The 56972-nt window shown below is 71.4% G+C and carries 49 protein-coding genes (2 of these 49 running past the window's edge); 12 read left to right on the forward strand and 37 right to left on the reverse strand.

The features are described 5' to 3' along the window. On the reverse strand, positions 1–703 hold the 5' portion of the coding sequence (locus ACIBG4_RS27645) for an acetyl-CoA C-acetyltransferase (RefSeq protein WP_397204288.1). The gene continues 494 nt to the left of window position 1, outside the view; only the first 703 of its 1197 coding nucleotides appear in the window; it begins with the start codon at positions 701–703; its stop codon lies beyond the left edge, outside the window. An 84-nt stretch (positions 704–787) separates the two neighbouring features. Between ACIBG4_RS27645 and mce the strand changes: the two genes are divergently transcribed. The 3 genes from mce to ACIBG4_RS27660 all read left to right on the forward strand — a co-directional run bounded on the left by mce (position 788) and on the right by ACIBG4_RS27660 (position 4112). Then, positions 788–1210 carry a methylmalonyl-CoA epimerase gene (mce, locus tag ACIBG4_RS27650; RefSeq protein ID WP_310710608.1) on the forward strand — a complete coding sequence of 141 codons (423 nt, stop codon included), beginning with the start codon at positions 788–790 and terminating at the stop codon, positions 1208–1210. Positions 1211–1402: 192 nt separating this feature from the next. Then, entirely contained in the window at positions 1403–2689 is a 1287-nt protein-coding gene (locus ACIBG4_RS27655; protein WP_397204289.1) for a DivIVA domain-containing protein, read from the forward strand. 133 nt (positions 2690–2822) lie between these two features. After that, positions 2823–4112: an AI-2E family transporter gene (locus ACIBG4_RS27660; protein ID WP_397204291.1), complete on the forward strand. Its 1290-nt coding sequence runs from the start codon at positions 2823–2825 to the stop codon at positions 4110–4112. Between the two features lie 24 nt (positions 4113–4136). Here the strand turns inward: ACIBG4_RS27660 and ACIBG4_RS27665 are convergent, their stop codons facing one another. The 6 genes from ACIBG4_RS27665 to ACIBG4_RS27690 all read right to left on the reverse strand — a co-directional run bounded on the left by ACIBG4_RS27665 (position 4137) and on the right by ACIBG4_RS27690 (position 16819). Further along, positions 4137–4931, reverse strand: a complete 795-nt coding sequence (locus ACIBG4_RS27665; RefSeq protein ID WP_397204292.1) for an alpha/beta fold hydrolase — start codon at positions 4929–4931, stop codon at positions 4137–4139. Positions 4932–5034: 103 nt separating this feature from the next. Further along, positions 5035–5802, reverse strand: coding sequence for an SDR family NAD(P)-dependent oxidoreductase (locus ACIBG4_RS27670; RefSeq protein ID WP_310710604.1), 768 nt, complete (start codon positions 5800–5802; stop codon positions 5035–5037). 109 nt (positions 5803–5911) lie between these two features. Continuing rightward, positions 5912–12172: an RHS repeat domain-containing protein gene (locus tag ACIBG4_RS27675; protein ID WP_397204293.1), complete on the reverse strand. Its 6261-nt coding sequence runs from the start codon at positions 12170–12172 to the stop codon at positions 5912–5914. A gap of 97 nt (positions 12173–12269) precedes the next feature. Further along, positions 12270–15542 (reverse strand): LamG-like jellyroll fold domain-containing protein, encoded by a 3273-nt coding sequence (locus tag ACIBG4_RS27680; RefSeq protein ID WP_397204294.1) that lies wholly within the window; start codon positions 15540–15542, stop codon positions 12270–12272. 204 nt (positions 15543–15746) lie between these two features. Further along, on the reverse strand, positions 15747–16451 hold the full coding sequence (locus ACIBG4_RS27685) for an alpha/beta fold hydrolase (RefSeq protein ID WP_310710601.1): 705 nt from the start codon (positions 16449–16451) through the stop codon (positions 15747–15749). A gap of 74 nt (positions 16452–16525) precedes the next feature. Then, positions 16526–16819 (reverse strand): ATP/GTP-binding protein, encoded by a 294-nt coding sequence (locus ACIBG4_RS27690; protein ID WP_397204295.1) that lies wholly within the window; start codon positions 16817–16819, stop codon positions 16526–16528. 92 nt (positions 16820–16911) lie between these two features. On the opposite strand from ACIBG4_RS27690, the gene nucS reads away from it, so the two are divergent. Both nucS and ACIBG4_RS27700 read left to right on the forward strand, forming a co-directional pair. Further along, complete coding sequence (nucS, locus tag ACIBG4_RS27695) at positions 16912–17574, forward strand: endonuclease NucS (protein ID WP_310710599.1); 663 nt, start codon at positions 16912–16914, stop codon at positions 17572–17574. Positions 17575–17870: 296 nt separating this feature from the next. Further along, positions 17871–18413, forward strand: coding sequence for a TetR/AcrR family transcriptional regulator (locus ACIBG4_RS27700; RefSeq protein WP_397204296.1), 543 nt, complete (start codon positions 17871–17873; stop codon positions 18411–18413). Positions 18414–18578: 165 nt separating this feature from the next. Here ACIBG4_RS27700 and ACIBG4_RS27705 read toward each other — a convergent pair whose 3' ends face one another. The 4 genes from ACIBG4_RS27705 to ACIBG4_RS27720 all read right to left on the reverse strand — a co-directional run bounded on the left by ACIBG4_RS27705 (position 18579) and on the right by ACIBG4_RS27720 (position 22213). Beyond that, positions 18579–18896 (reverse strand): STAS domain-containing protein, encoded by a 318-nt coding sequence (locus ACIBG4_RS27705; RefSeq protein ID WP_310710597.1) that lies wholly within the window; start codon positions 18894–18896, stop codon positions 18579–18581. Between the two features lie 97 nt (positions 18897–18993). Further along, positions 18994–20181 carry a sensor histidine kinase gene (locus tag ACIBG4_RS27710; protein WP_397204298.1) on the reverse strand — a complete coding sequence of 396 codons (1188 nt, stop codon included), beginning with the start codon at positions 20179–20181 and terminating at the stop codon, positions 18994–18996. An 11-nt stretch (positions 20182–20192) separates the two neighbouring features. Continuing rightward, positions 20193–21302: an ABC transporter permease gene (locus ACIBG4_RS27715; protein ID WP_397204299.1), complete on the reverse strand. Its 1110-nt coding sequence runs from the start codon at positions 21300–21302 to the stop codon at positions 20193–20195. Then, positions 21299–22213 (reverse strand): ABC transporter ATP-binding protein, encoded by a 915-nt coding sequence (locus tag ACIBG4_RS27720; RefSeq protein ID WP_397204300.1) that lies wholly within the window; start codon positions 22211–22213, stop codon positions 21299–21301. The genes ACIBG4_RS27715 and ACIBG4_RS27720 overlap by 4 nt, the downstream gene beginning before the upstream one ends. 127 nt (positions 22214–22340) lie before the next feature. On the opposite strand from ACIBG4_RS27720, the gene ACIBG4_RS27725 reads away from it, so the two are divergent. Next, a complete protein-coding gene (locus tag ACIBG4_RS27725) occupies positions 22341–22931 on the forward strand; it encodes a cob(I)yrinic acid a,c-diamide adenosyltransferase (RefSeq protein WP_397204301.1) in 591 nt (196 codons plus the stop codon). A gap of 154 nt (positions 22932–23085) precedes the next feature. Here ACIBG4_RS27725 and ACIBG4_RS27730 read toward each other — a convergent pair whose 3' ends face one another. From ACIBG4_RS27730 to rpmE, 19 genes are all read right to left on the reverse strand, one after another. Next, positions 23086–23463 (reverse strand): DUF2550 domain-containing protein, encoded by a 378-nt coding sequence (locus ACIBG4_RS27730; protein ID WP_397204302.1) that lies wholly within the window; start codon positions 23461–23463, stop codon positions 23086–23088. A 27-nt stretch (positions 23464–23490) separates the two neighbouring features. Beyond that, the gene (locus tag ACIBG4_RS27735; protein WP_310710591.1) at positions 23491–23889 is read right to left on the reverse strand and encodes a F0F1 ATP synthase subunit epsilon; all 399 of its coding nucleotides are present in this window, start codon (positions 23887–23889) and stop codon (positions 23491–23493) included. Positions 23890–23985: 96 nt separating this feature from the next. Next, positions 23986–25431 (reverse strand): F0F1 ATP synthase subunit beta, encoded by a 1446-nt coding sequence (gene atpD / locus ACIBG4_RS27740; protein ID WP_310710590.1) that lies wholly within the window; start codon positions 25429–25431, stop codon positions 23986–23988. A gap of 1 nt (position 25432) precedes the next feature. Further along, the gene (locus ACIBG4_RS27745; protein ID WP_310710589.1) at positions 25433–26335 is read right to left on the reverse strand and encodes a F0F1 ATP synthase subunit gamma; all 903 of its coding nucleotides are present in this window, start codon (positions 26333–26335) and stop codon (positions 25433–25435) included. Positions 26336–26338: 3 nt separating this feature from the next. Next, the gene (gene atpA / locus ACIBG4_RS27750) at positions 26339–27988 is read right to left on the reverse strand and encodes a F0F1 ATP synthase subunit alpha (protein ID WP_397204303.1); all 1650 of its coding nucleotides are present in this window, start codon (positions 27986–27988) and stop codon (positions 26339–26341) included. A gap of 23 nt (positions 27989–28011) precedes the next feature. Next, complete coding sequence (locus tag ACIBG4_RS27755; protein ID WP_397204304.1) at positions 28012–28821, reverse strand: F0F1 ATP synthase subunit delta; 810 nt, start codon at positions 28819–28821, stop codon at positions 28012–28014. Continuing rightward, positions 28821–29372 carry a F0F1 ATP synthase subunit B gene (locus ACIBG4_RS27760; protein WP_310710586.1) on the reverse strand — a complete coding sequence of 184 codons (552 nt, stop codon included), beginning with the start codon at positions 29370–29372 and terminating at the stop codon, positions 28821–28823. Before ACIBG4_RS27760 ends, ACIBG4_RS27755 begins: the two co-directional genes overlap by 1 nt. 34 nt (positions 29373–29406) lie before the next feature. Next, complete coding sequence (atpE, locus tag ACIBG4_RS27765; protein ID WP_189126107.1) at positions 29407–29637, reverse strand: ATP synthase F0 subunit C; 231 nt, start codon at positions 29635–29637, stop codon at positions 29407–29409. Positions 29638–29708: 71 nt separating this feature from the next. Next, positions 29709–30506 carry a F0F1 ATP synthase subunit A gene (gene atpB, locus ACIBG4_RS27770; protein WP_355437093.1) on the reverse strand — a complete coding sequence of 266 codons (798 nt, stop codon included), beginning with the start codon at positions 30504–30506 and terminating at the stop codon, positions 29709–29711. 67 nt (positions 30507–30573) lie between these two features. Then, the gene (locus ACIBG4_RS27775; protein WP_355437091.1) at positions 30574–30789 is read right to left on the reverse strand and encodes an AtpZ/AtpI family protein; all 216 of its coding nucleotides are present in this window, start codon (positions 30787–30789) and stop codon (positions 30574–30576) included. A gap of 67 nt (positions 30790–30856) precedes the next feature. Next, on the reverse strand, positions 30857–31276 hold the full coding sequence (locus ACIBG4_RS27780) for a hypothetical protein (RefSeq protein ID WP_397204305.1): 420 nt from the start codon (positions 31274–31276) through the stop codon (positions 30857–30859). Between the two features lie 132 nt (positions 31277–31408). Then, on the reverse strand, positions 31409–32746 hold the full coding sequence (locus ACIBG4_RS27785) for a glycosyltransferase family 4 protein (protein ID WP_397204306.1): 1338 nt from the start codon (positions 32744–32746) through the stop codon (positions 31409–31411). A gap of 57 nt (positions 32747–32803) precedes the next feature. Further along, positions 32804–34069, reverse strand: a complete 1266-nt coding sequence (gene glyA, locus ACIBG4_RS27790) for a serine hydroxymethyltransferase (RefSeq protein WP_397204307.1) — start codon at positions 34067–34069, stop codon at positions 32804–32806. Between the two features lie 133 nt (positions 34070–34202). Beyond that, positions 34203–34586 (reverse strand): hypothetical protein, encoded by a 384-nt coding sequence (locus ACIBG4_RS27795; protein WP_310710580.1) that lies wholly within the window; start codon positions 34584–34586, stop codon positions 34203–34205. Further along, the gene (locus tag ACIBG4_RS27800; protein WP_397204308.1) at positions 34583–36637 is read right to left on the reverse strand and encodes a hypothetical protein; all 2055 of its coding nucleotides are present in this window, start codon (positions 36635–36637) and stop codon (positions 34583–34585) included. Before ACIBG4_RS27800 ends, ACIBG4_RS27795 begins: the two co-directional genes overlap by 4 nt. An 89-nt stretch (positions 36638–36726) precedes the next feature. Then, on the reverse strand, positions 36727–37374 hold the full coding sequence (locus ACIBG4_RS27805; protein WP_397204309.1) for an L-threonylcarbamoyladenylate synthase: 648 nt from the start codon (positions 37372–37374) through the stop codon (positions 36727–36729). A 31-nt stretch (positions 37375–37405) separates the two neighbouring features. Continuing rightward, entirely contained in the window at positions 37406–38269 is an 864-nt protein-coding gene (prmC, locus tag ACIBG4_RS27810) for a peptide chain release factor N(5)-glutamine methyltransferase (protein WP_310710577.1), read from the reverse strand. Beyond that, positions 38266–39318: a peptide chain release factor 1 gene (gene prfA, locus ACIBG4_RS27815; protein WP_310710576.1), complete on the reverse strand. Its 1053-nt coding sequence runs from the start codon at positions 39316–39318 to the stop codon at positions 38266–38268. Before prfA ends, prmC begins: the two co-directional genes overlap by 4 nt. 89 nt (positions 39319–39407) lie before the next feature. Continuing rightward, the gene (gene rpmE, locus ACIBG4_RS27820) at positions 39408–39626 is read right to left on the reverse strand and encodes a 50S ribosomal protein L31 (protein ID WP_310710575.1); all 219 of its coding nucleotides are present in this window, start codon (positions 39624–39626) and stop codon (positions 39408–39410) included. Positions 39627–39854: 228 nt separating this feature from the next. Between rpmE and ACIBG4_RS27825 the strand changes: the two genes are divergently transcribed. Further along, positions 39855–40883: a hypothetical protein gene (locus tag ACIBG4_RS27825; protein ID WP_397204310.1), complete on the forward strand. Its 1029-nt coding sequence runs from the start codon at positions 39855–39857 to the stop codon at positions 40881–40883. A 21-nt stretch (positions 40884–40904) separates the two neighbouring features. Here the strand turns inward: ACIBG4_RS27825 and ACIBG4_RS27830 are convergent, their stop codons facing one another. The 5 genes from ACIBG4_RS27830 to thrC all read right to left on the reverse strand — a co-directional run bounded on the left by ACIBG4_RS27830 (position 40905) and on the right by thrC (position 47633). Next, a complete protein-coding gene (locus tag ACIBG4_RS27830) occupies positions 40905–41540 on the reverse strand; it encodes a response regulator (RefSeq protein WP_397204311.1) in 636 nt (211 codons plus the stop codon). A gap of 10 nt (positions 41541–41550) precedes the next feature. After that, positions 41551–42828, reverse strand: a complete 1278-nt coding sequence (locus tag ACIBG4_RS27835) for a sensor histidine kinase (RefSeq protein WP_397204312.1) — start codon at positions 42826–42828, stop codon at positions 41551–41553. A 141-nt stretch (positions 42829–42969) separates the two neighbouring features. Further along, positions 42970–45087 carry a transcription termination factor Rho gene (rho, locus tag ACIBG4_RS27840; protein WP_397204313.1) on the reverse strand — a complete coding sequence of 706 codons (2118 nt, stop codon included), beginning with the start codon at positions 45085–45087 and terminating at the stop codon, positions 42970–42972. Positions 45088–45544: 457 nt separating this feature from the next. Continuing rightward, positions 45545–46543: a homoserine kinase gene (locus ACIBG4_RS27845; protein WP_397204314.1), complete on the reverse strand. Its 999-nt coding sequence runs from the start codon at positions 46541–46543 to the stop codon at positions 45545–45547. 31 nt (positions 46544–46574) lie between these two features. Continuing rightward, positions 46575–47633 (reverse strand): threonine synthase, encoded by a 1059-nt coding sequence (thrC, locus tag ACIBG4_RS27850; protein ID WP_355437067.1) that lies wholly within the window; start codon positions 47631–47633, stop codon positions 46575–46577. 199 nt (positions 47634–47832) lie between these two features. On the opposite strand from thrC, the gene ACIBG4_RS27855 reads away from it, so the two are divergent. Then, positions 47833–49332 (forward strand): glycosyltransferase, encoded by a 1500-nt coding sequence (locus tag ACIBG4_RS27855; protein ID WP_397204315.1) that lies wholly within the window; start codon positions 47833–47835, stop codon positions 49330–49332. A 34-nt stretch (positions 49333–49366) separates the two neighbouring features. Here the strand turns inward: ACIBG4_RS27855 and ACIBG4_RS27860 are convergent, their stop codons facing one another. Together ACIBG4_RS27860 and ACIBG4_RS27865 are read right to left on the reverse strand one after the other, a co-directional pair. Then, positions 49367–50986 (reverse strand): glycosyltransferase family 2 protein, encoded by a 1620-nt coding sequence (locus tag ACIBG4_RS27860; RefSeq protein ID WP_397204316.1) that lies wholly within the window; start codon positions 50984–50986, stop codon positions 49367–49369. Beyond that, positions 50983–52140 (reverse strand): glycosyltransferase family 2 protein, encoded by a 1158-nt coding sequence (locus tag ACIBG4_RS27865; RefSeq protein WP_397204317.1) that lies wholly within the window; start codon positions 52138–52140, stop codon positions 50983–50985. Before ACIBG4_RS27865 ends, ACIBG4_RS27860 begins: the two co-directional genes overlap by 4 nt. Before the next feature lie 260 nt (positions 52141–52400). Here ACIBG4_RS27865 and ACIBG4_RS27870 point away from each other — a divergent pair, with 260 nt between their 5' ends. The 4 genes in view from ACIBG4_RS27870 to ACIBG4_RS27885 are tightly spaced (at most 31 nt apart) and all read left to right on the forward strand, a layout consistent with a single transcriptional unit that may run on beyond the window. Continuing rightward, positions 52401–52838: a hypothetical protein gene (locus tag ACIBG4_RS27870; RefSeq protein WP_397204318.1), complete on the forward strand. Its 438-nt coding sequence runs from the start codon at positions 52401–52403 to the stop codon at positions 52836–52838. Then, on the forward strand, positions 52835–54343 hold the full coding sequence (locus ACIBG4_RS27875) for a glycosyltransferase family 2 protein (RefSeq protein ID WP_397204319.1): 1509 nt from the start codon (positions 52835–52837) through the stop codon (positions 54341–54343). Before ACIBG4_RS27870 ends, ACIBG4_RS27875 begins: the two co-directional genes overlap by 4 nt. Continuing rightward, positions 54340–56310 carry a glycosyltransferase gene (locus ACIBG4_RS27880; protein ID WP_397204320.1) on the forward strand — a complete coding sequence of 657 codons (1971 nt, stop codon included), beginning with the start codon at positions 54340–54342 and terminating at the stop codon, positions 56308–56310. Before ACIBG4_RS27875 ends, ACIBG4_RS27880 begins: the two co-directional genes overlap by 4 nt. Positions 56311–56341: 31 nt before the next feature. Beyond that, on the forward strand, positions 56342–56972 hold the 5' portion of the coding sequence (locus tag ACIBG4_RS27885) for a glycosyltransferase (RefSeq protein ID WP_397204321.1). The gene runs 1187 nt beyond the window's last position; only the first 631 of its 1818 coding nucleotides appear in the window; its start codon is at positions 56342–56344; its stop codon lies off the right edge, out of view.

Consider the following 56972-nt stretch of genomic DNA (forward strand, 5'->3'; position numbering starts at 1 on the left):
CCGGGCGCAGCTTGGCCAGCGTCTCCACCGTGGTGTCGCCGCGCACGCCCTCGTCGTCCTTGACGACCAGCGGCTCGCCGCGCCGCTGCGGGACCTCGACGGGCACGATCTCGTCCTCGAGGACGCCGTTCTTGACGGCCGCGGCGGCGAGCTGGTGCGAGCGGGCCGACAGGGAGTCCTGCTCCTCGCGGCCGATGCCGAGGCGGGCGTTGTAGCGCTCGGTGGACTCGCCCATCGCGCACTGGTCGAACGCGCAGAACAGGCCGTCGTGGGCCATCGAGTCGACGATCTCGGAGCCGCCGTACTTGACGCCCCTGCGCAGCCCCGGCAGCAGGTGGGGGGCGTTGCTCATCGACTCCATGCCGCCCGCGACGACGATGTCGAACTCGCCCGCGCGGATGAGCTGGTCGGCCAGCGCGATGGCGTCGAGGCCGGACAGGCACACCTTGTTGATGGTGACCGAGGGGACGGTCATGGGGATGCCGGCCCGGACGGCGGCCTGGCGGGAGGGGATCTGCCCGGCGCCGGCCTGGAGGACCTGGCCCATGATGACGTACTCGACGTCCCCGGGCGCCACGCCGGCGCGCTCCAGCGCGGCCTTGATGGCGATGCCTCCCAGCTCCACGGCCTGCAGCCCGGACAGCGCCCCGAGGAGCCTGCCGATCGGGGTGCGCGCTCCGGCGACGATGACGGAACCAGACATGGCGACGGCCTCCTGTGCGGGCAAGGGGTTCTTTGACACCATACCCACGGGTGCACGCTCGACGGCTATGGAGGCTGACCACACATGTTCATGCGGATCGACCACATCGGGATCGCCTGTCACGACCTGGAGGAGAAGATCGCGCTCTTCTCCGAGACGTTCGAGCTCAGCGTCGTCGCGCGGGAGGTGAACGAGGAGCAGGGGGTCAAGGAGGCCATGCTGCACATCGCCGACGGCGAGGGCGGCGGCTCCTACATCCAGCTCCTGGAGCCGCTGTCGCCCGACTCCCCCGTCGGCAAGTTCCTCGCGAAGCGCGGCGAGGGTGTGCATCATGTGGCGTTCGGGGTGCCTGATGTGGTTGAGGCGATCGATAGAATCGGCGGGAAAGGCGTACGTGTCCTGGACGAGCGGCCCCGGCACGGCTCGATGGGCTCGCAGATCGCGTTTCTGCATCCGAAGGACGTGGGAGGAATGCTGACGGAGTTGGTCCAGGCGACCAGGTCGTAACAAACGCAAAAAACGTTCATATGTAACTAGTCGCGCAGAAAGTTGGACGGGGCTTCAGACTCGGCACCGGCGGAGTACTCTGGCCTTCCACCGGACATGGGGCCTGCCGTGAGGCACAGGCTCCCGGCTCGGCTGCCCCGAACCCCCCGTCCGGCCCGTGTAGCCGTCTCGACAACCCAGGATCGAGCCTCCATGCAGTCCGACATCGACGCCCAGCTCAACAACTTCTTCGAGGACGCCCCCGCACGCGAGTTCGACGTGGTCCTCCGTGGTTATGACCGTCACCAGGTTCATGATCACCTGAAGCAGCTCGACGGCGAGTTGCGCCAGGCACGGGAGCAGGTCTCCACCCTGCAGCGCGACCTGTCCGACTCGCAGCGCCAGCTCCAGGAGCAGGAGCGCCCCACCTACTCCGGTCTGGGCGCCCGCATCGAGCAGTTGCTGCGGCTGGCCGAGGAGCAGGCCACCGAGCTGGTCCAGGCTGCGAGGTCCGAGGCCAACGAGATCAAGGCGGCGGCCAAGGTCGAGGCCGCCGACATGAGGGCGGCCGCCGAGGCGGAGGCGGCCGAGAAGCGCGCGCAGGCCACCCGCGAGAGCGACGAGATGCGCACCACCGCGGAGCGCGAGGCGGAGGACATCCGCTCGACCGCGCGCCGCGAGGCCGACGAGCTGACCAGCACCACCGAGCGCGAGGTCGCCAAGCTGCGGGCCACCGCCGACCACGAGGTGGCCGAGAAGCGGGCCGACGCCGAGCGTGAGATCGCCAAGCTGCGCACCACCACCGAGCGCGAGGTGGCCCAGCTGCGGGCCTCGACCAAGCGCGAGCGTGACGAGGTGCTGACCACGGCCAAGCGGCAGGCCGACGAGATGCGGGCGCAGGCGCAGCGGGTCCTGGAGGAGTCCGAGGCCAAGCGGGCGCAGGACGAGGCGGAGTTCGAGATCCAGCTCGCGTCCCGGCGTGAGGAGGCGGAGCGCCAGGAGGCGGAGCGCCACTCCACCGCGCAGGCCGCGACGCAGAAGCTGGTCGCCGAGGCCGAGCAGCGCGCCGCGACGGCCGAGTCCCGGGCCACCAAGGCCACCCAGCAGGCCGAGCAGACCCGCCGCGAGGCCGACCTGCACGCCAAGCAGCTGGTCGCCAACTCCCGCAAGAACGCCGACCAGATCGTGTCCGAGGCGAAGTCGAGCGCCGAGACGATCGTCACCGAGGCCAAGAACGAGGCCGAGCGCACCCGCTCGTCCATGCAGCGTCAGGTGGACGAGCTCACCCGCCAGCGCGACAGCATCACCAGCCACCTGGCGCAGCTGCGCCAGCTGCTGGGCGGCGCCGCGCTGCCGGGCATGGAGCCCGAGCCCGCGGTCACGGCGGCCCCGCCGAAGCCCGCGCTGTCGGCGCCGGTCAGCGACAAGCCGCTCGCGCCCGCCCCGGCCGCCAAGCAGGAGGCCAAGGCCGAGGACGACGCGGAGTGGTGGCAGGAGTAGCCCGCATCACCTGGGGGTGAATGACGGCTGAGAGAGCCTGGCGACCGGGTGGTCGCTAGGCTCTCTTTCTGTTGCCGGCCCCTTCCGGGCTCCGGCGCCTGGTCCGCCGCCCCCCGACCTCCAGGAGCCCTCCTTGTCCGCAGACGTCGCGTCCGACGCCGCCCAGGACCCGGCAGCCGACCGGCCGCCGTCCTCCGCCTCCACCACCCCGCCACCCGAAGGCCGGTCGGCCGAAGGCCCGCCACCCGGTGGCCGGTCGGCCGAAGGCCCGCCACCCGGTGGCCGGTCGGCCGAAGGCCCGCCACCCGGTGGCCGGTCGGCCGAAGGCCCGGCCTCTGAAGGCCGGTCGCCCGAAGGCCGGTCGGCCGAGGGCTCGGCGGCGTACGGGCTGCCAGGCAAGCCGCTGGCTCGCGGGCCGTTCCTGTTCGGGCTGGTCGGCGGGCTCGGTGTGCTGACGGCGATCGCCATCGCGCAGATGGTGGTCGCCTCGCTCAGCGTCATCGTCCTCGTCGTGGTGGCGATGTTCCTGGCCGTGGGGCTGAACCCGGCCGTCGAGGCGTTGCAGCGGCGCGGCCTGGCCCGGCGGGGCGCGATCTCGATCGTGTTCGCCGGCGTCATCGTGGGCTTCGTGCTGTTCGGGCTGGCCGTGGTGCCGCCGGTGAGCAAGGAGCTGGCCGACTTCGTCGCGGCGGTGCCCGGCTACGTGAGCGAGCTGAGCAACCATCCGACCCTGCGCCGGCTCGACGCCGACTACCAGATCCTGCCGAAGCTGGCCCAGTTCGTCACCGGCACGGTCGGCCCGTGGCTGGCCAGCGGCGTCGTCGGGGCGGGGCTGGTGGTGCTCGACGGAGTGTTCACCACGGTGACGCTGCTCGTGCTGATGCTGTACTTCCTCGGCTCGCTGCACACGATCAAGGCGTACCTGCTCAGGCTCGTGCCGGCCTCGCGGCGGGAGCGGACGGCGGCGCTGTCGGAGCAGATCCTGGCCGGCATCGGCGGCTACGTCGCGGGCAACGTGATCATCTCGATCATCGCGGGCGCGCTGACGTGGATCTTCCTGTCGATCCTCGGCGTCAGGTACGCGCTGGCGCTGGCGCTGGTGGTGGCGCTGACGGACCTGATCCCGCTGGTGGGCGCCACCATCGGCGCGGTGCTGGTCTCCGCGGTGGCGCTGCTCCAGTCGCTGCCCCTGGGCATCGCGTGCGCGATCTTCTTCGTCGTGTACCAGCAGATCGAGAACTACCTCGTCTACCCGCGGGTGATGAAGCGCTCGGTGGACGTGACGCCCGCGGTGACGGTGATCGCCGCGCTGGTCGGCGGCGCACTGCTCGGCATCGTCGGCGCGCTGCTGGCCATCCCGGTCGCCGCCGCCATCGCGCTGATCATCCGGGAGATCGTCCTGCCTCGCCAAGCCGAGGCCTGATCATCCCGTCAGGCCCGGCTTTGATCATCGGGGCGATCGTGCCGCCTCGCCGAGCTCGGTCGTGAGGAACTCGGTGACCGCCGCGTTGAACGCCTCGGGCTGCTCGACCGCGCTCAGGTGACCGGCCTTCGGGATGACCTCCAGCCGTCCGTGCGGCGCGGCGCGGACCATGGCCTCGGCCTCGGCGGGCGGCGCCAGCTCGTCCTCCTCCCCCACGATGACGAGCAGCGGCACCTTGAGGGCGGCCAGGGTGGCGACGGAGTCGGGGCGGGCCGCCATGGCGCGCTGCGCCCAGGCCACCGCCCCGGGCGGCGCGGACTGGACCAGGCCCTTGACCCGGCCCACGACCATGGCCCGCCGCTCCTTGGTGGTCGGCCCCATAAGCGCGGGGAGCACGTCGGTGAGGAGCACGTCGGTGCCGCCGGACAGCACCGCCTGGGCGATGCGCTCGCGGTTGTCGCGGGCCGGCTGCGGGTCGGGGCCGGCCTTGGTGTCGGCCAGGACGACGCCGAGGACCCGGTCGGGGTGACGCCGGCAGAAGGCCATCGTCACGTACCCGCCCATCGACAGGCCGCCGACCACCGCCTGGTCGATGCCCTCCTGGTCGAGCAGCGCGGCCACGTCGTCGGCCATCGCGTCCACGGAGGGCTCGTCCTCGCCCAGCCGCGATCCCCCGAAGCCGCGCAGGTCAGGCGTGATGACGCGGCAGGTGGCCGCCAGCCCTTCGCGCTGCGCCAGCCACATGGCGGAGGAGAGGGGGAAGGCGTGGAGCAGTACGACCGGCAGGCCGGTTCCCGCTGATCTCGTGTAGAGCTGCACGATCACACGGTAGACCGGTTCCCTCGGACAATCACTTCACGTCGCATACCGATATACCCGGTTATAGACGACCGTTTCCCCCCGTCTACCGGAAAACGACAGGTCAGCTCGCGCCGATGGCCGTGGACCCTCCGTCCACGAAGAGCACCTGGCCCGTCACGTACGCCGACGCGTCCCCGGCCAGGAACACCGCCGGATGCGCCATCTCCTCCGGCGTCCCCCAGCGGCGCATCGGAACCCCGCCGACCGTGGCGCGGCTCGCCGCCTCGTCCTCCCACAGGTTGCGGTTGAGCTCGGTGGCCGTCCAGCCGGGGCACAGGGCGTTGACCCGGACGCCCGACTGCGCCCACTCGACCGCCAGCGTCCTGGTGAGCGCCACCAGGCCGGCCTTCGCCGCCGCGTACCCGGCGAGGAAGGGGGCGCCGAGCGCGGCCACCGACGCGACGTTGATCACCGAGCCGCTGCCGCGTTCAAGCAGGTGCGGGGCGATCGTGTGGCAGACGACCATGGCCGAGTCGAGATTGAGCCGCATGAGCTTGTCCCACCCGGACAGCCGCAGGTCCTTGAACTCGACCATGAAGTTCGAGCCGCCCGCGTTGTTGACGACGATGTCGACGTGCCCGAGTCCCTCGACGGCCTGCCGTACGGCGTCCGCGGCGGCCTCGCGGTCCGTGAGGTCGGCGGGGATCACCAGGGCACGCCGGCCACGGGCCTCGACCTCCTTGGCGACCTCGGACAGGGAGTCGGCCGAGCGGGACACGAGGGCCACGTCCGCTCCCGCCTCGGCGTAGGCGAGCGCGATGGCCCGTCCGATGCCTTTCGACGCCCCGGTGACCAGAGCCTGCTTGCCAGTGAGATCGAACGCGCCCACGCCGCCTCCTCGAAATCGAAACCGAATAAGATTCTATGGACTCGGCGCCCGGGAACGCCACCGGCGCGGGACCACGAGGGTCCCGCGCCGGCGTCCTGTCACAGGCTGGTCAGCCTCCCAACCCTCCGAAGATGATGTCGAGAGCGTCGGCCAGACCGCTCTTGTCCATGTATTGCGTCACCTTGAAGCCGGTCTCGGCGATCGTGCCCGTCCTGGTGTTCTCCGGTTCGACCTTCTCCGGTCTGAAGATCTGCCGCTCACCCTGGCCGGAGCCGCCGGGCCGGGCCGCGGGCGGCGGTCCGTCGGGGTACATCCGGCCGTCGCGGTAGACGGTGTAGGACTGGGTCGGCTGGGTCGAGCCGTCGTTGCGGTAGATCTGGCTCGGCCGTGGCTGCATCGGCTGCCGGCTGTCCCTGGGCGGTGCCTGCCGCTGCTGCGCCCTGTGACTCGTGGGCCGCTGCGCCGGACGCTGCCGGGCCTGCTGGATTCCCCTGGGGACGTGGCCGGAGCGCCTGTTGCGGGTCCTGGCCGCCGCGGAGGCCCGGCGCTTCGCCGCCGCGTCGGCGGCCTTTCTCCTTGCCTCTCTTCTCGCCGCGGCCGCGGCCCGCCGCTGCGCCCGTGCCGTCGCCGCCTTCCTGGCTCTCTCTGCCGCTCTCTTCTTGGCCTGTTCCTGGAGCTTCTTCCTGGCCGCGGCCGCGGCCTTCTTCTTCGCCGCCTCCAAGGCCCGCTTCTTGGCCTCCGCCGCGGCTCTCCGCCTGGCCTCCGCCAGCGCGCGGCGCTTGGCCGCCGCGATGGCGGCCCGCCTGGCCGCCGCACGCGCCGCCGCGATGGCGGCCCGCCTGGCGGCGGCCATCGCCAGCCTCCTGGCGATGATCTGCGCCGAGACCCTCACCACGATGATGGCGACGACCCAGAACAGCTGCCCGTCGGGGTCGCTCATGGTGACGGGGCTGTTGTTGGCGTAGGCGTAGGCGTTGAGCTGCTGCGGGTTCTGCTCCTCCATGACCGGGTCGACCGACAGGAAGCGCCCGAGCTTGGGGTCGTACTCGCGGGCCCCGAGGTGGACCAGGCCGGTGGTGGCGTCCTGCGTGCCGCCCACGAACCCGCGCTGCCCCGGCCAGAACGCCGGGGGCGAGCCCCGGTTCTCGCCGAACGGCGTCGTCCTCCGTACGGCCAGCTCACCGGTCGCGGCGTTCACCGCGGCCTGCGAGGTGCCCTGGTGGTCGTTGGCCAGGAAGTAGACCTGGTTGTCCGGCGTGCGCACCGCGATGGGCTCGCCGCCGATGGTGTAGTAGCGGGTCTGCTCGACGGCGTCCTTGGCGAAGTCGAAGCGCAGCTCCATGTCGTCGATGTAGAGCGTGGAGTCGGTCGGCGTCTTGCGGATCAGCCGGTCGCCGTCCGCGTCGTACACGAAGGACGTGGTCTTGCCCGCCTCCGTCACCGACTCCAGGTTGCCCTCGGCGTCCCAGACCAGGCTCTGGTCGGAGTTGCCGACCTTGCGCCTGGTGGTGTTGCCGGCGTCGTCGTACTCGAACAGGTCCTGCCCGACGGTCTGCAGCGCGTGCGGCTGCTTGCCGCCCGCGGCCGGGTAGGTGTAGTCACGCGTGCTCGCGCCCCCGCCGCCGAAGGCGTGCTTGGTCTCCTTGAGCCGGTTGCCGGTGGAGTCGTAGGCGTAGCTGACCGCGTACGGGGCCACGCCGCCGATCTTGTCCGACTGCGGGGTGCCGCTGGCGCAGTCGTCGTTGGCCGTCCACGCCGAGGTCAGCCGGCGCAGATGGTCATAGGTGAAGCACTGCGTGTCGGGGCCACTGGCGCCCTTGTCGGCGATCTTGGTGATGTTGCCGATCGCGTCGTAGCTGTAGTTGAGGTCCAGGTCGGTCGCCGGGGCGCCCTCCCTGTCCACCCGCATCCGGGACAGCCTGCGGGTCGCCTCGTCGTGGGTGTAGGTCAGCCAGGTCTTCTTCGTCCCGGAGCCCAGCTCGTACTGCAGGGTCTCGCCCAGCTTGGAGTAGCGGGTCGCGTTCACGTACGTCGACAGGCCGGTGACCTTGGTCGGCTGGCTGAGCGCGTCGTAGCTGTAGACGACCGACTCCTCCTCCAGCCCGCCGACGGCCGGGAAGCTGACGGACTGCACCTGGTCGTCGATCGTGTAGCGGGTGTTGAGCACGTACGAGCCGGCCAGCTTCCCCTCGCGCTCGGGGATGGTGACGGTCTCGCGCAGCGGGCGGTAGTCGGTGTCGATGGCGTTGATCTCGGCCTTGTACGCCTGCCCGCCCACGTAGCGGACGCTGGCGTTCATGTGGCCCTTGGCCAGCGCGTCGTACTGCCACTCGGCCAGCAGCGGACCGCTCGCGGAGCCCTCGTGCAGCTCCTTCTTGCGGCCCAGCTCGTCGTAGACGTAGTACAACGTCTTGCCGCGCGCGTCGGTCGTGGTGACCAACTCGTCGGCGTCGTTGTACGTCATCGTCGTGACGCCCTTGTCCGGGTCCTCCATCTTGATCTCGCGGCCGCGCATGTCGTAGTGGTGACGCCACACGTTGCCCGCCGGGTCGGTCACCGTGGACAGGCGGCCGGCGTGGTCGTAGGAGTACTTGGTGGCCTCGTACTCGCCCGTCGGGGTGGCGCCCTTGTACTGGCGCAACTCGATGAGCCGGTCGTCGGCGTCGCCGATGCGGGTCGTGGCGGTGCCTCCGGGCGGCGGCGTCACGTGCATCCGGTCGCCCTGCTGCGTGGTGCTGACCCGGTACTTCTCCTGGCCCTTCGCCTTGAGGATCTGGGCGTTGACGTCCCCGCTGCCGTCGAAGGTCACCACGACCTGGTTCGGCACATCCGCGTCGGCGACGCCGAGCAGGTCGGTGGAGGGCGCCCCGGTGGCGAAGTAGCCGGTGTTGGACTTGGCCGCCTCGCCCAGCGAGTTGTAGAGGGTGTCGGTGACCGTGCGCCCGTCACGCAGCGCCGGGTCCTGCGTCTGGTCGTCGCGGGGCGCGGGCTCCTGGGTCTGGCGCTTGCGCATCAGGCCGTCGTACAGCTCGTGGCTGGCGCTGTAGGTGCCGTCCGCGTTCAGCGTCTTCGTGGTGACGACGCTCGGACCGTCGGTGCGCATGGTGTAGGAGAACTCGGTGCTGGGCGACTGCCCGGCCGCCTTGCTGCGGTCGGGCTGCCAGACCTTGATCAGGCGGCCGAGCGCGTCGTACTCCATGTCGGTGCGGCGGTTGTTCGCGTCGATCTCGGCGTACGGCTCTCCCCAGGCCGGTTCGAGCAGCGTGCGATCGACGTGGCCGAGCTGGTTGACCTCCTTGATCTCGGTCGGGGGCGCACCCGCCGCCGGGACGTAGGTGGTGGTGGACTTGGTGCCCACCGCGTCGGTCTCGCTGGTCTCGCGGCCGTAGGCGTCGTAGGTGTGGGTGCTCTCGACGATCGTCGCGCCGTCCCCGGAGACGGTGTGCTCGACCGTGGTCACGTCGCCCTTGCTCGGCGCCTGGCCGTACGCCTTGTTGTCGTACTGGACCTTCTCGTCGGAGATGATCTCACCGGCGGCCAGCTTGGACACGGCGGTGCCGCAGCCGGCGGCGACCTTCTGGATCCGGCTGGTGTAGTCGAGCATCCAGCTCGTGTCGTTGCGGGCGTAGGTGTAGCGGGTGCACTGGTCGTCGTCCGTCGTGGCCAGGTCGCCCTTCTCCTCCACCTGGGTGAGCAGGCCCTTGGTGTCGTACGCGCGCTCCTCGCCGGTACGCCGCCACTTGCCCCCTTCCAGCGCGGTACGGGTGACCATGGACTTGGGCTCGACCACGTACGCGGCCTTGGTGACGCCGTCCTGCGTGGACTCGGCGGTCTTGAGGGACCAGGGCTCCTCCAGCGTGGCGGTCAGGATGGCCCCGCCGTCGCCGTCGTAGAGGATCTCCTCCCGCTCGAAGCCGGCGAGCTGGTCCAGGTCGTCGAGCTTGCCGCCCTCGGTGTCCGTGACCTGCGCGCTGCGCTTGGAGCCGTCGGCCTGCTTGTCGCCGTGCATGCCGCGGAAGTACCGGAACTCCGTCAGCGTGCGCTTGGCGTCCTGCCCGTCACCCTGGCGCACCCGTACGCGGCCGTATCCCCGGAAGTCGGCCCACGTGCGGTGCTCGGCCTTGACGAGGACGTTGTCGGCGTAGTGCCAGGCGGCGCCGTCGAGGTACTCGTAGTCGGTGACGACGTTCGGCGCGCCGCCGACGCGGTCCACCTCCATCGTCTGCGTGACCACGTACTTGTGGAACCAGTCGGTGACCTCGGCCTCGTTCGGCGGTGACCACCGCTGCGGGAAGCAGCGCCTGGTGTTCTTGTCGGCGGTGGGCACGTCGCCGGGCTTGCAGTCGGCGGCGGAGTAGTTGACGCGCAGCTCGCCGCCGGACTCGTTGTTGACGGCCTGCACGCGCCACTTGACCAGCGGGGCGCGGCCCTCGTTGGCGTCCACCCGGTTGGGCAGCTGGACGCCGGTGAACGTTACCTTGGGCAGCGTGATCGTGCCGCCCACGTGGCCGCTCTGCTGGATCGACGCCAGCCACAGCGCCGGGCTCATGCCGTCGCCGGAGGCGGGGAACTGGTGTGTCAGCGTCCAGGAGTCCACCGGGGTGTACTGGCCCGAGGCGTTGACGATCTGCGTGGTGACCTTGGTCAGGCGCTTGCGCGTGAAGAACGTCGGCGCCAGACGGTCGGTGCACTTCACGCCGGAGTCGCAGATCTGGTCGAACGGCACGTCCGGCCAGGAGCTCGCGGTCTCCTTCTTGAGCTGGTCGGCGGCGCAGGTGATCGTGCCGCTGGGCAGGCAGCGCTCGGCCACGTCGAAGACGACGCGGGCGGCGGGAGCCTTGGTGAACAGCTCGTTCTGCAGGTAGCCGTAGTCGATGCGGGTGAGGTACCCGGCGCGGTCGTACACGGTGCCCAGTTCGGGCTTCATGTTACGGCCGTAGTAGTTCTTCTCCTGGGCGTACCAGTACGTGGTGGCGTTGCCGTGGGTGTCCACCGCGTAGTCGAGGTTCCACCGGTACGCCTGCTGGCACCAGGCGTTGGCCGGGGTGCTGTTGTAGCAGGGCTCCCCGCTGTTGTTGCCGAACACCGGAACCGTCTGCACCGACTTCGTCTCCGGCTTGCCGGTGGCCCAGCCGGGCAGGCGGTTCAGGCCGAAGGTGTACTGGGTGCCGTCGGCGCCGGTGACGCGCCAGTACTCGCCGTTGTTGTCGCCGTTGGTGGCGCCGGTGAGGTACTCGATGCGGGTGCCGTCGTCGCGCTTGGGCCGCCACTGCTTGGTCGTGGCGTCCTTCACCAGCTCGATGGCCGAGTTGCCGAGCGACAGGGTGACGTTCTCCCCGCTCCAGCACAGGTCGCCGGTCTTCTTGCCGTCGACCATGCAGGACTTGTAACGGCGCTCGACGTAGCCGCTGGGGTTCAGCTCGAAGCCCTCACCGACCCAGGACGTCTGGTTGTTGGTGGAGGCGGTGCGGCCGTCCACGCTCTGCGAGGAGTAGTCGATCGACAGCTCAGGCTCGTCGCCGCCCAGCGCCGGTGGACTTCGCAGGTCGTAGTCCCAGTTGAAGTCACCCGACTGGGCTCCGACGCTCCAGCTCGCCGACGGGGCGAGGGAGGTGGCGGCGTGGTCGCCCGCCGGTCCCGACGACGCCGCCGTCACAGCGTACAGGGCGGGGGTGTCGAGCTCGGCGGTGATCGTGCCGGCCTTCGTGTCGTTCTTGGAGGGCACCGGCTCCGGCAGGGGGCAGTTCGCTCCTGTGGTGGCCGTCAGCGCGCAGTCGGGCAGCTTGACCATGCGCAGCCGGGAGCCGTAGTCGCCGCCGAACGCGTAGCGGAAGCCCGAGTAGTCGAACTGGAGCCGGGTCTTGCCGGCCTTGGCCGCGACGCCCTGGCCGGGCGAGACCCGGAGGGCGACGCCGAGCAGGCCGGCGCGCTGGGTCTGCGCGGTGTCGAGCAGCTCCACCCGGACCGGACCGGCCTCGGCGGCCTTGGCCGTCTTCGCGTCGCCGCTCGCGGGTTCGGCCAGCCGTACGGGGAAGGACGAGTCGGCGGCCTTGAGCTGGGCGGCGCCACCCAGCTCGACGGCCTGCGGCTTGGGCCAGGTCACGCCTGGCGGCGCCTTCCACGCCTGTTTCTCGGTCGGGTCGGCCAGCTCGGGGAGCACCGGCACGGGCTTGCCGGTGACGGGCTTCTCCTTCTGCACCGCCGGTGCCGTGCGGGGCGCGGCGCTCGCGGGCTGGGCGGGCGCCAGGGGTGCGAGGACGATGACGGACAGCACGGCCGCCAGCCGGCGTGGCCACGCCGACTCGCGCATCGCGCCTTGTAAACGATTCCAGTAGGACTCGGACAGATCTGACTCGGACGGTGTATCCATGATCACCCAATCGGTAAGGGGGGTTATTGGGCGGATTCGGCGAGATCTGAGGGGTCGTGGAAGGGGCCGGGGGCCTCGGTCGAGGCCCCCGGCGGGTTCATTGGGCGGCGAGCTGGGCGATCTGCTCGACGCTGAGGGGTCCGTCGTAGAGGCGTACGTCGTCGATCGTCCCGGGCCAGTAGCCGGTGAAGACGCCCGCGCTCTTGGTCCGGCCGAGCTGGAGGGCGCCGACGGCGTTCCACGCGCTCGCGTGGCTGGTGACACTGGTGGTGGTGAGCTGCCCGTTGACGTAGACGCGCAGCTCACTCCGCAGGGCGTCGTAGACGCCGGCCACGTGCGTCCATTCCAGGGGCACGGCGACGGCGTCCGAGCGGGCCCGCACCAGCGCGGCGGTGTCGGCGTCGGAGGCCGCCATGCCGAGCGTCCACCTGCTCTGCTCCTTGTCGAAGCCGAGCTGGAAGCCCGCGGCCCGGCTGCCCGGCTGGGAGACGGCGGAGGTGTCCCGGGTCGGCAGGTAGTCGAGCTGCGTCCAGACCGCGACCGTGAACCCGGTCTTGGTGTTCACGGCCGGAGCGGCGGCCTGGGCGTAACCGTTGACGCCGTCGAGCGCCAGCGCGCCGTCCAGCCAGCCGGCGGTCCAGGAGGCGGCGCCGCCGAGGGTCGCCGCCGTGCCGCGGCCGGAGGAGTCGGCGGCCGTCACGCCGGTCTCCTCGTCCAGCTCCCAGTGCCCGACCAGGGTCGCGGCGCTGTTGACCAGGTCGGCCACCTCGTCGGCGAACATCGCCCGGCCGTAGACGCGGACCTCGTCCACGTCGCCCGGCCAGAACTCCGCCGCGGCGCCGTTGACCTTGCCGCGGCCGATCGTGAGCGGCCCGGTGGCGTTCCACGGCTTCGTCCAGGCGACCGTGGACTCCAGCTTGCCGTTGACGTAGAGCGAGATCTGGCCCGCCGCGGCGTCGTAGACGCCGGTCAGGTGGGTCCACTCGTTCAGCCTCGGGGCCGCCGCGGAGAGGGCGCGAACCGTCGCGGCGCCGTCGGCGTCCGTTCCGGCGCGGGCCAGCGCCCAGCGGTCGTCGGGCTTGGAGTACTGGAGCGCGAAGCCGCCGGTCCTCGCCCCTTCCTGGGTGAGCACGGTGGCGGTGGCGGTGTTGGCCGTCAGGCGGGCCCAGGCGGTGACGGTGAAGTTGCGGCTCGTGTCGATGACGGGGCTGGAGGTCTGCGCGTACGCACTGGCCAGGCGCAGCCCCGACCCGGTCTTGCCGGTCGTCCACGTCGCGCCGGTCAGCGTCGCGGGATGGGCGTTGGCCGCGTCGGCGGCCACGGTGCCCTGGCCCTCGTCCAGCGCCCAGTGGCCGCTGGGCGCCCGGCCCGAGTTGACGTTGAAGACGTACGTGCGGATCGGGCCGGACTGGCCGGCGCGGTCCTTGCTGCGCACCGACAGGACGTTGGGCCCGTCATGGCGTGGGGTGAGCGCGATCGTGGCCGTGCCGTCGGCGCCCGGGGCGACCTCGGTCTTGGGCGTGGTGTCGAGTCCGTAGACGTACGCGGCCACGTCCGGCACGCCGTTGGGCTCGAACCTGAACGTGCCCGCCAGGCCGACGCCGTCGCTCCAGCCGGTCTCGGCGTACTCGGGCGAGGTCACGACCGGCTCCCTGCCGGGGGCCGTGGCGTCCACGGTGGCCTCACACCAGGGACTCCAGGCGCTGGTGGCCTTGCCGTCCTCGGCGCGGACCCGCCAGCGGATGAGCGCGCCGTCGGCGTACAGGCTCGTCGGGATCGTCGCGTAGTAGGCGCCTCCGGACGAGCCGGTCGCGGTGACGTACTCACCGGTCTTCGTCCCGGCGGCGTTGTACCACTCGAACCGGCCCTTGACCGAGTTGTCGGCGTCCTTCAGCTTGGCCCACAGCTTCGGCGTGGCGGTGGGGATGACCGGCCGCCCTTCGCCGGAGGTACAGGCGCCGCCCGGGTCGGACCACGCGTCGGCGGCCACGGGGTCGGACGGGATGGAGTTGTACTCGATGACGACGGTCGGGTTGTTCTTGAACTTCTTCCAGGCGTAGACGTCGGTCTCGCTGGTGGCGCGCAGACCGATGGTCATGGAGTTCCACTTCTTGGCGGCGGCGTCCGCGGCCCAGGAGGTGACGTCGAACTCCACGCCGCCGGGCAGGCAGGAGGAGCCCCAGCCCTTGGCCACGTTCACCGTGGAGAGCAGCCTGGTCCACGACGGCTGGTTGTTCCAGGTGGTGCTCTTGCTGATCGCGCCGGTCCCCCAGGCCTCCACCTTGCGGGCGCTGCACGAGTACGACCACGTCTCGTAGGTGCGCAGCGTCGCCTTGATGATCTGCTTGCCGTGGATCGTCGTCCCGGACGACATCTGGAAGAAGGACCGGTTCTTCTGCGACTCGACGTGGCCGACCCTGGCGACGTCGCTGGAGTTCAGGTAGTTCGAGCTGGGCCAGTTGCTCCAGACCGCCGTCCACGAGCCGCGCGCGGCCGAGAAGTACGGGTCCAGGTAGACGGGGAAGCGGGTCTTGGGGTCGGCCAGCATCTTCCTGTCCGGCTTCAGCCGGAGCCGCCTGCCCGCCAGCTCCACGCCCATCGTGGCCTGCCTGGCCTCCGGGGAGCGGCCTTCCTTGAGCGCCTGCGGGCTGGTGATGCCCTCGGAGTCCCACATCGTCGGCGTGGGCGCGATGAACACCGTGCCGCCGCCGCCGTCGAGGGCCTCCAGGTTGCCCGCCTTGTCCGCCTTCAGCGACAGGTCGCTGGTGGCCAGCGGGTACGTCAGGTCGGTCAGGCTCGCCGCCGCCTCACGCGACTTGACCACCAGGATGTGCGAGAAGCCGTCCACGTCCGCGGTGACCTGGAGGTCCACTCCCGGCATGACCTCGGCGTAGGTGGCGGTGTCGCCGTCGAGGGTGGGCTTGGGGAGCGTGCCCTGCCAGCCGAGCTCCAGGGCCTTGGCCCCGCGCGACAGGCGGGCCAGCGGGCCGGGGCCGCCGCCGGAGAACCGGAGACCGGCCGCCGCGGCGACCGGCTCCACGGCGCCGTCGGGGCGCAGGCGCAGCGTGGTGTCCACGGGGACCCAGGCGTCGGCCTTGCGGACGCGTACCGGACGGGCGTACTGCTCCAGGGTGAAGGTGCCGTCGGGCTTGGCGAAGACCTGGCGGGTCTCCGTGCGCAACGACTCGACCTCGACCCGCTTCCCGTCGCGGCGGGCCAGCGCCAGCGCGGAGGTCTCGGCCGGGTCGGCGCCCGTCCCCCCGGGGGCCGGCCCGCGGAGGGTGTCGTGGGAGGGAACCTGTTGTCGGAGTGCGGCGGCCGAAGCCGGTTCATCCAGGGGCGCCGCCGCGACCGCCCCTGCCAATATCATCACGACGAGCCCACGACCAACGCGCATCCGCCCTCGCAAGCGCCGAGGCGGGACGCCGCGCGGTCAGCCCGCCCGGCGCCTCCACGATCTTCAGTTGCTCGGATTGTTAATCATGATGTGGCTTTCGTCCAGATCTTCTGACAGATTTCATCAGAACAATCTTTGGAGTGAAGAAAATCTCCACAGGCGCGTCCGCCTGTGCGCTCAGACGTGCGTGGGCAGCGGGTACGCGGCCGGGTTGACCCGCTTGACGATCTCGTCCAGCACGATCCGGACGTACGGCTCCCCCACCCACAGGTGCTTGGCCCCGTCCACCCCGATCACCTCGGCCTGCGGCACCCGCGCGAACCGCTCCCGCGCCTCCTCCGGCCGCAGGTAGTCGTCGAACTCCGGCACCAGCACCGTCAGCGGCCGGCCGAAGCGCGCCCACGCGTCGAGGTCGTCGTCCTTGGCACGGTGCAGCGGCGGCGAGAGCAGGATCGCCCCCTCCACCAGCGGGTCGTGCGCCCACTTCAGCGCCAGCTCCGTGCCGAACGACCAGCCGAGCACCCACACGCGGGGCAGGTCGTGGTACTCGGCGTACTCCAGGGCGGCGGCCACGTCGAAGCGCTCGCCCTCGCCGCCGTCGAAGTCCCCCTGTGAGGTGCCGCGCTCGGAGGACGTCCCGCGCGTGTTGAAGCGCAGCACCGCCAGGTCGGCGAGCGCGGGCAGCCGGTTGGCCGCCTTCTTGAAGACGTGGCTGTCCATGAAGCCGCCATGGGTGGGCAGCGGGTGCAGGGTGACCAGCGTGGCCACCGGGGGTCGGTCGAGGGGCTGGGCCAGCTCCCCCACGAGGGTCAGGCCGTCGCCGGTGTGCAGCTCGATCGGCTCACGCCTGGCCGGCAGCTCGGTGCCCGCGCGGATCTCCACTTCGGTCCCTTCGAGAGTTCGTGCGCCTGTCGTTCGTGCGCCTGTGGTTCGTCTGCGGGAGGAGGGGTGAGGGGTCAGTAGCGGCTGCGGCCCGGACCGCGGTCGAGCCGCTTGCGCCAGCACGCCGTGTGCCAGTGTCGCCGCTCCTCGTCGCCGCCGGGCCAGTTCGGCCAGCTCACCACGTGCGGCTTGGCACTGGGGATCTCCTGGTCGCAGCCCGGACAACGGTAGCTCTTGCCGGACGACGCGCCGGTGAGCATGCGCACCTTCCACTCGCCGTCGGGCCATTCCTCGACGCGGTCCGTGCCCCGGGGGAAGCCGGCAGGGCGGGGCGGGGGCTCCCTGCGGCGGGCTCTGCGCGGGCTCATGTCATCCCGGCCACCCAGATGGGGAGTGCCGTCGCTCCCACGCTGTCGAACGCCATGCGTCCAGTTTTCCAGAGCCGCTAAGGTGGACCGTCATGCGGTTGGTCATCGCGCGATGCAGCGTGGATTACATCGGACGGCTCACGGCGCACCTGCCGATGGCTCCCCGGCTCGTTCTCATCAAGGCGGACGGCAGCGTGTCCATCCACGCCGACGACCGTGCCTTCAAGCCTCTCAACTGGATGAACCCGCCGTGCAAGCTCAAGGAGGACGGCGGCACCTGGACGGTCACCCACGGCAAGACCGGCGAGAAGCTGGTGCTGACCATGGAGGAGATCCTGCACGACTCCAGCCACGAGCTGGGCGTCGACCCGGGCCTGATCAAGGACGGCGTCGAGGCGCATCTGCAGGAGCTGCTGGCCGAGCACATCACGACGCTCGGCGACGGCTACTCGCTCATCCGCCGCGAGTACATGACGGCGATCGGCCCCGTCGACATCCTGTGCCGTGACGCGGGCGGCGCGACCGTGGCGGTCGAGATCAAGCGGCGCGGCGAGATCGACGGCGTCGAGCAGCTCACCCGCTACCTGGAGCTGCTCAACCGCGATCCGCTGCTCGCGCCGGTGCGCGGCGTGTTCGCCGCCCAGGAGATCAAGCCGCAGGCGCGCGTGCTGGCCGCCGACCGGGGCATCGACTGCGTCACCCTCGACTACGCCGCGCTGCGCGGCATCGAGCCGGAGAACCCCACCCTCTTCTGACGCTCCCCCCATCAGAACGCGCAGGCGGTGGGTGGGCAGTCGGCGTTTCGCGCTGCCCGGCATGAACCTCACCTCGTCCGCCTGCAGGCCCGAGGGAGCTTGAGCGGCCGATCAGGATTGTCACGTTCTTGGTCGGCCGACGTAAGAGGTAAACTCCGCGCCCTTTCCCAAAGCGGATCATCCGTCCATAATTGTGTGCTCTGGGGGCCACGATCATGTTGGACGGGTGGAATGTGAACCGGTCTTACCGGGGAATGTCAGCCGAGCAAAGGCTGGCAGACAGACGCGAGCGGCTGATGACGGCCGCCTACACGCTATACGCGAAGCCGGGTTTCGCGGCGACGACCATCGAAAGGCTGTGCTCGGAGGCGCGGATCTCCAACCGCGCCTTCTACGAATGTTTCGGGGGGCGCGAGGAGCTGCTTCAGGCACTGCACGAACGCTGCGTGGAGGAGAGCCTCTCCTACGTGGCCAAGGTCCTGCAGGAGGCGCCGCACAGCCTTGAGGGCAAGGTGGAGGCCGGGATCCGCGCGTATATCGAATTCGCCACGGCGGACTGGCGGCGGGCCCGGATCATGCATCTTGAGGTGCGCCGGTCGGGTGATGTTCTGACGGCCTCGCGGCAGCGCGCGGTGGACGCGTTCGCCCGGCTGATCGAGGAGGCGTCGGCCGAATTCCCGGTGGGCGGCGGCCTCAATCGGCGGCTCGTGGCGCTCGGCGCTATTGGAGCGCTACAAGAGTTGCTCATCGAATGGATCCTCGCGAGCCCTTCGCCGGACATCGGCGAACTCGTCGAGGTGGCCTCGCACATCTTCCGCAGATCGCTCGGTGACCCGTGAAGCGTTGATTACGGATTGTGCTTACTTTGCGGTGCGAGACGGGGATAAAACACCCCTGCCAATCGGTATTTAGGCTGTTGTTTTTTCGCGAACGCCGGTTTCCGGACACGAAGAGAGCGGGCTACGGCATCGTCGTCGCCCGCTCCGCGATGAGCCGCCGCCCCGTCAGGCCACCGCGGCTTCCTCCGCCTCGACGCGCAGCACCCGGTTCAGCCGGGTCACCGCCAGAACGCGCATGATCCGCGGCGGCACTCCCCGGAGGACGAGGCGGCGCTCCCCGGCGGATGCGCGCCGATGCGTGCCCACGAGAACCCCCAGGCCGGTGGCGTCGATCATCTCCAGCTTGGACAGGTCCAGGATCAGGTCTCCCTCACCGGAGTCCACCGCGTCGTGCAGCCGGGCGCGGACCCCGGCCGACGTTCCGGCGTCGAGCCGGGCGCCGATCTGCACCACCTGGGCTTTCGGATTGCCCCGGACTCGCATGCCACCTCCTCATTCACATCGCGCGACCGCACGCGATGCCGGCTTACCCCGTGGCAGGGCGTTCGGGAGGGCCGAAACTCCCTCCGATTCTTTACCCCTACCCAGGAATCGGCAGTGACACGACCGCTTTGAGAATGAAGTGGCCGTCTGTCCCCTGCCGGGCCGTGATCTCGCCGCCCAGCGACGCCATCCGCTCCCGCATCCCGTGCAGCCCGTGCCCCGTCTCGCCGTCTGACTGCCGGGTCTGCGCGCCGTCGTTGCGCACCTCCAGCTCGGCCCGCTCGGCGGTGAAACTCAGCGTGATCGCGCAGAACGTCGCCGCGCTGTGCTTGAGCACGTTCGTGACGGCCTCCCGCACGGCGTAGGCGAACACCGCCGCCACCTCCTCCGGCGGCTCCCGGTACGGCAGGCGCAGCTCGCACCGGACGCCGGCCGCCTCCAGCACCCCCCGCACGCTGGCCAGCTCGGCGCCGAGGTCCAGCCGCCGGTAGCCGCGCACCGCCTCGCGCAGCTCGCGCAGGGCCGTACGGGTCAGGCCGTTCACCGCGGCCATCTCGTCGCGGGCCGCCCCCATGTCGGCGTCGGACAGGCGCACGGCCAGCGCGGTCTTGACGGCGATGGCCGACAGCCGGTGCCCGACGAGATCGTGCAGGTCCCGGGCGAAGCGCAGCCGCTCCTCCGCGACGGCCAGCCGGGCGTGCGCCTCCATGCCCTCGTGGGCCCGCACGGCCAGCCGGTAGATCCACACCCAGAGCCGGTTGGACACGACGCAGGCCAGGCACATCACCACGTACATGACGGTGTTCGAGACGGCCACGGCGCCGAGCCACACAGGTCCCCGCGCGTCCGGCATGTCCAGCAGCTGCCACCACCCGGTCGCCGCGGCGGCGACGCTCAACGCGACCCCCAGGAGTGTCGTGCCCGCCCCCAGCGCGAACGCCCGCCGGCGCGGGACGCCGACGGCGACGACGGCCAGCCAGGCCACCAGCGCCAGCCCCGCTCCGAACGGCTGCGCCCCGCCCGTCCCCGCCGCCACCACCGCCAGGATCCCGCTCGCCACGATGGACCGCACCGGGTACCTCGACTCGATCACCGCGTTCACCAGCCGCAGATAGAGCGCCGTGAACCCGGCGGCGGCGGCCACGGACACGGCCGGCAGCGGCCACGGCTCAGCGCCCCGGCCGGCCTCGGCCAGGGCGCTCAGCGCCATCCCGCCCCACAGCAGCCCGAGGAACGAGTTCAGCATCCACCAGCACAGGCGGCGCGCCTGCGCGATCTCCCCCACCTACGCCCGCGCTACTTGGCGCGCAGCACGTCGCCGAGCCGGACCCGGGCGCCGGTGCGCAGGACGGCCCGCTCGTAGACCCTCGCGCCGAGGGCCAGGACGGCCACCACGGCCGCCGCCATGAGCGCGAGCGCCAGCCCGATCTGCCACAGCGGCACCTCGGCCGCGGCCGTCCGCACCGGCATCACCATCGAGGAGAACGGGGGGATCATCGACATCACGGTGGCCAGCGTGCCGGTCGGCTCCGCGGTCGCGTAGAAGGCGACGCCGTAGGTCACCATGATGAGCATCGTCAGCGGCGACATCACGTTGCCGACCTCCTCCTGGCGCGAGACCAGCGAGGCCAGCGCCGCGGCCAGCGTCGCGAAGAACGCGTAGCCGAGGACGAACCAGACGACGACGCCGGCCACGATGCCCGGCATGCCGGGCGGGAAGTCCGTCGCCACCCCTGAGCCGACGGCCGCGGCGACGCCCACCACGAGGATCGTGACCAGGTTGACCAGCCCGAGCACGCCCAAGCCGAGGATCTTGCCGCCGAGCAGCTGCCAGGGGCGGATCGAGGTCAGCAGGATCTCCACGATCCGGCTGCCCTTCTCCTCCACCACGCCCATCCCGACCATCGTCGCCTGGCCGATCAGCAGCATGAACAGCACGAGCACCAGCACCACGGCGATGCCCGTGCGGGCGGCCTGGTAACGGGTGTCGGCGCCGACCGACTCGATCTGCAGCGGCGCGATCCGCACCCCGGAGGCTCCGAGCTTCACCTCACGATTCGTGCTCTGCAGCAGCACGCCGAGCTCCTGGTCGATCTCGCCGTCCGTGAGCACCTTGGCGTCGCCGACGAGCACCGCGTCCACGTCGCCGCCGAGCAGCGCATTCCTGGCGGCCGCCTCGTCGGGGAACGCCTTCCAGGCGAACTCCGACTCCGGCGCCGCCGCCTCCAGCGGCAGCCGCTGCGCGTTCACGGTGCCCAGCGTGTACGAGTCGGGGCCGCCCATCAGCTTGGGCGCGAACGCGGCGGCGCCCACCAGCACCGCGGTGACGAGCAGGCTGACGAGGAACGCCCTGGTCCTGATCCGGGTGGCGATCTCCCGACGCGCCACCAGTGCCAGCCCGTTCATGCCACGGCCTCCTTGAAGATCTCGGTGAGGGTCGGCTGCTCGACCCCGAAGTGCTCGACCTGTCCGGCCTTCATGGCCCGGCGCAGGATCTCCTGGTCGTCGCCTGGGTCGCGGCCGGCGGCGGCGTTGACGAGCAGGACGTGCCGCCCGTCCACGACGCTCAGCTCGCCGGGCAGGCCGTCGGCCCAACCCGGAGCCGGGTCGCGCACCACGACGCGCAGCGTGCCGCCCTCGGCGGCCCGCAGGCCGGTGACCGTTCCGCTCGCCACCATCCGGCCGGACGACACGATCCCGACCGAGTCGCACAGCCGCTCGACCAGGTCGAGCTGGTGGCTGGAGAAGATCACCGGCACGCCGCCCCGGCAGCGCTCCTGCAGCGCCGTGGCCAGCGTGTCGACCGCCAGCGGGTCAAGCCCGGAGAACGGCTCGTCCAGGATCAGCACCTCGGGGTCGTGCACCAGCGCGACCGCGAGCTGCACGCGCTGCTGGTTGCCCAGCGACAGGCCCTCCACGGCGTCGTCGCGCCGCTCGCCCAGGCCCAGCCGCTCGATCAGCGCGGCCGTGGCCTCGGCGGCCCGCGCGCCGCTCAGGCCGTGCAGGCGCCCGAAGTACTCGATCTGCTCGGCCACGCGCATCTTCTGGTACAGCCCGCGCTCCTCCGGCATGTAGCCGAACCGGCGCCGGTCCTCGTACGCCAGCGGGCGGCCCTGCCAGCTGACCGAGCCGGCGTCGGCCTGGAGCACGCCCATGACGATCCGCATCGTCGTCGTCTTGCCGGCGCCGTTCGCGCCGACGAACCCGAACATCTCACCCGGCCGCACGGCGAAGCCGATCCCGTCCAGCGCCAGCTTGCCCTCCGGCGAGCCGGGCCCGCCCGCGAAGCGCTTACGCAGCTCGCTGATCTCGAGCATCAGGTCCTCTCCTTCGTCATGAGGCAATAGTGCCGTCAGCGGCATTCGCCCTGGTAGTCGGAGAAATCATGGCTCCGACATGCGCCCCGCGTCCCTTCTCGATGACATTTGTCATTACGCTGACCCCATGACGCGCTCGGACAAGGACAAGCCGGTCGTCCTCTCCCGCATCTACACCCGCACCGGCGACGACGGCACCACGGCGCTCACCGACATGAGCCGCGTCCCCAAGACGGACTCGCGGCTGGCCGCCTACGCCGACGTCGAGGAGGCCAACGCCCACCTCGGAGTGGCGCTCTCCCACGGCACGCTCCCGGCCGAGGTGGCGGACGTGCTGTCACGCGTGCAGAACGAGCTGTTCGACCTGGGTGCCGACCTCGCCACGCCGGTCGTCGCCGAACCGGAGTTCCCGCCGCTGCGGGTCGAGCAGGCGTACGTGGACCGGCTGGAGGAGCTCTGCGACCGGTTCAACGAGCCGCTGAAGGCGCTGCGCAGCTTCATCCTGCCCGGCGGCGACCCGGCGACGGCCGCGCTGCACGTGGCCCGCGTGACGGTACGCCGCGCCGAGCGCACCACCTGGGCCGCGCTGGAGGCGCACGACGACATGAACCCGCTCACGGCGGCCTACCTGAACCGCCTGTCGGACCTGCTGTTCATCCTCTGCCGCGTCGCCCACGGGGGCGAGGAGATCCTCTGGAAGCCGGGCGCCACCCGCTAGGCCACCTACGTGGTCAGGGGGTGAACCGCTCGGACGGGTGCGGCGGGCCGTGACGGCGGCCGGCCCCGTGCGGGTCAGAGGGCGTCCCCCTGGAGGCCCTCGGCCCCGTACGCGGGGTGGCGGTCAGCCTGGCTGTGCCGTGACAGAGCGAGATCTAGGCGACGTCGAGATAGGCGCTGGGCGGAGCGGACTCCAGCCAGGCGAGAAAGCCGGTCAGGGCATCGGCGCTCATCGCCAGTGAGATGTTCTTCGCGGAGCCGCCGCAGTCGATCGCGTACAGCCCGTTGTCCAGCTCGCGACGGGACGAAACGACGAGGCCGCGCCTCGCGATCGCGTGGCGCGGCCTCAGTCGCAGACCTATGAGCGGGATCCAGTGGAGCTCCCCGTCGGCGTAGCGGGCTACCCCGCCGCGCCAGCCGTGGCCGGCTGCCCGCAGCCGACAGGGGACGCTGCCGCGCGAGCGGGCCAGCGTGAAGCCGCGCAGGACCACCAGGGCGGCGATCAGTAGCACGCAGATGAATACCGTTGCCACCAATGCCGCCCCCTAGCTTGTTGTTCTTCAGACCTCTTCGCCTGCGGCGCGCAGCCGGGCCTTGGCACGCTGGGCCTCGACCGCCGCGTCGGCGTCCTCCTGGTTGGCCTCGATCGAGGCCTGCGCACGCTCCAGCGCGTCACGCGCGGCCGCGACGTCGACCTCGGAACCGAGCTCGGCCACCTCGGCGAGCACGGACACCTCGTCGTCGGCCACGGAGATGAACCCGCCGTGGACGGCCGCGACCAGCTCGCCTTCCGCACGCTTGACGCGCAGCACGCCGCCCTCGACGAGAACACCGAGCACGGGTGCGTGTTGCGGCATAATACCGATCTCGCCGTCCACGGTCTTGGCAATCACCATGTCGGCCTCGCCCGACCAGATCTCACGCTCGGGTGAGACAACCCCTACGCGTAGCTTGGCCACTTGTGCAGGTTCCTTTCCGATCAGGTGGTGGCGCGGCCTCGGCCGCACCACCACCGTATCTCCGGACGGGCCGCGCCCGCCCTATGGCCGGGGCGACTAGCGCTCGAGTTCCTTCGCCTTGGCGATGGCCTGGTCGATGCCGCCGACCATGAAGAAGGCCTGCTCGGGCAGGTGGTCGTACTCGCCGGCGCACAGGCCCTTGAACGAGGCGATCGTCTCGTCCAGCGGCACGGTCTCGCCCGGCTGGCCGGTGAAGGCCTCGGCCGCGTACATCGGGTGCGACAGGAAGCGCTCGATGCGGCGGGCCCGCTGGACGGTGACCTTGTCCTCCTCGGAGAGCTCGTCGATACCGAGGATGGCGATGATGTCCTGCAGCTCGCGGTACTTCTGCAGGATCCGCTTGGTCTCCTGGGCCACCCGGTAGTGCTCCTCGCCCACGATCTGCGGGTCGAGGATCCGGGAGGAGGAGTCCAGCGGGTCCACCGCCGGGTAGATGCCCTTCTCCGAGATCGGCCGGGACAGCACGGTCTGCGCGTCGAGGTGCGCGAACGCGTTGTGCGGGGCCGGGTCGGTGATGTCGTCGGCGGGCACGTAGATCGCCTGCATGGAGGTGATCGAGTGACCGCGCGTCGAGGTGATGCGCTCCTGGAGGACACCCATCTCGTCGGCCAGCGTCGGCTGGTAACCCACGGCGGACGGCATACGGCCGAGCAGCGTGGAGACCTCGGAACCGGCCTGCGTGAAGCGGAAGATGTTGTCGATGAAGAGCAGCACGTCCTGCTTCTGGACGTCGCGGAAGTACTCGGCCATCGTCAGCGCCGTCAGGGCGACCCGCAGACGGGTGCCCGGCGGCTCGTCCATCTGGCCGAACACCAGCGCGGTGTCCTTGAGGACGTCGGCCTCCTCCATCTCCAGCCAGAGGTCGTTGCCCTCACGGGTGCGCTCGCCCACACCGGCGAAGCACGAGGTGCCACCGAAGTTACGGGCGACGCGGCGGATCATCTCCTGGATCAGAACGGTCTTGCCGACACCGGCGCCACCGAACAGACCGATCTTGCCACCCTGCACGTACGGGGTGAGCAGGTCGATGACCTTGATGCCGGTGACGAGCAGCTCGGTACGGGACTCGAGCTGGTCGAAGGCCGGCGACGGACGGTGGATGCCCCAACGCTCAGTGATCTTGAGTGAGGAGGTCGGCACGTCGAGCGTCTCGCCCAGCGCGTTCCACACGTGGCCCTTGACGACGTCGCCGACGGGCACCGAGATGGGCGCGCCGGTGTCGGTCACGGCGTGGCCGCGGACCAGACCGTCGGTGGGCTGCATGGAAATGGCCCGGACGACGTTGTCGCCCAGGTGCTGGGCCACCTCGAGGGTCAGGGTCTTGGTCTCGCCGCCGAGGGTCACCTCGACCTTGAGCGCGTTGTACATCTCGGGCATCGCCTCGACGGGGAACTCCACATCGACGACGGCGCCGGTGACACGAGCCACCCGGCCGGTGCCGCCCGCGGCACTCTCTACAGTCTCAACAGCCTCTGCAGTCATTTCACTCTTTCCCGGCTGCGGCGTCAGCCAGCGCGTTGGCGCCACCGACGATCTCGCTGATTTCCTGGGTGATCTCGGCCTGGCGAGCCTGGTTCATCTGCTGGGTCAACACCCGCATCAGCTCGTTGGCGTTGTCGGTCGCGGACTTCATGGCGCGCCGCCGCGCGGCCTCCTCGGAGGCCGCCGACTGCAGCAGCGCCGTGAAGATACGGGACTCCACGTAGCGCGGCAGCAGCGACTCCAGCACGTCGCCCGCGGTCGGCTCGAACTCGAAGTACGGCGGGATCGTGGTGGACTCGGTCGCCTCGGTCTCCTCGACCTCCAGCGGCAGGACCCGCTTGACCACGACGTTCTGCGCCAGCATCGAGACGAACTCGGTCGACACGATGTGGATCTCGTCGATGCCGTTCTCGTCCTTGAACGAGTCGATCAGCATCTCGGCGATCTCCTTGGCGTCGGCGTAGGCCGGCTTACGGGAGAAGCCGACCCAGCTGCCGCCCATCTCCCGGTTGCGGAAGGTGTGCCAGGTGACACCCTTGCGCCCGGTGACGAACGGCGTCACGGTCAGCCCGCGGCTCTCCAACAGACCGCGCAGGGCCTCGGCCTCGCGCAGCACGTTGGCGTTGAAGCCGCCGCAGAACCCGCTGTCGCTGGTGACGATGAGGACGCCCGCCCTGGCGGGGTTCTCCTTCGCCACGGTCAGCGGATGGTCGACGCTCGCCGCGTTGCTGACGACGCCGGTGACGGCGCGAGTGATCTCACGCTCGTACGGGATCGCCGCCTGCATCCGCTGCTGCGCCCTCACGATCCGTGAAGAGGCGATGAGCTCCTGGGCGCGCGTGATCTTGGCGGTCGACTTGACCGACGTGATCCGCCGCCTCAGCAGCCTTAGCTGGGCACCCATGGCCTACTTCTTCTCCGCCGGGCGGACGACCTTCTGGATCTTCTCCTGGCCGACCTCGTGGGCGCCGAGCGGCGCCACCGGCTCGTCCTTGACCAGCAGCTCACCGGAGGAGGTGGTGAAGCCCTTCTTGAACTCCGTGATGGCGTCCTTCAGAGCGGTCACCGTGTCGTCCGACAGCTCCTTGGTCTCGCGGATGGCGTCGAAGACGCCCTTGCGCGAGCTCTGGAGGTAGTCCAGGAACTCGGCCTCGAAGCGGCGCACGTCCTCGGCCGGCACCTCGTCGAGCTCACCGGTGGTGCCGGACCACACCGACACCACCTGCTTCTCCACGGGGAACGGGGAGTACTGCGGCTGCTTGAGCAGCTCGACCAGCCGCTGACCGCGGTCCAGCTGGGCGCGGGAGGCGGCGTCGAGGTCGGAGGCGAACGCGGCGAACGCCTCCAGGTCGCGGTACTGCGACAGCGACAGCTTCAGCGTGCCCGCGACCTTCCGCATGGCCTTGATCTGCGCCGAGCCACCGACTCGGGAGACCGAGATGCCGACGTTGATGGCGGGACGGACACCGGCGTTGAACAGGTCCGTCTCAAGGAAGCACTGACCGTCGGTGATGGAGATGACGTTGGTCGGGATGAACGCCGAGACGTCGTTGCCCTTCGTCTCGATGATCGGCAGACCGGTCATCGAGCCGCCGCCCATGTCGGCGGAGAGCTTGGCGCAGCGCTCCAGCAGACGGGAGTGGAGGTAGAACACGTCGCCCGGGAAGGCCTCACGGCCCGGCGGGCGGCGCAGCAGCAGGGAGACGGCGCGGTAGGCGTCGGCCTGCTTGGTCAGGTCGTCGAAGACGATCAGGACGTGCTTGCCCTGGTACATCCAGTGCTGGCCGATGGCCGAGCCGGTGTAGGGGGCGAGGTACTTGTAACCCGCCGGGTCGGAGGCCGGGGAGGCGACGATGGTGGTGTACTCCATCGCGCCCGCCTCCTCCAGGCGGGCCTTGACCTGCGCGATCGTCGAGCCCTTCTGGCCGACCGCGACGTAGACGCAGCGGACCTGCTTCGCCGGGTCGCCGGTCGCCCAGTTCTCGCGCTGGTTGAGGATGGTGTCCACGGCGATCGCCGTCTTGCCCGTGCCGCGGTCGCCGATGATGAGCTGGCGCTGGCCGCGGCCGATCGGCGTCATGGCGTCGATCGCCTTGATGCCGGTCTGCAGCGGCTCCTTCACCGGCTGCCGCTGGACGACGGACGGGGCCTGCAGCTCAAGGGCGCGAACGCCCTCGGCCTCGATGGCGCCCTTGCCGTCGAGCGGGTTGCCCAGCGGGTCGACCACGCGGCCGAGGAAGCCGTCGCCGACCGGCACGGACAGGACCTCGCCCGTCCGGCGGACCGTCTGGCCCTCCTCGATCTTGCTGAAGTCGCCCAGGATGACGACACCGATCTCACGGGTGTCGAGGTTCAGGGCCAGACCGCGCGTGCCGTCCTCGAACTCCAGCAGTTCGTTCGCCATCGCCGAGGGAAGGCCGGAGACATGGGCGATTCCGTCGCCACAGTCGACGACGGTCCCGATCTCCTCGCGCGCGGCGCCTTCCGGTTCGTACGCCTGGACGAAGCGCTCAAGCGCGTCCCGGATCTCGTCCGGCCGGATCGTAAGCTCCGCCATCTCTACTCTGTCTCCCTCTTCGCCTAGCCGGCCAACCGGCGGCGGACTTCTTCGATTCGTCCCACAATGGTGGTGTCGATGATCTCGTCGCCGATGCGGACCGAGAAGCCACCGAGCACTCGCGGATCCACCTCGACGTTCAGGTGCACGTCGCGGCCGTAGGAGGTGCGCAACCACGTCGCCAGGCGCTGCTTCTGCTCGTCGGTCAGCTCGACGGCGCTGCGCACCACCGCGACATAGCGCTGGCGCTGCTGCGCGACGAGCTGGCCGAACTCCTCCAAGCCTGCTTCCAGGCTACGTCCTCGCGGGTGAACTGCCACCTGCGTGATGAGGCGCCGGCTCGCCGTCGCCGCCTTGCCGCCGAGCAGGTCGCTCAGCAGCTGCCGCTTGCCCTCCTCCGGGGCGTCGCCGGCGGCGAGCGCCCGGCGCAGGGCGGGGTTGGCGGCGACCACGCGGCCGAAGCGGAAGAGCTCGTCCTCCACCTCGTCGAGCGTGCCCTGGCTCTCGGCCTCCGCGGCGGCGGCGACGACGCCGAGCCGTTCGAGGACGTCGGCGAGGTCACTCGCGCGCGACCACCTGGCCGACACGGCGGCCTCGGTGGTGGCGAGCGCGGCCTCGCCGACCTTGCCCGCGAGCAGGGCCCGCACGGAGCCGGCCTTGATCTCCGCCGACCTGGAGGGGTCGGACAAGGCGCGGCGCAGGCCGTGCTCGCGGTCGAGCAGATCGGCGATCGCGAACAGCTCGTCGGAGAGCGCGCCGAGGTCGGCGCTGCCGGCGACCGCGTTGAAGCGCTCCTCGACCTCTGCCAGCGAGCTTCTGCTCAGGCCTCTCATTAGCGCACCGCCTGCGCGCTGGAGCTCTCGAGCTCGTCGAGGAACCGGTCGACGGTGCGACGCTGCCGGGCCTCGTCCTCGAGGGACTCGCCCACGATGCGGCCGGCCAGGTCGGTGGACAGGCGGCCGATCTCGGCGCGGAGCTGGGCGAACGCCTGCTGGCGGTCGGCCTCGATCTGCGCGTGCGCAGCCTCGATGAGGCGGCGGGCCTCGGCCTGCGCCTCCTCACGGAGCTCCGTCTTGATCTGGGCGGCCTGCTCGCGAGCCTCCTCGCGCAGCCGGGCCGCCTCCTGCCTGGCCTCGGCCAGCTGGTCGCGGTACTGCTGCTGCAGTGCCTGCGCCTCGGCCTGGGCCTCCTCCGCCTTCTTGATGCCGCCTTCGATCGCGTCGGTGCGCTCGGCCAGCGTCTTCTGAATACGCGGGACCAGCATCCGTCCGACGACGAAGAAGACGACGGCGAAGGAGAAGATACCGACGACGAGCTCATAGGGATGCGGGATGAGGGGGTTGCCGCCCTCCTCCGCCGCGAGGAGCGTAGCTGCGAGTGTCATGGATGCAGCCTTTCGTCAGGGATTCTTCTGGTCTTTAGATGTTCGCGAAGATGAACGGCGCGACCAGACCGATCAGGGCGAGGGCCTCGGTGAGGACGAAGCCAAGGAGCATGTTCTGGCGGATCAGGCCGTAAGCCTCGGGCTGGCGCGCGATGGCCTGCACGCCCTGACCGAAGATGATGCCGACGCCGATGCCGGGGCCGATGGCGGCGAGACCGTAACCGATGGCGGTGACGTTGCCGGAGACCTCAGCGAGAACGCTCATTGCTGTTTTCCTTTACTGGACGGCCGGTGAAGCGGAGTCTCACCGGTCATGGATATTCCGGTTGGTGGTTCTCAGTGCTCTGCGTGCAGCGCGCCGCCGATGTACATCGCGGCCAGCATGGCGAAGAGGAACGCCTGCAGGAACTGGATGAACATCTCGAAGCCGGTGAGGATGATCGTCATGACCACGCCGACGACACCGACCGGAGCGCCCAGGGGGGTCAGCTTCTCGAACAGGAACCAGAAGCCCACCATGCTGAAGAACGCCAGCAGCATGTGACCGGCGAACATGTTGGCGAACAGTCGCACCGCGTGCGTGAAGGGCGCGATGATCATGTTCGACAGGAACTCGATCGGGGCGAGCAGCACGTAGATCGGCTTGGGCAGGCCCGGCGGGAACATCATGTTCTTGAAGTAGCCGACGCCGCCCTGGTGCTTCATGCCCAGGTAGACCTTGAGCACGTAGATCGAGATCGCGAGGACGGCCGGGAAGGCGATGTGCGAGGCGACCGGGAACTGGAGCACGGGGACGACGCCCATGAGGTTCCAGACCAGCACCAGGAAGAACACGCTGACCAGCAGGCCCATCCAGCGGTCGGCGTCCTTGCCCAGGAAGGGCCGCGCGACCTGGTCGCGGACGAACATGTAGCCGTACTCGGCGACGTTCTGGACGCCCCTCGGTACGATCTTGGGGCTGGCGAAGGCAGCCCAGCAGAAGCCGATCACAAGGATCGAGCTGAGGATGGCGAGCAGCACCGGCTTGGTGAACCAGTCGACCCCGGGAATGATGGGGGGCAGATCGAACAGCTCGCCAGGCGTAGGCGCTCCGAACTCGTCGCCCGGTGATGCCAGGACCGTCAGCGCACTCACGCGGCGTTCCCTTCAACGTCGTAATGGATCACAGGAGTTTCCTCGGCGAGTCGGTCGCCGTACAGAGTCAGCGACTGTGTCGCCGGTAGACCGCGTAGCCGGCGAGCACCAACCCAAGGACGATGCCTATGGGGAAGAACGCGGACATGTCGAGCCAGCGGTCCAGCAACCACCCGATGCCCCCGTAGATAGCCATCCCGGCGAGAAGATAGCTGGGGACCGCCCACATGGCGTCGGCGAAGTCGCGACCGTCTGACTCCGGCCGGCGTTCCTTTTCGCTCATCGCGCGCCCGACGATAGCAGGCGCAGAGAGGACTAGTCATATCGGACCCGCCCGGTTGCCGGCTCCATCAGTCGCCCTTCCCGGGGACCTTGGCCTCGGGGTCCACGTACAGCATCTTGGTCTTCATGAAGGCGCGCACCTCGAAACCCGTCCAGACGATCGTGCAGACCACCACGGACCAGGCGAACGCCTTGGGATTCCATGCGTCGGTGTCGCCGAAGGCGGAGAGCATCGCCATGACGGCGACCACCTTGACGAGATAGCTGACCATCGCGGCGATGGCCATGATCTGGGGGGAGACCTTTGCGGCATAGCTCACGGCTACCACGCTGATACTGAAGAAAACCCCGACCAGCAGAGCGCCGACGACCGCGCCGAACATCCCTTTGCCGCCGGCGACCACGAGGGCCACGACCGCGACGATCGCTCCCGCCCCGAGGGTGGGAAGCGCGGCGCTTTTGAGGACGCGCACGTCGTTGGCCTGCATCGGTGCTCCATAAGGCAAATTGTCAAGCGAGCGTTTGCTACCTCCAGAGCCTACGCAACGGAGGTTCCCTGCTCGTGAAAGATATCACAAGCTCACGGAAGACCGCTTTTACCTGCCGTTTCTAGTTCGCGATCATGAACTGCCCGGAACGGCATGGATGACCGTTTCGCCGACAGCCTGCGCGCGCCCGTGCGGAGGCTCCTCCATCGGCCGGACGGGCGGCGTGGCCTGGGTGTTCACCGGCTTGTCGACCGGGTTGGCGGCCGGACGGCGCACCGGGCCCTGCACCGGCGGGACCGGCGGCATGGGGCCGGTGGGCGGGCCGTCGTCGTCGGAGGGCGCCCCGCCGCGGGTGCGCGCTCCGCCCCTGCCGCGCCAGCGCGGCGCCGCCATCAGCACCACCAGGAGGCCGACGGCGAGCAGGATCACGACGGGGAACATGAGGACCGGCACACCCCACTTCGACATCGCGACCAGGCCGAACGCGAACAGGAAGGCCCAGGCGTACATGATGAGGACCGAACGGCGGTGCGAGTGGCCGATGTCCATCAACCGGTGGTGCAGGTGGCCGCGGTCGGGCGCGAACGGCGACATGCCGTAGGACGTGCGGCGCACGACGGCGGTGATCAGGTCGATGAGCGGCAGGACCAGCACGGCCGCCGGCACCAGCAGCGGGAGCAGCACCCCGAACCGGTTGATGCCCTCGATGACCGACGGGTCGACCGGGGTCACGGTGACGATCGAGGAGGCGAGCACCAGGCCGATCAGCATGGCCCCGGTGTCGCCCATGAAGATCTTGGCCGGATGGAAGTTGTGCGGCAGGAAGCCGAGGCAGGTGCCGATGAGGATGGCCGCGATGCCGGCCGTGGTGGTGATGTTGTCGCCGCTGATGCTCTGCGACAGGAAGATCGAGTATGTCCAGGTGGCCATGGCGGCGATGCACACGATGCCCGCGGCCAGGCCGTCGAGGCCGTCGACGAAGTTGACCGCGTTGATCGTGACGACCACCACCAGGATGGTGATGATGGTGCTCAACGTGTAGTCGAGGCTGGTGGAGCCGCCCCAGTCCTTGGGCAGCGGGATGTAGACCAGCCGCAGGTCGAAGAAGACGAGGACGCCCGCGGCGGCGATCTGGCCGGCCAGCTTGATGAAGGGGTCCATCCCCCACCAGTCGTCCAGGAAGCCGGTGACCGTGATGAGGCCGCCCGCGATGATCAGGGCCATCACCGGATTGCCGTCGGCCTCGCCCAGCGCCTCGCCGGTGTGGGCGAGCTGGCTGGCCACCAGCAGCCCCGCCACCAGGCCGCCGTACATCGCCAGGCCCCCTAGCCGGGGCGTCGGCGTGGTGTGCACGTCGCGCTCGCGGATCTCCGGAGCGGCCCCTATGCGGATGGCGAAGCGGCGCACCAGCGGGACGAGGAGGTACGTCACCGCAGCCGCTATGAGCGCCATGAACAGGTATTCGCGCACGGTCCTAGTTTCGCGGATGCGCCGGGCCCCTGTGACCGGAAATCGACACAGACCGGCTTAATATTCGCTGAGATATGGACGATGGATGGTCAGGAGCGCCGTCACCCGCTCGCGGACGTCCCCGGCGCCCCCGGGATTCCGCACCGCCTCGGCCACCAGCGTGCCGACCTCCTTCAGCTCCTCCGGCCCCATGCCCTGGGTCGTGACGCACGGCGTGCCGACGCGCAGGCCCGAGGTCACGGCCGGAGGCTCCGGATCATACGGGATGGCGTTGCGGTTCAGCGTGATCCCCGCCGCGGCGCACCGCCGCTCCGCCTCAGCCCCCGACACACCGAGGCCGCGCAGGTCGATGAGCGCGAGATGCGTGTCGGTGCCGCCGGAGACCGGACGCATGTCCGCCGCGGCCAGCGCGTCGCACAGCGCCCGCGCGTTGGCGACGACGCGCCTCGCGTACGCGGCGAACTCCGGCCGCAGCGCCTCACCGAACGCCACCGCCTTGGCCGCCACGGCGTGCATCAGCGGCCCGCCCTGCACGAACGGGAACACCGCCCGGTCCATGCGCCCCGCCAGCTCCTCCGTGCACAGGATGCCGCCGCCGCGCGGCCCGCGCAGCGTCTTGTGCGTGGTGAACGTCACGACGTCCGCGTACGGCACCGCCGACGGGACTACCCCGGCCGCCATCAACCCCGCCGGGTGCGCGATGTCGGCCATCAGCCACGCGCCCACCTCGTCGGCGATGCCGCGGAACACGGCGTAGTCGAGCAGCCGCGGGTACGACGTCGCCCCGCACACGATGACCTTCGGCTGGTGCCGCAGCGCCAGGTCCCTGACCTCGTCGTAGTCGACCAGCTCCGTGTCGCGGCGTACGCCGTACGACACCACGTCGAACCAGCGGCCCGAGAAGTTCACCTTGGACCCGTGTGTGAGGTGGCCGCCGTGCGGCAGCGCCATCGCCAGCATCGTGTCGCCCGGCTGGAGCAGCGCCGCGTACGCGGCCAGGTTGGCCGAGGCGCCGGAGTGAGGCTGGACGTTGGCGTGGTCGGCGCCGAACAGCCGCCGTGCCCGCTCGGTCGCGAGCCGCTCGGCCCGGTCCACGACCTCGCAGCCGCCGTAGTAGCGCCGGCCGGGGTAGCCCTCGGCGTACTTGTTGGTGAGGGTGGACCCGAGGGCGGCGAGGACCGCGGGCGAGGTGAAGTTCTCGCTGGCTATGAGCTGGAGGCCGCCGCGCAGCCGCTCCAGCTCGTCCAGCAGGACCTGGGCCAGCTCCGGGTCCTGTCTCCGGAGCAGGTCGAAGTCCGGGCCGTAGTAGGGCTGAGCACCCATTTTTCCACTGTACGGGCGGATGCCCGATTTTCTAAGAGGGTGATGGTTCTGGCGTCCTGTGTCGGCGGGTGGCCGTCCGGCGGCGACCCGGCCGGCTCGTCGTCCGGGCCCGCCCGTTCGGGTGTTCGACGATTCAGGAGAACGCGTGCGGCGCGCCCGCCGAGCTGGGGATCCAGCGCGGCGTGTCGGCGGCCTCGTCGCTGATGGAGGTGAGCACCGCCTGGCGGTACAGGGCGAGCCTGGAGCGCCACTCGGCGATGTCCTCGACGTACCGGGAGCCGACGGGCGCGTCCCACGTCTGCGGGCTCCTGGCGAGCGTGTAGGCCTTGTCAAGGGCCTTCGTGAGCTCCTCCAGAAGGGGCTGGACGGTCTGCCAGGCGGTCACCAGGCGCTGGTACTCGGGATTGAACTCCCAGGCCCTCGGCTGGGAGTCGAGCGGGTTGGTGCCGCCGGTCATGGGCGGGGTCTCCCCCGGGCGCATCGGCTGGGGGGCGGGCGGGTCGACGAGTGCCATCATGCGCTCCTGTATCGGGTGCCGGGGCCGCCGTCGTGGGGGTGCTCGGGGTGGTCGTACGGGTCTTCGGGGGTGGGGGTGATGTCGTCGAGCGGGATGCCCGGCGGCTGAGCACCGCCGATCCGGTCGAGGAGGGAGCGCAACTCGTCGAGGTCGAGGGGGCCGGCAGGGGCGGATATGGCGTGAGGGGTGTCTTGGACGGTGACGGCCTGGTCGGCGCTCGGTGGTGCCGCCGGCGTCACCGAGGCGGCCGCGGCCCCCGGGCCACCGGATGACGCGGGGGCCGTGGGGTCGATGACCACCGGGGCGCCCTGGCCGGGTGTGGTGTCACGACCGGGTGTGGTGTCACGGCCGGGTGTGGTGTCACGGACCACGCCGGTGTCGCGGCCAGACGTCGTGTCCTGGTCGGGAGAGGTGCGGTCGGGCGTCGTGTCGCGGTCGGGCGAGGTGCCGTCGATGTCGCGCGGCGTCGTGTCCGCGCATCCCGTGCCGGTTCCGTCCACCTGGCCGGGCGTGGTGCCGGTCGTCCGATCCGTCCCGGTGCCGTCCGCGTGACCGGGCGTGGTGTCGATCGGCTGGGCAGGATGGGCGCCGGTGCCGGGCGTGGCGTCGATCGGCTGAACGGGGTGCGCGCCACCGATCGGAGTACCGTCCGCGGGCGCCGTGCCGATCGGATGGACCGGGTGCGCGCCACCGATCGGAGAGCCGTCCGCGGGCGCCGCGCCGATCGGATGGACCGGGTGCGCGCCACCGATCGGAGTACCGTCCGCGGGCGCCGTGCCGATGGGGGTGGTCGGTGCGGCGGGCTGGGCATCGCCTGAGGGGGTGGGCATCTCGATCGGCTGGGCCCTGTCCAGGTTGTCCAGGATGTCGCTGATCTGCGCTGCCGTGGGCGGGTCGATGGGTATCTGGAGGACCTTCACGCCGTCGACGATCACCACGTGTGGCTTCTGGGGGTCGAGATCGGCCGGGTGATTCTTGGCGGGGGTGTCCACGCGGTCGTCCGGAGAGGCGGGATCGGCAGGGGTTCCCGGGTCCGTCGGGGTGGCGGGATCCGCTGGAGTCGCCGGCGTCGTGGGATCGGCCGGAGTCGTGGGGTCGGCGCCGTCGCCTCTGGGGTCGGGGACGCCGATGGGGTCCGCGGGGGTGAGGTCGGACGCGTCCGCGCCCGACTCGGCGCCGCGGTCACGCCTACTGCCCAGGTCGTCGTCCTTGGGCTCGTCACGCGCGCCCGAGTCGTCCCCGACGCCCGTGTCGTCGCGCGTGCCGGTGTCGTCGCGCGTGCCAGTGTCGTCACCTGTACGGGTGTCGTCGCCTGTGCGCGTGTCACCGCCGGTCCGCGTGTCGTCGCCCGTGCGGCTGTCGTCCCTGCACGACTTGCCGTCGTCCCGGGTCGTACCGTCGTCCCGAGTCGTGCCGTCGTCGCGACCCGTGTCGGCGTCGACCCTTCTGCCGTCGTCGTCCTTGGCGTCCGGCTTGGACGGCTTGGGGTCGTCGTCCTTCTTGGCGTCCTCGCCCTTCTTCGGCTCGTCCTCGCGCTTCTTGGGCTGGTCGTCCTTCGAGCCGTCCTCGCCCTTCTTGGGCTGGTCGTCACCAGTCTTGGCGTCGTCCTTGGCTGGTTTGTGGTGCTCGCCGGTCTTGGGGTCGTCGTCCTTGGCATCCGGTTTGGACGGCTTGGGGTCGTCGCCCTTCTTCGGCTCGTCCTCGCCCTTCCTGGGCCGGCCGTCGTCCGCCTTCGGCTCGTCCGGCTTCTTCGGCTCGTCCGACTTCTTGGGAGTCTCGTCCTTGGTGTCGGCGCCCACCGAGGGGCTGTGGTCGCGGGGCTCGTCGGCGCGTTTCTCCAGCAGCCCGAGCCGTACCCTGACGTCCTTGGCCATGGTGTCCGCGGCGTCCGCGATCTGGGCCGGACGGTGGGCGGCACGCGTGGGCAGGCCGGCGCGGGTCATGATCTGGGTGACCCGGCCCTCCGTCGCGCGCATCTGGGCGGCCGCGCGCTTGATCTCCGCCAGCAGGTCACGGACCACTTCGGGATCCATGCCGTCGAACTTGCCCATGGGCTGCTCCCGGACGTCGTGGCCGCTCCGGAACTCACCGTAGGCATGTCCGGACCGCGACCGCAGCCGGGATAAGCAGACGGTATACGTCAGTCGTCGGTGGCGACGTACCCGATGATGCCGCGCAGCTTCTCCACCGGGATCGCCCCGCGCCGCAGCAGCCGCGGCACCGCGGTGGTGAGGTCGAGGATGGTGGAGGGCGTGTTGTCGGTGGTCCTGCCGCCGTCGAGGTAGACGGCGACGGACTCGCCGAGCTGCTCCTCGGCCTCGCCGGCGGTGACGGCGGCGGGCGCGCCCGACCGGTTGGCGCTGGACACGGCCATCGGGCCGGTCTCCTTGAGCAGGTCGAGCGCCACCGGGTGGAGCGGCATGCGGATCGCGACCGTGCCCTTGGTGTCGCCGAGATCCCACGACAGGGCCCGGTTGGCCTTGCAGACGAGCGTGAGCGGCCCGGGCCAGAAGGCGTCGATGAGGTCCTGGCCGTACGGGCCGAGGTCCTCGACGAGCGCGCCGGCGGCGCGGACGGTGCCGACGAGGACGGGCGGCGGCATGTCGCGGCCCCTGCCCTTGGCCTCCAGCAGTGCGGTGACGGCCGCGGGTGTGAACGCGTCGGCGCCGATGCCGTAGACGGTGTCGGTCGGAAGCACCACCAGCTCGCCGCGGCGGACGGCGGCGGCGGCCTCGGTCAGGCCCTCGGCGCGTTGTTCGAGGTCCGTGCAGTCAAAGGTTCTGCCCACGCGTGCATCCTAGTCAGTCGGGCTGGTCAGGCTAGTCGGGCTCGTCTTGGCCGAGCCTCGCGGTGACGAAGCGGTCCCTGCGGGTCAGGTCCTGGTGCAGGCGGACGTCACGCCATCCGCTGGCCTCGGGGAACGTCAGGTAGACGGCGTTGCCCTGCTCGTCGGCGTGCTCGACGGCCACCCAGCCGCCGGGGCGCAGCAGCCGCCGGGCCGTGCGCTCGACCGCGCGCACCTCGCCGAGGCCGTCGTCGCCGGTGCCGTAGAGCGCCCGCGAGGGGTCGTAGTCGCGCACCTCGGGGTCGCGCGGGATGGCGCCGGGCGGGATGTAGGGCGGGTTGGAGATGACCAGGTCGACCTTGCCGTTGAGCTCGGGCAGCGCCTCGGCGAGGTCCTCCGGGTGCAGGTGGACGCGGCCCTGGCCGTGCTCGGTGATGTTGCGCTTGGCCCAGCCGTACGCGTCGGGGTCGACCTCGACCGCGTGGACCTCGGCCAGCGCCACCTCCTGGGCGATGGACAGCGCGATGGCGCCGGAGCCGGTGCCGAGGTCGACGACCAGCGGCGCGGCGACGTCCATCGCGTGAAGGGTCTCGATGGCCCAGCCGGCCATGACCTCGGTCTCGGGCCGCGGCACGAACACGCCGGGCCCGACCTTGAGCTCCAGGTAGCGGAAGTAGGCGTGCCCGGTGATGTGCTGCAGCGGCTCACGGGCCTCGCGGCGGGCGACGCCCTCCCAGAACAGGGCGTCGAAGTCGGCGTCCCCGACCGTGTGCAGCTCGCTCCTGCGCACGCCGTGAACGAATGCCGCGATCTCCTCCGCGTCGGTGCGCGGCGAGGGCACACCTGCCTCGGCCAGCCGGGCGGTGGCGAGCGCGATCTCGTCCAGCAGAAATGTCATGAGTGTTGTGCGAGCTTCTCCGCCATCTCGGCGTCGATGAGTGCCTGGGTGACGGCGTTGAGCTCGCCGTCGAGGACCTGGTCGAGGTTATACGCCTTGAAGCCGACGCGGTGGTCGGAGATGCGGTTCTCGGGGAAGTTGTAGGTGCGGACGCGCTCGGAGCGGTCGACGGTGCGGACCTGCGACTTGCGCTCGGCCTGCGCGGCCGCGTCGGCCTGCTCCTGGGCGATGGCCAGCAGCCGGGCGCGCAGGATGCGCAGCGCCGACTCCTTGTTCTGGAGCTGGCTCTTCTCGTTCTGGCAGGAGACGACCACGCCGGTGGGCAGGTGCGTGATGCGGACCGCGGAGTCGGTGGTGTTGACGCTCTGTCCGCCGGGGCCGCTGGAGCGGTAGACGTCGATGCGCAGGTCGTTGGGGTCGACGTGGACGTCGACCTCCTCGGCCTCCGGGTAGACGAGCACGCCGGCGGCGCTGGTGTGGATGCGGCCCTGCGACTCGGTGACGGGCACCCGCTGCACGCGGTGGACGCCGCCCTCGTACTTGAGCCGGGACCACACGCCCTCGTCGCCCTTGGCCTTGATGCCGACCGTGACGTCCTTGTAGCCGCCGAGGTCGGAGGGCTGGGTGTCGATGATCTCGGTCTTCCAGCCGAGCCGCTCGGCGTAGCGGAGGTACATGCGCAGCAGGTCGCCGGCGAACAGCGCGGACTCCTCGCCGCCCTCGCCCGCCTTGATCTCCATGATGATGTCCTTGTCATCGTTGGGATCGCGCGGGATCAGCAGGTGCTTGAGGCGCTCCTCCAGCTGGGGGATGCGCTCCTCCAGCTCGACCGCCTCGGCCGCGAACGCCTCGTCCTCGCCGCCCAGCTCCTTGGCGGCGGTCAGGTCGTCGCGGACCGACTCCAGCTCGCGGTAGGTGGTGACGATGGGCGTGAGCTGGGAGTAACGCCTGCCGAGAGTGCGGGCCTGGTGCTGGTCGGCGTGCACGGCGGGATCGGCGAGCCGCAGCTCCAGCTCGGAATACTCCTTGAGCAACTCGTCGAGGTTCACCGTGGGTCCTTCTGCTTGGTTTTCCGGCCGTTCACCAACAACGCCGACCCGGCGCACCCATGAGTGCATCCGGGCCGGCGTCGGTGAAGCTACTTGCCCGAGGCCTTCTTGCCGAAGCGCTTCTCGAAGCGGGCCACCCGGCCGCCGGTGTCGAGGATCTTCTGCTTGCCCGTGTAGAACGGGTGACAGGCGGAGCACACGTCGGCGTGGATGGCGCCGTTCTTCGCGGTGCTGCGCGTCGTGAAGGTGTTGCCGCAGGTGCAGGTCACCTGGGTGACGTTGTAGTCAGGGTGGATGTCGCGCTTCATTGCTGTCCTTTCGGGGTGCGGCCGCCGGGTCGCCTGTTCACGCGCCGAGCGCGTGGGCGGGAGCCGGAGCCGCTACGGGTCAGCTACCAGTGTGCCAGATGCTTCAACCCTCCCAGGCCACGCGGCATTCCCCCGGGCCGTATGGCGATCCTTATGACGCGGTCACGCCAGTCACACTAGGCTCCGGCGCACAAACCGTTACTTACCACCCATAAGGACTGCGATCAGATGATGAAGGGGATGCGGCTGCTCATCGCGGCCGCTACGGGGGCAACGCTTCTCGTCGGAGGTGTACACGTCTCGGCCGCGAACGCAGCCACGGCCGGTCCGGACTTCTCCGGGGCGGCCTCGTCCGACGCGTTCGTCCCCCTCGACAAGGACGTCGAGGTCAGCGTGACGCTGCAGCTGAGGGACCCGGGGACCGTCAGCGCCGTCAGCGGCGACATCACGCCACCCGGAGGCGCCGGGAGGCCGGTGGGCTTCGACTTCCGGCCGTCCAACGCGGCGGAGACCGCGCTGACCGGCCGCTTCGCCATCGGCAAGGACGATCCCGCCGGCAGTTGGCGGATGAACGTCAAGGTCACCCGCGACGGAGCCACCCGCGACAACGTCTTCGAGCTCGGCGTGGCGGCCCGGCAGGGCATCACCGACGCGGCCGTGCGGCCGAACCCGGTGCAGCTCGTCAAGGGCAAGGACGTCAAGGTCTCGGTCCGGGCGGGCGTCACCGGGGCGGCATCCGTGTCGGCCCTGCTGGTGAATGACGAGACGGCCGAGACCTTCGATGTCGGCGACCTGGAGCGCGGCTCCGACGGCTACTACCGCGGCGTCACGTACTTCAGCGACGACACCGGGCCCGGCTCATGGACCCTCGAGGTCCACGCCACCCGGGGCGGCCAGACGCTCAAGGGCGTCGCATCGTTCACCGTGAAGGCCCCGGCACGGGGCTCGTCCGGGAAGACGAGGACCAGGGTGACGATCAGCGCCCCGGCCAAGGCGGCCAAGGGACGTCCGGTCAAGGTCCAGGGCAAGGTCTTCCGCGGCTCCGCGGCGTACCCGGGCAAGAAGCTGGAGGTCTACTTCAAGGCCAAGGGCACCAAGTCGTACAAGTTGCTGGGCTTCGCGCGGAGCAACTCCTCCGGCAGGTACGTCAGGACGTACACGGCCAGGAAGGACGGCTACTTCCGCGTCAAGGCGCCGGGCACGGCCAGGACCCGCAGCTCCCTGTCACCGCAGGAGTTCGTCGACGTCAGGCCCTGACGCGCCGGCTCCTGGGGCGTTCTAACGGCCCAGGTAGGTGAGCACGGCGAGCACCCGCCGATGGTCCTCGGGCGCCGGCCCGAGGGCCAGCTTGGTGAAGATGCCGGAGATGTGCTTCTCCACCGCGCCCTCCGTGACCACCAGCCGCGAGGCGATCGCGGTGTTGGAACGGCCCTCGGCCATCAGCGCCAGCACCTCACGCTCACGCGGCGACAGCGAGTCGAGCGGGGCGCCCCGGCGCTGGCGGCTGAGGAGTTGCATGACCACCTCGGGGTCGATGACCGTGCCGCCCGCGGCCACCTGTCTCACCGCCGCCAGGAACTCGGCCACGTCGGCGACCCGCTCCTTCAGCAGGTAGCCGACCGCCGGGCCGATCAGCTCACCGGCGTAGCGCTCCTCGACGTACTGCGACAGCACCAGGATCGGGAAGCCGGGCCGCGCCTCACGCACGCGCAGGGCGGCCCGCAGCCCCTCGTCGGTGTGCGTGGGCGGCATCCGGACGTCGACGATGGCGAGGTCGGGGTCATGCCGCTCGACCGCCTCCACCAGGGCGTCGCCCTCGGACACGCTCTCCACCGTCTCCACGCCGCCGTCGGCCAGCAGGCGCGCCAGCCCCTCGCGCAGGAGCACGGAGTCCTCGGCGATCACCACGCGCATGACCCCATGACTACCACGCGCAGGGCAGCTCCGCGCGCACGATCGTCGGACCGCCGACGGGGCTGTGCAGCACCAGGACGCCGTCGATGGTGGCCGCCCGGTCGGCCAGGCCGGCCAGCCCGCCGCCGGGGTGGACGACCGCTCCGCCGATCCCGTCGTCCCACACGTCCACCGTCACTCCCCCGCCGTCCCTGGCCACCCGCACGCTCGCCTCGGTGGCCGCGGAGTGCTTGGCCAGGTTCGCCAGCGCCTCGGCCACGATGAAGTACGCGATGCTCTCCACGGCCGCCGGCGGCCGCTCCTCCACCTCGACCGACACGTCCACGCGGATCGGGGCGCGGGCGGCCAGCGCCGACAGGGCCGCGTCGAGCCCCCGGTCGCTGAGGATCGCCGGGTGGATGCCGCGGGCGAGGTCGCGCAGCTCCTGGATGGCGGCCTTGGTGCCCGCGTGGGCCTGCTCGATGAGCGCCCGCGCCTCCTCCGGGTCGGTGTCGAGCTTCGTCCGGGCGCGGCCCAGGTCGACCGCGACGGACAACAGCCGCTGCTGGGCACCGTCGTGCAGGTCGCGCTCGATGCGGCGCCGCTCGGTCTCGGCCGCGTCGACGCCCCTCGCCCTGCTGGCCCGCAGCCGCTCCTCCTCGCTCCCGCCGAGCAGGACGACGGCCAGCGTGCCGTGCAGCCACGCCATGGCGCGCACGGCGTACGCGGTGACGACGAGCATGCCCAGCCCGGCGGCGGAGGCGAGCACGGCCTCCGGCCAGGAGTCGACCACGAACCCGAGGGCGTAGGTCAGGGTCGCGTATTCCGTGAGCAGGAGCGGGGCCGCCAGCATGTACAGCGTCGCCGTCCACAGCGAGACGGAGATCACGCACTCGACCAGGCTGAGCGGGCACAGCAGCAGCAGGTACCCGAGGTCCCTCCAGGTCGCCGGGTCGCCGAGCAGCCAGCTCAGATGCGCGGCGATGCCCTTGCCGGGCCGGTACCGGTACGGCGGCACGATGCGCACGCCCAGCGCGACTTGTAACAGGCGCCGCTCCAGGGTGGCTGCGCCGCGCCAGATCCAGATGGTGGCCACCAGCAGCGGGATGCCGATCCACAGGAACACCAGGCCGAGCGACAGCGGCACCGCCAGCGTCAGCACCGCGAACCAGCCCAGACCGGCGACGGGGCTCAGCAGGCAGTACGGCACGGCCCGCCACGTCGCCGGGTCGGTCAGCACGGCCCACGGGCCCCGAGGCTCGAACGGCACCCGCGTCCGTGTCGCCACGGCGGTCATGTCGGCTCCCATGGGGACAGCGTGCCTCGCGGGAGCGCGGGAGTGAATCCGGGGGGCTTCCGTCCGGAGGGTGGGGTTATCCCCCCTCGCCGTCAGCCACGGGACGCGAAAGGGGCGGCCGGAGGATCCGGCCGCCCCTTCGCTGTGCGCGCGTCAGTCGCGGTCGTTGCTCACCGTGGTCTTCTGGACCTGCAGGAGGAACTCGGCGTTGGACTTGGTCTCCTTCATCTTCTCCAGGAGAAGCTCCAGAGCCTGCTGCATGTCCAGGGCGTGCAGGACGCGGCGGAGCTTCCACACGATCTGGAGCTCGTCCTTGCCCATGAGGATCTCTTCCTTACGGGTGCCGGACGCGTCGACGTCCACCGCGGGGAAGATGCGCTTGTCCGCCAGGGAGCGGTTGAGCTTGAGCTCGGCGTTGCCCGTGCCCTTGAACTCCTCGAAGATGACCTCGTCCATCTTGGACCCGGTCTCGACCAGGGCCGTGGCGAGGATCGTCAGCGAGCCGCCGTTCTCGATGTTGCGGGCGGCGCCGAAGAAGCGCTTGGGCGGGTAGAGCGCCGTGGAGTCGACACCACCCGACAGGATGCGACCGGACGCCGGGGCCGCCAGGTTGTAGGCGCGGCCGAGGCGGGTGATCGAGTCGAGCAGGACGACCACGTCGTGGCCCAGCTCCACCAGGCGCTTGGCCCGCTCGATGGCGAGCTCGGCGACCGTGGTGTGGTCCTCGGCGGGACGGTCGAAGGTCGAGTGGATGACCTCGCCCTTGACCGACCGCTGCATGTCGGTGACCTCTTCGGGCCGCTCGTCCACGAGCACGACCATGAGGTGGCACTCGGGGTTGTTGCGGGTGATCGCGTTGGCGATCGACTGCAGCACCATCGTCTTGCCGGCCTTGGGCGGCGAGACGATGAGGCCACGCTGGCCCTTGCCGATGGGCGCGACGAGGTCGATGATCCTCGTGGTGAGGATGTTCGGCTCGGTCTCCAGGCGCAGGCGCTCCTGCGGGTAGAGCGGCGTCAGCTTGTTGAAGTCGGGCCGGTTGCGGGCCTGGTCCGGGTCCATGCCGTTGACGGTGTCGAGGCGGACCAGGGCGTTGAACTTCTCGCGGCGCTCGCCGTCGCGCGGCTGCCGGACGGCGCCGGTGATGACGTCGCCCTTGCGCAGGCCGTTGCGGCGGATCTGCGCGATCGAGACGTAGACGTCGTTGCTGCCCGGCAGGTAGCCGCTGGTGCGCACGAACGCGTAGTTGTCCAGGATGTCGAGGATGCCGGCGATCGGGATGAGGACGTCGTCCTCGCCGATCACGGGCTCGCTGCCCTCGAAGCGGTCACGGCCGCGGCCGCGGTTGCGCTCCCTGAACCGGCCCCGGCGACCGCGTCCGCCGCGGTCGTCGTCGTCGCCGCCACCACGCTGGTCGTTGCGGTCGCCGCGCTGGTCACGACCGGCGTCGGCGACGCGCTGGTCGCGGCCGTCACGGCCGTCACGGCCACCGTCGCGACCGCCGTCACGGCCACCGTCGCGACCGCTGTCACGGCCGCCGTCGCGGATGCTGTCACGTCCGCCGTCACGGCCACCGTCGCGGATGCTGTCGCGACCGCTGTCACGGCCGCCGTCGCGGATGCTGTCACGGCCGCCGTCGCGGATGCTGTCACGGCCGCTGTCGCGACCGCCCTCACCGCGGTCGCCGGACAGGCGGTCGTTGCCCCGGTCGTTGCCGGCACGCTCGCCACGCTCGCGGCGCTCGCCGCGGCTGCGCCGCTCGCGGCGGCTCTCGCCGCGCTCGCCACGCGAGTCGCCCTGCGCCACGTCACCGGGCTGCGCGGGCTGCTCGACGGCCGGCTCGGCCACGACGGCCGGAGCGGCAGCGGCGGCCACGGGCTCGGCGACGGGCTCGGCCTGAGGCGCGGGCGCGGGCTCGTCGGCGGGCTTGGCGCGGGAACGTTCCCTGCGGGCCCGGGTGGGGCGCTCCGCCACGGGAGCCGCGTCAGCCACGGCGGGTGCCTCGGCCACGGGAGCCGGCGCGCTCGCGCCGTCCGCGGAGCCGCCCTGCTTCTCCTGGATGGCCGCGATGAGCTGGCTCTTCCGCATGCGCCCGGTGCCGCTGATGCCCAGCTCGGCGGCCATCTTCTGCAGCTCGGGCAGCACCTTCGCGGACAGGCCGGTGCCGGAGCGACGCGCGCGAGGCTTCGCCGCACGGGAGGGGGTGTCGCCGGACGCGGGCTGCGCAGGCGAGCCCGTTGCGTCGGAGAGGAGTTCGGTGGTGTCGCTCAACTAAAAGGTCCTTCCCAGGGGTCGGGCGCCGGTTTCGTTCTGCCGGGCGTCCCGGAGGTGCTTGCGATCCGGCGCAACAGACCGGGTCGGGGTGCACTTTGCGATCTTCGGCCGCCGCTGGGGACGGTCGCCACTCATCGGGAGAGGCTCGTCCAGGCCGCCACAGGCCGGTGGCGCGTGGAAGACACCCCCCAGATTGCTGTCGCCAGCCAGATGTCGAGGTGATTCGAACGCGCGGACCCCCGTCAACGCCGCCTCGCGTCGGGCCAACCGGGTGTGGGCCAACCGGAGGCGACGGGTTCCGGGGAGACAGCCGCGCTGCTCACGCCTCGCGACGTGAAGCATGATGCAGCGATGTGTGGCTGACAAGCACGCACCCAACAAGGGGGCATCTGGTGCGGCTACCAGCCTAACATCACCAGCGCACACGGCTATTCCCTGGAGGTCTAAAGAGGCATCAGCGTGTCTCGGGAAACTGAACGTTCGCCCCGACGTGGTCGACGTCCATTTGCTGGATGTGCCAGTCAGTACCCACTTCGGGCGCGATCAAATCCTGCGAATCCGGTGTCGAAAACGCGAGGACCGTGGGACCCGCGCCCGACACGATCGCGGGCACGCCCACTGCACGCAGACGTTGTACCAGATCCGCGCTCCGCGGCATCGCAGGCGCGCGGTAGTGCTGGTGGAGCCGGTCTTCGGTCGCCGCCATGAGCAACCCCCGATCAGGCCGCTGGGTCAGCGCCGCGATCAGCAGCGCGGCCCGGCCGGCGTTGAAGGAGGCGTCCTTGTGGGGCACGTCCTTCGGCAGCAGCCCCCGCGCCCTCTCCGTGGCCAGTCGTGTCGCCGGAACGAACACGACGGGACGCACACGTGCGTCGGGGACCAGTTTCACCATACGCGGTGCGCCGGACTGCTCCATCCAGGCCACGGTCAGGCCCCCGGCCAGGCACGGAGCGACGTTGTCGGGGTGGCCCTCCATCTCGGTGGCCAGCGCGAACACCTCGTCGTGGCCGAACCCGCCGCCCGCGGGCGAACCGCCGTCGGACGAACCCTCCTCCGGCGAACCGCCCTCGGACAAGCCGCCGTCGGACCCCCTCGGAAAGGCGAGCGCGCGGGCGGCGAGGATGCCCGCGCAGATGGCCGCAGACGACGAGCCGAGGCCGCGGGCGTGCGGGATGCGGTTGAGGCAGCTCACCCGGATGCCGGCCGGCTGCGCGACGCCCATGCGGTCGAACGCCCGGCGCATCGCCTTGACGACCAGATGGCCCTCGCCGAGGTCCAGCTCCCCCTCGCCCTCGCCGCGGACGGTCACCTGGACGCCGGGCTCGGCGGTCAGCTCGGCCTCCACCTCGTCGTACAGGCCGAGCGCCAGGCCGAGCGCGTCGAAGCCGGGGCCCAGGTTGGCCGACGTGGCGGGCACGCGGATCAGCACGGTGCCCCTCCGATCAGAGCTCATCCGATCAGGTCTTCCTCTCCGCGCGGCGGGGTCAGGCCAGGCCGAGGGCGGCGGCGGCCGCGTGGACGTCGATGGGCACCGTGACCGGCGCCGGGGCGCCCGAGATGGCCCAGTCGGGGTCCTTCAGCCCGTTGCCGGTGACCGTGCAGACGATCCGCTGCCCGGGCTCGATCAGCCCCTCCGCGTGCGCCTGGAGCAGGCCGGCGACGCTGGCCGCCGAGGCCAGCTCGACGAACACGCCCTCCTCCTGCGCCAGCAGCTTGTACGCGGCGGCGATCTGCCGGTCGGTGACCGACTGGATGGCGCCGCCGGACTCGTCGCGCGCGGCGGTGGCGAGCTGCCACGAGGCGGGGTTGCCGATGCGGATGGCGGTGGCGATCGTGTGCGGGTGCGCCACGGGCGCGCCGGTCACGATCGGGGCCGCGCCGCTCGCCTGGAAGCCGAACATCCGCGGCGCCTTCGACGACACCTTGTCGGACAGGTACTCCTGGTAGCCCATCCAGTACGCGGAGATGTTGCCGGCGTTGCCCACGGGGATGCAGTGGATGTCGGGCGCGTCACCGAGCGTGTCGACGATCTCGAACGCGGCCGTCTTCTGACCCTGGAGCCGGAACGGGTTGACCGAGTTGACCAGCGCGATGGGATAGCTGGAGGACAGCTTGCGGGTCATCTCCAGGCAGTCGTCGAACGACCCCTCGACCTGGAGCAGCGTGGCGCCGTGGACGAGCGCCTGGGCCAGCTTGCCCATGGCGATCTTGCCGCGGGGCACGAGCACGGCGCAGGTGAGGCCGGCGCGCACGGCGTAGGCGGCGGCCGAGGCCGAGGTGTTGCCGGTGGAGGCGCAGATGACCGCCTTGGCGCCCTCCTCGACGGCCTTGCTGATGGCCATGGTCATGCCACGGTCCTTGAAGCTGCCCGTCGGGTTGGCGCCCTCGACCTTGAGATAGACGTCGCAGCCGGTGAGGGCCGAGACGCGGTGCGCGGGCACCAGGGGCGTGCCGCCCTCCAGAAGCGTGACGACCGGCGTCCTCGTGGTGACCGGAAGGCGCTCTCGGTACTCCTCGATGAGGCCACGCCACGACCTGCTCATGATGACTCCCTGCCTGCGATGTTGCGCCCGAGTGTACGGGGTGCCGGGGCGAGCCGTGGACGCCGTCCAAGGGTCGGGAGACTTCCCATCGGGTGTGCCGCATTACAGGAAATTCTCAGCATCTCCCGATAAAGTTTCGGCCAGGGGGGTCACCGACATGAACGCGCGTCCTGCCATGACGCAGAACGACTTTTCTCCTTTGCAGCCACCGGAGCTCGGCGCCTGGACGCCCGCCCGGTCCGTGAGCGTGGTGATTCCCGCGCACGGCGGGCCGCACCTGGATCTGACGCTCGCCGCGCTCGCCGCGCAGACGTACCCCGGCCACCTCCTGGAGGTCCTGGTCGTGGACGACGGCAGCGAGCCGCCGATCCGGCTGCCGGAGATCCGCCCGGACAACACCCGCCTGGTGCCCGTGCGGACCGGCTGGGGCATCTCCAACGCGGTCAACACCGGGGCCAACGCCGCCGACGGCGAGATCATCCAGCGGCTCGACTCCGACATGGTGCCCTGCCGCGAGCACATCGAGGCGCTCGCCCGCTGGCACCACGTGACCGACTACCTGGTCACGATCGGGATGAAGCGGTTCGTGGAGGCGCCGCCGCTCACCGCGGGCGAGGTCTTCCGCGCCGGGGACCTGGGAGAGCTGTTCGACCTGGACAAGGCGGTGGCCAGCTCGACGGAGGCGACGATCGCCAAGACCGACGGGCTGCGCAAGAGCCGCAACCCGTACCACGTGTGCACGGGGCCCACGGTGGCCCTGCCGCGCGAGGTCTTCCACGCCGTGGGCGGGCTCGACCCCACCGTGCTGCGCGGCGAGGACACCGAGTTCGCCTACCGGCTGGCCATGCACGGCGTGGTGTTCGTCCCGGACCTGGAGGCGCGGGCCGTCCATCTCGGGCTGCCCGCGCAGCACCTCGACCGCGAGCGCGCGGTGCGCGCCGTCGAGCCGTACCTGGCGCACCGCGTCCCGCTCCGCCGCGACCTGCGCAAGGACCGCGGGCGGCGGTGGCTGGTGCCGTACGTCGAGATCGTGCTGGACGTCACGGACACCTCCGAGGCCGTCGTACGGCAGGCGGTGGCCGCCGCGCTGGACGGCAAGCTGCAGGACGTGGCGGTGACCCTGGTCGGGCCGTGGTCGCTGCTGCGCGACGGGCGGCGCTCGGTGCTCGGCGACCCGTGCTTCGAGCTGCGGCTGATGCGCGACCTGTTCGCCCACGACGAGCGGATCAGGCTGATCGACGAGGCCGCGCCCACCCCCGCCCCGGCCCCGTTCCGCTACCGGGGGCCGGTCGACGTGCCGCTGCACCGCGCCACGCTCGAGCGCATGGTGGAGGACGCGCAGAAGGACCTCACCGGCGTGCTGGTCGTGGACCTGCCCGACGGGCGCGCGGCCCGGCTCGAACGCACCTCCGCCCTCGGCCGCGCGCTCCTGCTGGCGGAGCCGGGCGAGGACCTGGACGAGATCATCGCGACCACCCACGGCGTACGGCACGTGGCGCCGGACCGCTACTGGCCGCCGGCGCCCGCCGGCACCGCCGCGCCGGCCGCTCCGGCCGCCTCCTCCGCAGGGCAGGCGCGGCCCACCATGGCCGCCCCGACGGCCGCGAAGGCCGCGCCGGTCACGGTGCCGGACACGGTCGGCCCGGAGGCCGAGCGGTCGCTGCTCGGCCGCCTGAAGTCAGCCCTGCGCTCCAACTGACGCCCCTGCCTCGTGGCCTTGCCGGGGGCAGGCGTCAGGCTCGCGGACGCTTGCCCAGGGCGCGCTTGACCGTGGTGGACAGCAGCGCCCGCATGCTCTGCTGGGCGCGGTTGGCGGCGGCGAGCTGCCTGCGCAGGGCGCTGACGTCGCGGCGCAGCTCGACCGTGCTCTTGCGCCACTTGCCCGCCTCCTCGCGCCACTTGCCGACCTGGCCGCGCAGCCGCTCGACCTCCTTGGCCAGCCGTGCCGCCTCCGCCTGGGCCTCGTCGCGGGCGCGCAGGACGCCGCGGCGGCCGGTGACGGCGGCGGGCTCGGTGGTGAAGGCGTAGGTCTCCCCCTCGACCCAGGTGACGCCCGCCACCTCGTCCACGACGTCGTCGACGTCCTCGCCGGACCGCGCCAGGAGGCGGGCGCGGGCGAAGGCCGAGGTGCGTTCGAGCCGGGCGGCGACCACGCCGTGCGGTGACTCGTCCAGGAGCACGTTGACCAGCCCCAGCCCCTCGTCGCGGCACAGGTCGAGGAGCCGGGCGAGGCTGTCCTCGCCCGGCGCCCACCCCCGCGGGAGGCGCAGCACGTACGGCACGGCGGGATCCACCACGGGGGTGTCGCAGAGCCGGACGCGCCCCTCGTGCAGGTAGTGGCCGTGGACGAGGACGAGGTCGAGGCCGGGGTCGGCCAACGGGGCGCGGCGCTCGCGCTCCAGCGACTCCCACGGGCCGGTGACGACGACGCTCAGGTCGGCCAGGGTGCCGGCGAGCAGCGCGTCGACGGTCCCGCGCACGCTCTCGTAGCCCGCGGTGCCGTCGACCACGGCGGTGACGTACGGCACCTTCCACTGGCGGCCCGGATGGGAGCGCAGCCACCGGTAGGAAGGGATGCGGTCGGCCACGAACGCGTGGCTGACCCGGTCGATGCGCTCCTTGTCGCGCATGCGCATGGTGGGCCCGAGGTGGTAGGCGCGGGCCCGCGGCTCGGGCACGAACACCGCCCCGGCCTGGGCCAGCCGGTAGCCCATCTCGGTGTCCTGGCCCAGGACGAGGTCCTCGTCCATCGGGCCGGCCGCCTCGATCAGCCGGGCCGCCACCGAGGTGGCGCCGCCGACGTGCAGGCTGAAGGGGCGCTGCGGGTTGTCCGTGAGGCCGTCGGTGCGCTCGACCAGCTCCACGATCCAGCCGTGGGGCTCGGCCGGCTCGAACGCCTGCTCCAGGTCGTCGGGCAACTCCGCCGGCACCGGCACGTCGGTGAACCTGATGTAGCCGGTCACGACGAGGTACGGCGCGACGTGGTGCCAGCGCATGTGGGCCTCGACGGCGCCGGGGGCCGGCAGCACGTCGGAGTCGAGCCAGTGGACGACGTCCCCGCCGGCCTCGGCCAGCCCGGCGTTGCGCGCGGCGGCCCGGCCCGGGCGGTCGCAGACGATCAGGCGGGTGCCGGGCGGCCGCGTGTCGGGCAGTCGCAGCGGGGGCGTGCTGCCGTTGTCGACGACCACGACCTCGATCAGCTCCGCCGGGTAGGTCTGGCGGGCCAGCGCGGCCAGCGCGAGATCCAGCTTGTCCTGGCCGCCGTACGCGGGCACGATCACGCTGACGGTCAGCCGGGGCGTGAAGTCCTCGGCCGGTCGCAGGACCCGATAGTCGTTGCCCCGGACTCTCATGCCGCCTCCGCCCGCGAGCCGCCGTCCTCCATCAGCAGGCTCGGCCGGAAGCCGCGCCACTGGCTGGAGGCGAGCTTGAGGAAGTGGGCGAGCGGGAGCTGCCAGGTGTGGTCGCCGCTGAGCCCGCGCCTCAGGACGTAACCGAGGCCGTGTGTGCGGTAGATGCCGGCGCCCGATTCTGCGGCGGCTTTCAGGAAGTCACGATCGACCGCACGGGGCTGGGCGGGAAATCCCCCGATCTCCTGAAATTTCGTACGGGGAACCAGAATCGTGCCGCCGGCCACATGATCGGACCAGACCTCGCTCCGGTACGCCGCGCCGCTGGCGAACATGCTGCGCCGGATCGTCGCGCGCAGCGGCTCCAGGTAGAAGAACTCCCCCGAGGTGCCGGTCACGTCGGCGCCGGAGTAGGTCAGGGCCATGACGAGGTCGGCGAGGTGGTCCGGGCCGTACCAGTCGTCGTCGTCCCACTTGGTGAGGTACTCGCCGCCGGCCGGCGCCGCGGCCTCGTTGAGCACCGTGCCGAACGGCACCTCGGCGGGCACCTCGGTCCAGGCCACGGGCAGCGGCAGCTCCTCGACGGCCCGGCGCACGCTCTCGTACGGCACTCCGTGCAGGCCCAGCAGCACCTCGACCTCGGCGCCGCGCTGGCGGGCGATCTGGGCGAGCGCGCCGGGGACCAGCTCCGGGCGCTTGGTGGCCATGACGACGCTGACGGACGGCGTGCCGGCCGGGCGGTGGGCGAGGCGGCGCAGCCGTACGCTGTGCTCCTCGCGTCGCAGGTCGGACAGGCAGCGGACGGTGCCGTCGGGCTCGTGGGCGAGCCAGGCGCGGTCGATGATCACGGCGGCGAGGCCGGCCGGCACCCAGGCGGGCGCATGCGTCGCGGTGAGCGGCACGCCGGCGGCGGCCAGCCGTAAGAGACCGTCGAGCGGCACCGGCGCGGCCGGCCAGTCCACCTCCAGGCCGCGCAGCGGGCGCAGGGCGGCGATGTCGGCCGGCTGCGTGCGGGTCGAGGCGGGGGGCGGTGGGGAGGGCCGGGCGTCCTCGGGGGCCTCGGTGCCGTCGACCGTCCATCCGGCCTCGCTCCAGTGGAGGCGGGCCAGCCCCTGGTCCGGCGTGCGCGTGAAGCCACAGGGGGTGACGGCGGACATGCGTGCGGCGCTCCTCGACCGGCGTGGGACTCAGATCGGCGCCTACCTTACGCCGGTTTTACTGGCCCGTAGCCCAGTGCGTCATAGGTTGTCGCGCGATGCCGCAGGCCACAAGCGATCTTTCCCAGTTTGTCTCCAGGAACTTATGGCAACGTAGTGGCGAATGTTGATTAAGGTGTCAATAAATCCTTGACGCCGGATAAGTCCATGTCTACGCAGTTCAAGACCACGAAGTCGATGTCTACGAAAGGTAAGCGCGGATGCTCTCGCCCCGCCGAACGGCAGCGGCCGCCGCGATCCTCGGAGTCCTGGCCGTCGCCGCCCTCGCGCTGCTCGTCCTGGGTGGCCTCGTGACCGTGGGCGCGGCGGCGGCGACGGGGGCGTTCCTGATCGCTCTGTCCGCCCTGGCCCTGCTCGTGCTCGTCGTACGCCGACTCGACGGCAAGGCGCTGCGCATCGACCTGCGCGTGAAGAAGCACGAGGGCGAGCTGGCCAAGACCATGACCGCGCTGCGGCGGATCGAGACGCGCCTCGACAAGCTGACGGCGGCCGTGGAGCAGTCCTCCGGCCGGCGCGACGAGGACCTCTCCGCGATCCTGGCCTCCCTCGGCGAGGACCGCGTGAACGCCATGGTCCGCGCCCGAGAGGTGGAGGAGCTGCGCGCGGAGGTCCGCGCGCTGGCCGAGGGGCCGGTATGAGCGGGACGACACGCGTACCGCGCGTCAGGCACAACGACTACGGCTCGCTGGAGCCCCCGGAGCTGGGAGCGTGGCGACCGGAGCTGACCGTCTCCGTGGTGATCCCCGCCCGCGGCCGGCCGGCGGACCTGGAGCGGACCATGGCGTCCCTGGCCGCGCAGACCTACCCCGCCGAGCTGGTCGAGGTGGTCGTGGCGGACGACGGCAGCGAGCCGCCCCTCGACGTGCCCGGCGCGCGCGTGGTGCGGGTGACGGAGGGCTGGGGCCGGGGCGCCGCCCGGGAGGCCGGTCGGCTCGCCGCCACCGGCGACGTCGTCCACTGGCTCGACTCGGACATGATCCTGGCCGACGACCACGTCGAGGCGCACATGCGCTGGCACCACCTCGTCGACCACGCCGTGGTGATCGGCGAGACCCGGTTCGTGGACGCGCCGGGCGAGGAGGGCGCCCCGTCGGCGTACACCACCAGGACCCTGGAGTCGACGCGGATGCTGAAGGACGCCGGCTCCAGCGCGTACCTCCTGCACACCGGCGCCTCCAGCTCGGTGCGCGCGGATCTGCTGCGCGCGGCGGGCGGCGTGGACACCCGCCTGAACATGGCGGAGGACACCGAGCTCGGCTACCGGCTCGCGCAGGCGGGCGCGGTGTTCATCCCCGAGCCGGCCGCCCGCGGCTGGCACGTCGGCCCGTCCACGGTCATGCGGCGCGAGCAGGACGTCCACCGGCACAACTGGTCCTACCTGGGCGACCTCGTGCCCGACCTGCGCTGGCTGCGCGGCCATCCGCGCCGCCACTGGCTCGTGCCGTACGTGCGGGTGGTCGTGCCCGTGACCACGTACGAGGAGACGCGCGGCGCGGTGGACGCGATCCTGGCGAGCACGCTGACCGACGCGGCCGTCACGATCGTCGGCCCGTGGGGCGAGCTCACGGACGGGCGGCGCGCCTGCCTGGACGAGCCGCTGCTGGACGCCCGCCTCCTCACCCACCTCTACCGGCACGAGCCGCGCGTCTCCTTCGCCGGGGAGGAGCCGCTCTCCGCGGCTCCGGCGCCGTTCCTGCTGCGGCTGCCGGCCGGCTGGGCGCCGGGCGCCGACACGCTGTCCCGGCTCGTCCGGCAAGCCGACGCGGACCTGCTCGGCCTGGTCTGCGTTGCCCTCGCCGAGTCGCCGGAGGGCGTGGTCGCGGCCCGCCTGGAGCGCACCGCCGCGTTCTCCCGGGCGGCCCGGCTGAACGGCGTGGCCGACGACCTGGTGGACGAGATGTTCGGGTCGCTGTGGGTGAGCGGGGGCGAGTACGGACTGGTGCCCGTCGCCGAGGCGGAGTCGCCGGCCGGTGACGCGGCCAGATGGCGGGCGCTGGCGGGCGATCGGCTGGCGGAGGTGAAGAGGCTGCGGGGCGAGGTGGAGAGGCTGTCGGCCGAGGTCGAGCGGCTGTCGGCCGGGCCCGCCGCCGAGGAGGAGGGGCGGCTGACCTCACTCATCAGGCATCTGAGGAGCGCCGGATGATCGGGGAGCTGCTGGCGGAGATGCCGGGGGCCCGGGTCTTCCTCGCCGGGATCGACGCCTGCGACCTCCCGGGTCCCGCCTCGCCGGTCGCCGCCCCCGCGGAGGACTCGCGGGACGGGCGGGACGCGGGGGACATCGTGGATCTCGACCGGGACCTGCTGGAGCCGCCGCCCGCCGCCGAGCAGGTGGCCGAGGTGCTGGTGATCGCCGGCACGCCCGCCGACCTGCGCCGGGCCGCCACCCTGCACAAGCTGCTGCCCGAGACGCGCCGCGTGGTCGTGGCCGTCCTGGACACCCCGCCCGCGCACCCCGCGCCGGTGCCCACGCCGACGCCCGCGCACCGCTGGCGCTCGCTGTCCGACCTGCGCGTCCACCGGCCCGAGGACCGAGTGTGGGTGGTGGACGCCCGCTTCTCCGCGCCGACGCCCGCCGGCCGTACCGTGACCGCGACCTCGCGCGCGTTCGCCGGGCACCGGCTCGACGTCATCGCCGCGCCCGCCGCCGCCCTCGCCGGGGTCGGCGCGGCCGACTGGAGGCCGGGCGACCCCAACGCCACGCCCGCCGAGGTCACCGGACCGGTCCCCGATCGGGTCGGGGCGCCGGGCGGCGACATGGTCCTGCGCACCTCCGACTCCGGGCCCGCGGCGCCGCCCGAGGAGGGCCCGGGCGGCTGGACCGGCGACGAGCGGCCCATCGAGCGGCCCATGGCGCGCGCCGCCACCTGGGAGCGGCTCGGCCGGCCCGGCGGGGCCGCGCTGCCGCTCGCCGACCCCGACGTGCTCGCCGAGCCGTCCATGATCCCGCCCGTGGACGAGCGGCTGGTCAACCCGCAGGGCTTCGTCACCACCCCGTCGCGAGGCATGGCGTCGCTGGAGGAGCGCGACGGCCGCTGGGCGGTCGTGCTCGACGGCAGGACGGTGACGACGTTCGCCGAGTCGGGCGGCGTCACGGACGCCGACGTGGCCCGCCTCCGGCAGATCCGCGGCGTCGAGGTGGACTGGCGGCACGCCCACAGCGGCCCCCTCGCCGCCGTGCGGGTGCTGGCCGGGCTCGCCGCGGCCGGTGTCCCGCTGGTCGCGGAGTCGGTGCCGCGCTGGGCGGGCGGGCTCGGCGACGACCTCGTCGAGCTGCTGACCGGCCGCCCCGACCTCACCGACGACCTGCGGCGCGAGGAGCACAGCGTCAGGCTGCGCCGGCGGGCCCTGCGCACCCACGGCGTCGCCGCCCGCTGGGAGCAGCTCGGCGCGCCCGCGCCCGCGCCGCCCCTCACGTCCGTCCTGCTCGCCACCCGCCGCGCCGACATGGTCGGCTTCGCGCTGCGGCAGGCGGCCCGGCAGCGCGGCGCGCAGCTTGAGGTCGTCCTCGCCCTGCACGGGGTGCCCGCCGGCCACCCCGACGTGGCCGCGGCGATCGCCGCCCACGACGGCCCCCTCACCGTGTACGAGGCCGACGGGCGGCAGATCTTCGGCGAGGTGCTCAACGACGCCGCCTCCCGGGCGTCCGGCTCGTTCCTGCTCAAGATGGACGACGACGACTGGTACGGCCCGGACTTCCTGTCGGACCTGCTGCTCGCCCACTCCTACTCGGGGGCGCAGGTGGTGGGGACCGTGCCGGAGTTCGTCTACCTGTCCTCGATCGACGTGACCGTGCACCGCAGCCAGGTCACCGAGCAGATCACCAGCTTCGTGGCGGGCGGGACGATCCTGGTGGAGCGGTCGGCGTTCCAGGCGGTGGGCGGGTTCCGGCCGCTGCGCCGCTCGGTGGACACGCAGTTCCAGGAGGCGCTGCAGGCGGCGGGCGGGCAGATCTACCGCACCCACGGCCTGGGCTACGTCCTGCGCCGCGGCCCCGCCGCCAACCACACCTGGCAGGAGCCGATCGGCACGTTCCTGCAACGCAACAAGAAGCAGTGGCGGGGATTCCGTCCCAGCGTCCTCATGGAGCTCGACCGGAGCGGCGCGTCATGACCCTCAAGGAGCTCGACCGGAGCAGCGCATCATGACTCTCATCCCCCGGATCCGGCGGCAGGACTTCGGCGTGCTCACCCCGCCGCCCCTCGGCGGCTGGACCCCCACGCTGACCGTGACGGTCGTCATCCCCGCCCACGACCGCCAGGCGACCCTCGACCTCACGCTCGCGGCGCTCTCGGCCCAGACGTACCCGGCCGAGCTGATGGACGTGGTCGTGGTGGACGACGGCAGCGCGGTCCCGCTGCGCCTGCCCGAGGTCGTGCCGGACGGCACCAAGCTCATCTCCAGCCCGTACGGCGGCTGGGGACGCGCCTGGGCGCTCCAGGCGGGCCTCGACGCCGCCGCCGGCGAGGTCGTCCTCGTGCTCGACGCGGACATGGTGCCCCACCGGACCCATGTCGAGGCCCAGCTCCGCTGGCACCACCTCGCCCCGTACCTGGTGGTGCTGGGCTGGATCGACTTCACCTCCGCCGACCGGCTGCCCGGACCCGAGGACGTGGTCGCGGCCCTGCGGGCGGGCACGGAGCGCGAGCTGTTCCCGCTCTCGCCGGAGCGCCACGACTGGGCCGAGAAGATCATCGAGGACCACGACGGGCTGCGCACCGCGCCCAGCTCGCTGGCCACGAGGATCCACGTGGGCGCGACGGCCTCGTACCCGG

The organism is Nonomuraea sp. NPDC050383, assembly GCF_044459125.1.
Lineage (GTDB): Bacteria > Actinomycetota > Actinomycetes > Streptosporangiales > Streptosporangiaceae > Nonomuraea.

Excerpts from the sequence above, each read along its gene's own strand:
- ACIBG4_RS27715 (WP_397204299.1), bottom strand. The coding sequence starts at position 21,302 with ATGAACGGGCTGGCACTGGTGGCGCGTCGGGAGATCGCCACCCGGATC.
- ACIBG4_RS27860 (WP_397204316.1), bottom strand. The coding sequence starts at position 50,986 with ATGAGAGTCCGGGGCAACGACTATCGGGTCCTGCGACCGGCCGAGGAC.
- atpD (WP_310710590.1), bottom strand. The coding sequence starts at position 25,431 with ATGACTGCAGAGGCTGTTGAGACTGTAGAGAGTGCCGCGGGCGGCACC.
- ACIBG4_RS27675 (WP_397204293.1), bottom strand. The coding sequence starts at position 12,172 with ATGGATACACCGTCCGAGTCAGATCTGTCCGAGTCCTACTGGAATCGT.
- ACIBG4_RS27720 (WP_397204300.1), bottom strand. The coding sequence starts at position 22,213 with ATGCTCGAGATCAGCGAGCTGCGTAAGCGCTTCGCGGGCGGGCCCGGC.
- ACIBG4_RS27775 (WP_355437091.1), bottom strand. The coding sequence starts at position 30,789 with ATGAGCGAAAAGGAACGCCGGCCGGAGTCAGACGGTCGCGACTTCGCC.
- rpmE (WP_310710575.1), bottom strand. The coding sequence starts at position 39,626 with ATGAAGCGCGACATCCACCCTGACTACAACGTCACCCAGGTGACCTGC.
- ACIBG4_RS27875 (WP_397204319.1), top strand. The coding sequence starts at position 52,835 with ATGAGCGGGACGACACGCGTACCGCGCGTCAGGCACAACGACTACGGC.
- ACIBG4_RS27835 (WP_397204312.1), bottom strand. The coding sequence starts at position 42,828 with ATGGGAGCCGACATGACCGCCGTGGCGACACGGACGCGGGTGCCGTTC.
- ACIBG4_RS27725 (WP_397204301.1), top strand. The coding sequence starts at position 22,341 with ATGACGCGCTCGGACAAGGACAAGCCGGTCGTCCTCTCCCGCATCTAC.
- ACIBG4_RS27845 (WP_397204314.1), bottom strand. The coding sequence starts at position 46,543 with ATGAGCTCTGATCGGAGGGGCACCGTGCTGATCCGCGTGCCCGCCACG.
- glyA (WP_397204307.1), bottom strand. The coding sequence starts at position 34,069 with ATGGGTGCTCAGCCCTACTACGGCCCGGACTTCGACCTGCTCCGGAGA.
- ACIBG4_RS27760 (WP_310710586.1), bottom strand. The coding sequence starts at position 29,372 with ATGACACTCGCAGCTACGCTCCTCGCGGCGGAGGAGGGCGGCAACCCC.
- ACIBG4_RS27690 (WP_397204295.1), bottom strand. The coding sequence starts at position 16,819 with ATGAGCCCGCGCAGAGCCCGCCGCAGGGAGCCCCCGCCCCGCCCTGCC.
- thrC (WP_355437067.1), bottom strand. The coding sequence starts at position 47,633 with ATGAGCAGGTCGTGGCGTGGCCTCATCGAGGAGTACCGAGAGCGCCTT.
- ACIBG4_RS27680 (WP_397204294.1), bottom strand. The coding sequence starts at position 15,542 with ATGATATTGGCAGGGGCGGTCGCGGCGGCGCCCCTGGATGAACCGGCT.
- atpE (WP_189126107.1), bottom strand. The coding sequence starts at position 29,637 with ATGAGCGTTCTCGCTGAGGTCTCCGGCAACGTCACCGCCATCGGTTAC.
- ACIBG4_RS27825 (WP_397204310.1), top strand. The coding sequence starts at position 39,855 with ATGATGAAGGGGATGCGGCTGCTCATCGCGGCCGCTACGGGGGCAACG.
- ACIBG4_RS27800 (WP_397204308.1), bottom strand. The coding sequence starts at position 36,637 with ATGGGCAAGTTCGACGGCATGGATCCCGAAGTGGTCCGTGACCTGCTG.
- ACIBG4_RS27795 (WP_310710580.1), bottom strand. The coding sequence starts at position 34,586 with ATGATGGCACTCGTCGACCCGCCCGCCCCCCAGCCGATGCGCCCGGGG.
- ACIBG4_RS27745 (WP_310710589.1), bottom strand. The coding sequence starts at position 26,335 with ATGGGTGCCCAGCTAAGGCTGCTGAGGCGGCGGATCACGTCGGTCAAG.
- mce (WP_310710608.1), top strand. The coding sequence starts at position 788 with ATGTTCATGCGGATCGACCACATCGGGATCGCCTGTCACGACCTGGAG.
- ACIBG4_RS27655 (WP_397204289.1), top strand. The coding sequence starts at position 1,403 with ATGCAGTCCGACATCGACGCCCAGCTCAACAACTTCTTCGAGGACGCC.
- nucS (WP_310710599.1), top strand. The coding sequence starts at position 16,912 with ATGCGGTTGGTCATCGCGCGATGCAGCGTGGATTACATCGGACGGCTC.
- ACIBG4_RS27755 (WP_397204304.1), bottom strand. The coding sequence starts at position 28,821 with ATGAGAGGCCTGAGCAGAAGCTCGCTGGCAGAGGTCGAGGAGCGCTTC.
- atpA (WP_397204303.1), bottom strand. The coding sequence starts at position 27,988 with ATGGCGGAGCTTACGATCCGGCCGGACGAGATCCGGGACGCGCTTGAG.
- ACIBG4_RS27870 (WP_397204318.1), top strand. The coding sequence starts at position 52,401 with ATGCTCTCGCCCCGCCGAACGGCAGCGGCCGCCGCGATCCTCGGAGTC.
- ACIBG4_RS27830 (WP_397204311.1), bottom strand. The coding sequence starts at position 41,540 with ATGCGCGTGGTGATCGCCGAGGACTCCGTGCTCCTGCGCGAGGGGCTG.
- ACIBG4_RS27880 (WP_397204320.1), top strand. The coding sequence starts at position 54,340 with ATGATCGGGGAGCTGCTGGCGGAGATGCCGGGGGCCCGGGTCTTCCTC.
- ACIBG4_RS27705 (WP_310710597.1), bottom strand. The coding sequence starts at position 18,896 with ATGCGAGTCCGGGGCAATCCGAAAGCCCAGGTGGTGCAGATCGGCGCC.
- prmC (WP_310710577.1), bottom strand. The coding sequence starts at position 38,269 with ATGACATTTCTGCTGGACGAGATCGCGCTCGCCACCGCCCGGCTGGCC.
- ACIBG4_RS27865 (WP_397204317.1), bottom strand. The coding sequence starts at position 52,140 with ATGTCCGCCGTCACCCCCTGTGGCTTCACGCGCACGCCGGACCAGGGG.
- ACIBG4_RS27700 (WP_397204296.1), top strand. The coding sequence starts at position 17,871 with ATGACGGCCGCCTACACGCTATACGCGAAGCCGGGTTTCGCGGCGACG.
- ACIBG4_RS27780 (WP_397204305.1), bottom strand. The coding sequence starts at position 31,276 with ATGCAGGCCAACGACGTGCGCGTCCTCAAAAGCGCCGCGCTTCCCACC.